Here is a 56,466-nt window from a genome sequence, read left to right on the forward strand (position 1 = left end):
CAGGCGCTGGACGTGGAAGTGCTCACGCCGTTGCAGGGCGTTGGCAACGACCCGGCGCTGGCCCGACAGCGGGTGGCCAGCCACGACTGGACCGGCATCGACCTGGTGCATGCCGAGCTGGGTGGCGGGCGGCTTGCCGAGTTTCGTGCCCTGCAGGCTCTGCGCGAGCGCTTTGCGCACTTGCCGCTGACCGCCACCGTGCACGACCCCGAGCGGCTGGTCTGGCGCCTGGAAAAACTGCCCTGGCCGCTGTCGCTGGCCAGCCGTCTGCCTTCGCCGGCGCCGGAGGCCGCGACGGTGCTGGCCGACCCGCTGTGCCTGCGTGAAGAGCGCCAACTGGCGCGTGGCATGACGCGCCTGGTGACCCTGACCCGGGCCGGCAGCCAGAGCCTGCGCCAGCGCATGGGCCTGCGCGACGAGCAGATGGTGGTGATCAACCATGGCAACCTGGAAATCCCGCCTGCGCCGCTGCCGCCGCTGCAACCGTTGCGCCTGCTGTATTTCGGTTTCATCTACCGGGGCAAGGGCATCGAAGACCTGCTCGACGCCCTGGCGGCGCTGTTCGTCAGCCATCCGCAACTGCGTTCGCGGGTACGCCTGACCCTGGCCGGCGGCAGCGAACCGGAAATGGCCTTCGGCGCCAAGGGCAGCTACCTCGATGAGCTGCGCCAGCGCATGCGCCAGCTGGGCCTGACCGACCTGATCGACTGGCAGCTCGACCTGCCCGCCGACCAGATTGCCCAGGTCATCCAGGCACACCACGTGATGGTCCTGCCCTACCGTGAGTCGAGCAAGCTGAAGATTCTCGGCCAACTGCGCGGCACCAGCGGCGCGCTGTCCTGGGCGGTGGCCTGCGGGCGCGGGGTGATCACCTCCGACGCCCGCTCGTTTGCCGAGGAAGTCTCCCACGGCAACGGCACGCTCTACCCACAGGGTGACGTCGCGGCGCTGACCCAGACCCTGGCACGCATCTGCAGCGAGCCGCAACAGGCCGAACAGTGGGCAGCCTGTGCCGCGCAGTTGGGCCAGGCCAGACAGTGGAGCCGTACCGCAGAACGTTTCCGCGACATGTTCACCCAAGCCTGCCAGACGAGGTGATGCGATGAAAAACCACCGTTACAGCGCATGGCTGGGCGCCGCCTGGCTGACCCTGGGGCTGGCCAGCGCCACGCCGGTCGCCGCCGAGACCGTGCTCAAGGGTACGCACGAGGTGGTATGGAAGGACTTTCTCGGGGTCAACGCACAGTTCGCCTACTTCAGTCCCGAGGTCTACCAGCGGCAGATGGACGCCCTCGACCAACTGGGCCTGGCGTGGATACGCCTGACCCTGCACTGGCCGCTCATCGAACCGGAAAAGGACAAGCTGAAGCTCGAGCCCGTGGACGCTGCAATGGCGGAAATGAACCGTCGCGGCTACCAAGTGCTGGCCTATCTGGTCGGTTCGGCGCCTTTTGCCAGCAGCGCTGCGGCCAATGTCGAGGGGCGCGACCAATACCCGCCCAAGGACTTCGAGCAGTTCGCGGCGCGCATGGCCGACCTGGCCAAACGCTACCCTCAGGTGAACACCTGGCAGGTGTGGAACGAACCCAACATCGTCTGGCGACCCGAGGCCGACCCGCAGGGCTACGGCCGGCTGCTCAAGGTCACCGCCGACGCCATCCGTGCTGCCGTGCCCGGCAAGCCGGTGGCCACCGCCGGCATGGCCTATTACAGCCAACTGCATGACAAGCCCGGCTACATGCTGCAGAGCCTGGTGGACGGCGGCCTGGGCCAGCAGGACATCGTCGCCGCCTACCACCCCTACTCCGAATACCCAGAAGGCGACTCGCCAGCCGACCGCGACTTCCTGGTACGCGGCAATGCCATGAACAAGATGCTCCACGACGCCGGGGTCAGGCAGGTATGGGCCACCGAATGGGGCTGGTCGAGCTATGCCGGGCCCAAGGAAATGCAGGAAATCATCGGCCAGCGCGGCCAGGCCGACTACACCCTGCGGCGCCTGGCCCTGATGAGCACCATGGACTATCAGCGCATCTTCCTGTTCAACCTCAACGACCTGGACGAGCGCGCCACCCCCAGGGACCAGGGCTACGGGCTGGTGGACCTGCAGGGCAACGCCAAGCCGGTGTACCTGGCCCTGCAGAATTTCCTCAACGTCACCGGCCCGCGCCTGCTGCCGAGCGAGCCGCCGGCGGTGAGCAGCGTGCCCCGGGACCTGTACGCGGTGTCGTGGAAGCGCCCGGACGGCAGCAACCTGCTGATGTTCTGGAGCGCGGCAGGCCGCTCGCTGACCTTTCCACGCATCAGCGAAGCGGTGCTGCACGACCCGCTGGACGGCACGCGCTCGACCCTGTCCAACGCCGCGGGCGTGACCCTGGCGCTCAAGCCGACGCTGCAGATTCTGGAATGGAAGCCCTGAGCATGCGCATTCTCTGGACCCTGCCCTACCTGCCCTGGCCCACCACCAGTGGTGGCAAGACCCGCGAATATCACCTTTTGCGTAACCTGGCCGCGCGCGGTCATCGCATCACCCTGCTGGTGCAGTCCAAGACCGAACTCGATGAAAAGGGCCGCCAGGCCCTGGAGCCCTGGCTGGAACGCCTGATCGTCCTGCCCCGGCGGCCGCTGCGCAGCCTGCGCACCCTGCTGGCCGTGGCCTTCGCGCCGGCGCCGATGCTGGCCAGCGTGAATGGCTACGCCCCGGAGCTGGAGCGCACCTTCGCCGAGCTGCTCAAGGAACACTGGGACATCATCCAGATCCAGCACACCTACGCCTTTCAGCCGTTCGAACGCGCCCTGGCCGCCAGCGGCAAACCGTTCATCCTCACCGAGCACAACGTCGAATCGGCGCTCGGCGCTGCCAGCTACGACAAGCTGCCCGCCTTGCTCGCCCCCTTTACCCTGTACGACCGCTGGCGCTATCGGCGCTGGGAGGCCCGGGTGTTTCGTCAGGCCGGCGAGCTGATCTCGGTCACCGAAAGCGACGCCAAGGCCCTCTCGCGCCTGAGTGGCAAGCCGGTGTCGATCGTGGTCAATAGCGTCGATTGCGACTACTACGCCAGCGTGCAGCCAGACCGCGAAGGCCAGCAGTTGCTGTTCATCGGCAACTATGAGTACGCCCCCAACGTCGATGCCGTGGCCTGGGCGCTGGACGAAATAATGCCCAAGGTCTGGGCCGCAAAGCCGCAGGTGCGCCTGACCATCGCCGGTTACGCCATGCCCGAATCCTGGCGCGAGCGCTGGCCCGACCCGCGTATCGAGTGGCTCGGCTACGTGCCCGACCTGCGCGCCCTGCAGCGACGCTCGACGATGTTCTTCGCCCCGCTGCGCCAGGGCGGCGGTTCGAAACTGAAGATTCTCGAAGCCATGGCCGCCGGCCTGCCGGTGGTGACCACCGCGCAAGGTGTTTCCGGCCTGGCCGTAGAGCACGAGGTTCATTATCTGGGCAGTGAAGACGCCGCCGAGCTGGCCAGGCTGATCACCGACCACATCGACGCCCCACTGCGCCTGGCAGGGCTCGGCGAGGCCGCTCGCGCCTATGCCCGCGCGCGTCACGACTGGGCGGTCTCTGCCGCACAGCTGGAAGCCACCTACATCCGCCTCACGCCCCCTACCCCAGGAGTGCGCCCATGCGCATAGGACTCGACTACCGTGCCGCCGTCGGTTATCCGTTCACCGGCATCGGCCGCCAGAATTTCGCCCTGGAAGATGCGCTACGCAGCTTTCCCGGCGCCAGCCTGCAGCTGTTCGGCGTCGCCCCTGAAGGCCACCCGATACGTCGGCGCATTCATGCTCCGCGCTGGTCGGCACCGCTGGCCTCGGTGCATCGCCTGCCCGAGCGCCTGAAGTTCGAAGGGCTGTTCCTGCCCGGCGCGCTGCGCGATGCCGGTATCGAACTGTACGTCGCCAACATCAACATGGGCCTGCCGCTGGGGCGCAAGCCCGAAGGGCTCAAGTACGTGCTGCAGTTGCATGACCTGTTCCAGCTGACCCAGGAAAACCACCACGGCTCGCGCCTGAAGGCACACCTGTACCGCTACACCGACCGGTTGTCCATCGAGCATTCGCTGAAGGTCGCCGACCGGGTCTGGCTGCCTTCGCAGTACAGCGCCGACGAAACGACCCGGGTGTTTCCCTGGGCGGCGGCGAAGCTGCGCGTGGTGCCGGTGCGGGTCGACAGCTTTGCCGGCGAGCCGGCCGACATCAGTGCCCTGGCCCTGCCGGAGCGCTACTGGTTGTGCGTAGGCACCCGCGAACCGCGCAAGAACATGGTCTGGTTCGTCGACGCCTGGCAGACCGCACGCCGACGCTACCCGCACATCCCCGCCCTGGTGCTGGTCGGCAGTGACGAGGTGCTGCACCCTAACCAGCGCCAGCTCGATGGCCTGCATGTGCGGCGCGGCCTGAGCGACCCCGAACTGCACGCGGTGTATCGCCAGGCCGAACGCCTCTGGCAGCCCTCGCGCGCCGAGGGCTTCGGCCTGCCGGTGATCGAAGCCCTGCGCGTCGGCACCCCGGTGGCCGTGGCCACTGGCAGCTCGCTGGACGAAATTACCCCACCGGACAGCCCGCGCTTCTCGCCGTACGATGGCGACGCGCTGATCCGCCTGATGGGTGTGCTGTCCACGGCCAGCGCCGAAGACCCGCAACACTTGCGGGAATGGTCGCTGCGCTATGACCGCCCCGAGTTCGAACGCCGCGTGCACGCCGCTCTGGAGGAGCTGCGCTGATGCCCTTCGTCCTGCCCATCGGACTGTTCTGTGCCCTGCTGTTCGGCCTGTTGATCTGGCTGACACCGGTGTCGATGGTCCTGCTGGTACTGGCAGGCATGGCGTCGATCGTCACCGTGGTACGTCGCCCGGCGCTGGGCTTGCTGCTGTTCTGCGTGCTGGGCACCTTCATTCCTTACTCGACCATCCAGATCGGCGTGCGTACCACGGTTTCCGAAGCGATGATCATGCTGACCTGGGCCAGCTACCTGTTCCAGGCGATGTTCTTCGACCAGCCGAAACGCCCACCGATGATGCGCACCGAGCGCCTGCTGCTGGCCCTGATGCTGTTCAGCGCCTTTCCGTTCATCGTCGGGCAGGTCTCGGTGGTGGCCGAAGGCAACGGGCCGATCAACTGGGTGCGCTGGCTGTTCAACCTGTCGATCCTGTTTCTGGTGCCGCGTCTGCTGAACGAGCGCAAGACCCTGGAACAGGCGGTCACCGCCATCATGCTCGGCACCCTGGGCCTGTTGCTGCTGTCGATCCCGGTGTTCCTCGTCGAGCGCTCGGCCCCGGCGATGATCCCGATCCTCGGGGTGCTCGGCTACAGCGGCGTGGACGTGCTCAACAGCAGCCTGCTGGCCCTGGCCGACCGCATGGGTTCACCCTGGATGCACCCCAACGTGGCTGGCGGCGCCCTGGCGATGATCCTGCCACTGGCATTCTGCTTCGGCATGACCCGCAGCGGCGCGCCGCGTAGCCTGGCACTGGCGGTCGCCGGCCTGGGCACCGTCGGCCTGCTGCTGACCGGCTCGCGCGGCGCGCTGCTCAGCCTGATGGCGATCATGCTGTGGATGGCCCGGCGGCGCATACCGCATCTGGGTCGCCTGCTGCTGGCCGGCGCCTTCGCCGGGGTGGGCCTGCTGCTGCTCTATCCGCCCCTGCAGGAGCGGATCATGGGGCTGTTCTCCGATGACGACGTCAGTACCGCGATCCGCTTCCTGGAATACAGTCACTTTCCCGAGGCAGTGGCCAGCTTTCCGTTCGGTATCGGCTTCAAGGTCGACCCACCGGTGCCCAACTACACCGAATTCGGCATCTCCAACCTGTGGCTGAACTTCGTCTACAAGATGGGCCTGCCGGGCATGCTGCTGTTCATCGCGGTGACCCTGAGCTGGTGGAAACAGGTACGCCCGCCCAAGGGCAGCATCGTGCTCAGCGCCGAAAACGCCATCGCCCTGGGCAGCACCTGTGGCGTGCTGACCGCGCTGTTCAGCGGCCTGTTCGACCACTACTTCAGCTTCACCCCGGTTCTGACCGCGCTGTTCTGGCTGCTCGTCGGCATCAGCCTGCATGAGAACCGGCGCCTGCACATCCAGGCCATTCAGTCATTCAAGTCCGGCATTGCCAGACCCGCACAGGAAAAACAGCCATGAAACATCGCCTGATGCACTCGCACAACCTGCGACAGGCCCTGCCCGAATACGCCGAGAAAATGGGCGTCAGCCTGGAGGAGCTGGAGCAGGCCTATGAATGGATGCTGGCCAACGATGTGTGCTTCGAAACCCGTATCAAGGACAAGACGCTGTCGTTCATCAGCTATCTGAACATCGAGCCACGCATCGAGCATCCACTGGCGCGGCGCTTCTACCGCCTGCTGGCCAGCGAGATCCGCGGTGCGCTGATCCCGCTCTACGGCATCAACTGGCCAACCCTGCGCGACCGCATGCTGCGGGTCTGGGAGCAGCTGTACAACATGCTGATCTGCAAGATTCCCAGCCACCACCTGCGCCTGGCCTGGCTGCGCCTGGGCGGCGCGAAGATCGGCAAGGGCTCTACGGTGTGGCGCAATACCGAGGTGCTGGGCGTCGACAGCCTGCGCATCGGCGACGACACCACGGTGGGCTGGCACTGCCAGCTCGATGCGCGCGGCGGCCTGATCATCGGTGACCACGTGACCATCGCCTCGCATGTGCTGATCATCGCCGGCGGCCACGACCTGCAGGCCCCGGAGTTCTGGGCGGTGGGCGGGCCGGTGTTCATCGGTGACTACGCCTGGATCTGCAGCCGGGCACTGCTGTCGTTCGGCGCCGACATCGGCGAAGGCGCAGTGGTCGGTGGCGCCAGCGTGGTGTCCAAGCCGGTGGCGCCCTACAGCATCGTCAGCGGCCCGAATGCCGAGGTCAAAGGCGAGCGCGCGCGCAACCTGAACTACAAGGTGGGCGGCAAGGGCCTGTTCACCTTGTTCCACTGACCCCAGCCCATGCTCGGTTCGACGTTGTGGCTGACCCTGGCCACCCTCACCGGCCTGGCCGCAGGCTTTGCCCGCGAATGGCTGCTGGTCGCCGCCTGGGGCGCCGGGGCGCAGAGCGATGCCTTTCTGGTGTCGATGTTCCTGCCCGAGGCGTTGCGCATGTCGCTGGCCGGCGGCCTGCTCAGTGCCGCCGCCCTGCCGCTCTATCAGCAGCGCGACGACCTGCAGCGACGCCGCTGGCTGGCGGCGCTGACTCCACGCCTGCTGCTCGGTGCGCTACTGCTCAGCCTGCTGCTGGCGCTGGGCGCCAGCGTCTGGGTGCGCCTGGTCGGCCCGGGCCTGGACGCCGCAGGCTACGCCCAGGCAGCCGGCAGCCTGCACTGGCTGGCCTGGTGTGCACCCGGCTTCGTCCTGCACGCGCTGCTCTGCGTGCCACTGCAGGCCCATGCACGCTTCGTGCTCGCCGGTCTGGGTTCGCTGCTGTTCAATCTGCCGCCGGTGTTGTACCTGGCGCTGATGCGCCAGGCCGCCACGCCGGACATGCTCGCCGGGGCCTGCCTGCTGGGCAGCCTGCTGATGCCGGCGGTGTTGCTGCCCAGCCTGTATCGCCTGGGCTGGCGACCGTGGCGCCGAGACACCGAAGCGGGTGCCGTCAGGGAACTGCTGCAGCGTATCGGCCCGCTGCTGGGCAGCAACCTGGCCAGCCAGGGCTTGGCGCTGCTGGAACGCATGATCGCCTCGCTGCTGGGTGAAGGCGCGGTGACCTGGATCAACCTGGCGCGCAAGCTGATCAACCTGCCGTTGATCGCGCTGATGAGCCTCAACCAGGTGTTGCTGGGCCTGATGAGCGGCAGCGCCGGCCAGGCGCGTCTGGCGCTGCTGCGTCGCGGGCTGGCCAGCGCCACCCTGCTGACCCTGCCGGCAGTGGCCGGGCTGATCGGCGCCGCCGGAGCGCTGGTGGTCCTGCTGCTGCCGCAACAGACCCACCAGGGACCGTTGCCAGCCCTGCTGGCGTGGTTCGCCACGCCCTTGCTGTTCAATGCCTGGAACGCCTTGCTGGCCCGCTATGCCTATGCCGATGGCGATACGCGCCTGCCCCTGCACTGCGAGCTGCTGGGTAGCCTGGGCAATGCCGTGCTGCTCGCGGTGTTGCCGTGGTGGCTGGGAGTCAACGGCATCGCTCTGGCGGCGCTGGGTGGCGCACTGCTGACCGGCGTGCTGCTGCTGCGCCGCCAGGGGTTACTCCAGGTCGCGCCGTGGCGCAGCCACTGGCCGCTGGCGGCACTGGCGATGGCCCTGGCAGCGTTGCTGCTGCACCCGCTGCAATCGGTACCCTGGCAACTGGGCCTGAGCACGCTCTACGGATCGGGCCTGCTGATGGCCCTGGGGCTTTGGCTCAGGCCATGGGCAACAGCCGCCTGAGCCTCGCTGAAGCCGCGCCTACCCGGTAAAGAGTTCAACCGGTAGGCCGGGAAAGCCCTGGTGAGCCTTGCGCGGCTGAAGCTGCGCCTAGCCGCGCCCCCCTCGCCGTCTAGGCGGTGCGCTGGTGCTGCGAGCAGATGCGCTTGAGGGTCTGGCGCAGCCAGCGATGCGCCGGGTCGTTGTCGAAGCGCGGGTGCCAGGCCTGTATCACCTCCACCGGTTCCAGTTCCAGCGGCAGGTCGAAGGCGTGCATGCGCAAGCCCATGGCCTGCAAGCCCCAGATCACCGGCTCTGGCAAGGGCAGCAGCAGGTCAGAGTCGGCCACGCCAAAGATCGCCGAATGAAAGTGCGGGGTGATCAGCGCTACCCGCCGTTGCAGGCCCAGGGCGCCGAGGGCCGTGTCGATCGGGCCCCGCGCGCGGCCGCGGCGCGACACGCTGACATGGTCATAGGCCGCCAACCGCTCAGGCGTGATCGGCCCGGCAAAGATCGGGTGCCCCTCGCGCGCCAGCCCGCAGAAGCGCGAAGTGAACAGCTTCTGCACCTTGGTCTCCGGACCGAAATTGCGCCGCGAGGCAATGTACAGGTCGATGCGCCCCTCACGCAGTGCATCGTCGTCATCCACGCCCTCGGGCACGAAGCGCAGCGTGCAACCGGGCGCGCCTTCGCGCAGGGCGTCCATCAGCCGGGCACCGAACGAGCCGAAGAACACGTCGTTGGAGCGTATGTTGAAACAGCGCTCCAGGGTGCTCATGTCCACCGTATCGCGGGCCTGGAACACCTGCGCCGCCTGCTCGACCAGCTCGCGCACCTGGGCCTGCACCGCCAGCGCCCGCGGTGTAGGCACCAGATTGCGGCCGGCGCGCACCAGGACGGGGTCGCCCAGCGCCTCGCGAATACGGCTCAGCGTACGGCTCATGGCTGCCGGGCTCAGGTGCATGCGCCGCGCGGCGCCGACCACGCTGCCTTCGTCGAGCAAGGCGTCGAGGGCGATCAAAAGATTGAGGTCCGGGAGTTGCATGGCGTCATCCGTTGTCAGAGGCCACGATGATAACGCGAAGCGCGGCGGCGACAGACAGCATCCTCTTGCCATGCACAGCGGCCCGGGCCGGCCGGAGCCGTCGTGTAGTGGTCGCCGCGACCACGCAAATCGCGCATCATGTGCATTCCGCTGAATGGAGACAGTCATGCGCTTGATATCCAAAGTAGTGCCGCTTGCGGCGTTGTACCTGGGCCTGTCGTTCAGCGCGCTGGCTATGGCCAGTGAAGAAACCCGCCTACTGGAGTCGATCAACAGCTACCGCAGCCAGGCCCAGCCGTGTGGCGGGCAGGCCTCGGCCGAGCTGCCGCCGCTGGCCAGCGATCCGCGTCTGCTGATGCCAGTGAGCAACACCACCGACCTGCAGCAGGCCATGACCCGCGCGTCCTACCCGATGGTCACCGTACAGGCCATCACCTTGTCCGGGCCCCGGGATGCCGCCGCCGCGATGCAGGCCATTCAGGAGAGCTTCTGCCAGGTGGTGCTCGACCCGCAGTTCGTCGACATCGGCATCAGCCGCGAGAACCGCGACTGGCGCATCGTCCTGGCCCGCCCGCTGCTGACCTCGCGCCTACGCGACTGGCAAAGCGAAGGCCAGGCACTGCTGAGCTTCATCAACACCGCGCGTGGCCAGGCCCGCCAGTGTGGCACACAGTCGTTCGAAGCCGCCCAGCCGCTGACCTGGAACACCAGCCTGGCCGGCGCCGCCGAAAGTCACAGCCGGGCGATGGCCAACAACAATTTCTTCGATCACAAGGGGCGCAATGGCGACACCCCGGGCGACCGCGCCGAACTGGCCGGCTACCTCGCCCAGCAGATCGGCGAGAACATCGCCGCCGGGCAGGACAACGCGCGCAAGGTGGTCGATGGCTGGCTGGCCAGCCCCGGGCACTGCGCGACGCTGATGTCGCCGGCCTACCGTGAACTGGGCGCCGCCTACGCCGCCGACCCGAAAAGCGATGCGGGCATCTACTGGACCGCCATGTTCGGTGCGCCGAGCGGCAACGGCGGCGAGTAGATTCGCGGGAATCTTGCCCCTGCCCTGCTGCCCAAAGCCAGGTCCAAGCCTTTACGGAGAACGATCATGAGCAAGCAGCAGCAACCCCGGCAGGACCAGTCGCAGCGCGACGACCTCGAGCACAAGCCGGACCAGGCCGGCAAGGTCGGCGAGCGCAACAAGGACCTCAACCGCCAGGGCGAGCAGCCGCGTCCCGGCACCCGCCCGGACGGCGGCCAGCGCTGAGTTCGTTACGATCAGCGGCGCGGCCCGACCGACGCCGCCGACTGCAGCACGTCGCGGAAGTAATGACGCAGGGCCTGCATCGCCGGGCTGGGCTCACGCTCGCGGTGCCAGGCCAGCCCGACACTCATCGGCGGCACGCCGTCGCTGACGGTCATGGTTTCGATGCGCTTGCCCTCCAGTGACCAGGGGCGGTGCACCAGGTCAGAGAGAATGGCCACGCCACTGCCGTTGGCGACCATGCTGCGCACCGCCTCCACCGAACTGGTACGCACCCGCACGTTGGGCTGTTGCCCGGCCTGGTTCCAGTAGCGCATGGCCGTTTGCGCGGCCTCATCGACCGTCAGCAGGATGTAGGGTTCTGCAGCAATATCGGCCAGGCTGACCGCCGGGCGCTCATACAAGCGGTGATGGGCCGGCAGCCACAGGCGACGCTCGGAGTTGAACAGCGTTTCGGAGACGATATCCGGGTGGGTCAGGTTGGCGGTCAGCACCACGGCCATGTCGAAGTGCCCCTCCAGTAAGCCGCGCTCGATGGCTTCGCGCTCCTGCTCGAAGACATGGATATCGATCTGCGGGTGCCATTGCGCCAGGCGCTGCAGATGATGCGGCAGAAAGTAACCGATCACCGTGTAGCTGGCCGCCAGGCGCAGGGTCCCGGCGGCCCGTGCCGCCGGCAACGGACTGTTGAGTGCGTCGTCGACACTGCGCAGGATCACGTAGGCGCGGTTGAGAAAATGCCGACCGGCGTCGGTCAGGCTCATGCCTTGTGCCGAGCGCTGGAACAACTGCACGCCGAGCAGGCCCTCCAGCTCCTTGATCGCCGTAGTCACCGCCGACTGCGAAATATTCAAATGCAGGGCAGCCTGGGAAATCTGGCCTATTTCTGCCGTGGCCACGAAGTAGCGCACCTGGCGCAAGGTCAGTGACATGGCACCACCCCTTCTGTTTTTTAGATGACAACCCCTCGATTAATAAATCTTCCCAAGGGGGTAACGCGGAATCTAACGTGCTGGGCGTGCACTCACAAGCAGCAGGAGCAGGCTCATGAAGGCAGTGGATTTCAATTCGGACATGGGCGAAAGCTTCGGCCCCTGGACCATCGGCGATGGCGTCGATCATGAGCTGATGGCGCTGATCAGCTCGGCAAACATCGCCACCGGGTTCCATGCGGGAGACCCCGGCACCATGCGCCGCACCGTGGAACGGGCCAAGGCCCTGGGCGTCGGCATCGGTGCCCACCCTGGTTTCCGCGACCTGGTCGGCTTCGGCCGCCGGCACATCAACGCACCGGCCCAGGAGCTGGTCGACGACATCATCTATCAGCTTGGGGCCCTGCGCGAAATGGCGCGTGTGCAGGGTGTCGAGCTGCAGCACATCAAACCCCATGGCGCGCTGTTCATGCACCTGGCCCGCGACGAAGAGGCGGCGCGCCTGCTGGTGCAGACCCTGCGCCAGCTGGCCCCGCAATTGCTGCTGTACTGCCTGCCCGACTCAGTGATCTGCCACGTTGCCGAGGAACTCGGCCAGCCGGTGGTGCGCGAGTTCTATGCCGACCGCGAATACGACCTCAGCGGTTCCATCGTCTTCACCCGCAACGTGCGTGCCTATGACCCATCGGTGGTCGCCGCGCGGGTACTGCGGGCCTGCCAGGAAGGCCTGGTGCGTACCGTCGAAGGCGACGACCTGGCGGTGACCTTCGACTCGATCTGCCTGCACAGCGATACACCGGGGGCCCTGGACCTTGCCGAGGCGATCCGCCAGATCCTCGACGACGCCGGCATCCAGGTGCGCACGCCGCACTGAAACCGGCCGGCACCCGGCACACTCGATGCCGGGACCGAATGCAGTCCTTGCCTGCCTTTACATCCGCCTTCGAAGAGGAACAGAGATGGCCGCCTCCCCCATCATCACCGCCTCGTACGGCGCCCCTGGACGCCACAAGGACCCACGCCCATGAGCACGCACCAACCGATCCGCTACAGCTTCGGTGCCGACGAGCATCTGTTCGCCGAAGTCAGCGAAAGCATGTCGCTGCAAGCCTTCTTCAAGGGCATGGCGATCACCCGCGCCGTGGAGCGCCTGGAACTCGACGGCGTGCTGGACGTGTGCCTGGCCAACGCCTCGTTCCAGATCCGTTTCGACCCCGACCGCATCGCCCCGCAGGCGCTGCTCGACGCCGTGAAAGGCGCCGAGGCCGGCGCCGTGGCGCAGCGTACCCTGCAGACGCGAATCATCGAGATTCCGGTGCTCTACAACGACCCCTGGACCCACGAGACGCTGATGCGCTTTCGCGACCGTCACCAGGACCCGGACTCCACCGACCTGGAGTACGCCGCCCGTATCAACGGCCTGGCCGACGTACAGGCCTTCATCGACGCGCACAGCGGCGCGCCGTGGTTCGTGTCGATGGTCGGCTTCGTGGCAGGGCTGCCGTTCATGTTCCAGATGGTCGAACGCGAACGCCAGCTGCAAGTGCCCAAGTACCTGCGCCCGCGTACCGACACGCCCAGGCAGACCCTGGGCCATGGTGGCTGCTTCGGCTGCATTTATTCGGTGCGCGGCGCTGGCGGCTACCAGATGTTCGGCGTAACCCCGGCGCCCATCTACGACCCCGAACAGAAGCTCGCCTACCTCAAGGAGCACATGGTGTTCTTCCGCCCCGGCGACATCGTGCAGTTCAAGCCCATCGACCGTGCGGCCTACGATCAGGCGCTGGCCGAGGTCGAGGCGGGACGCTTCGACCTGCGCATCCGTCCGGTGGAATTCTCCCTGGACGCCTTCCTGGCCGACCCGGCCGGCTACCCGACCTCGTTGCTGGAGCAACAGCCATGATCAAGGTACTCAAACCCGGCCTGGCCACCTCGGTGCAGGACCTGGGCCGCGAAGGCTACTACCACCTGGGCATTCCGCCCTCTGGTGCACTCGACCAGTACGCCCTGCGTGCCGCCAACCAACTGGTCGGCAACCCGGCCAACTGCGCCGCCCTGGAGTGCACCCTGCTCGGCCCGGAGCTGCAGTTCGAGCGCGACGCGCTGGTTGCGGTGTGCGGCGCGCAGATGACCCCGCGGCTCGACGGTCAGGACATGCACCCGGACACCGCATTCGCGGTCAAGGCCGGCCAGGTGTTGAGCTTCGATTTCCCGCGTGCCGGCGCCCGCGCCTATCTGGCCGTGGCCGGCGGCATTGCTGTACCGCCGATGCTCGGCAGCCGCTCGACCTATACCCTCGGTTCGCTGGGTGGCTTCGAGGGCCGGCGCCTGGCCGCTGGCGACCGCCTGCCGCTGGGTGAAGACCCTGGCCGGGGCCGGGCGGGCAACAGCCTGCCCATGGCCTTGCGCCAGAGCCTGGGTGGCGAAGTGACCCTGCGCGTGGTACCGGGGCTTTACTACCACCGCCTGACGCCCGAGGCAGCGCGCGACTTCTTTGCCGACCCCTGGACCGTGGGTTCCGAGGCCGACCGCATCGGCTATCGCTTCAAGGGCGCCAACGCGCTGGGCTTCGAGCCGCGCGAGCAACCGTTCGGCGCCGGTTCCGATCCGTCGAACATCGTCGACAGCTGCTACCCCATCGGCTCGATCCAGGTACCGGCCGGACTGGAACCGATCATCCTGCACCGCGACGCGGTGTCCGGTGGCGGCTACGCGATGATCGGCACGGTGATCAGCGCCGACCTCGACCTGGTCGGGCAGATGCAGCCCAACCAGCAGGCGCGCTTCGTCAAGGTGACCCTGGAGCAGGCGCTGGAGGCGCGGCGCTCCCGCCACAAACGCATCGCCTGCCTGGAAAGGCTGTTCGGCTGAGCCATGTGGCCGGTGGGAACGGCTTTAGCCGCGAAAGCGCCAAGAAACTCAGTGCATCTGTTGTGAACAGGCGGTCGCTTCGCGGCTGAAGCCGCCCACCCGGTCTAACTGACCTGTATTGCCCTATAACAACCCTTGAGCCGCGCAGATCTTCACGATCTGCTCGCGCAACCAGCCGTTGGCCTCGTCATGATCGGCCCGCTCGCTCCAGATCATGTCCATGCTGAAGCCATGCAGGGCGGTCGGCAGTTCGCAGCTGCCGAGCCAGGTTTCCTGGCCCAGCAAGGCCAACACCCGGCGCGGCAGGGCCAGCACCTGGTCAGTGCCTTGCAGCAGTTGCAGTGCCGCGCGATAGCTGTTGGTGCGGGCGACGATCTGCCGCTCCAGGCCGTGCTGGCGCAGCCAGCCATCGATCATGTTGCTGTCCGAGGTCCATGGCGTAGGGTAGACATGCTGCCGTGCGGCGTAGGCCTGGATGTCCATGTGCGACTGCGCCGGCAGGCTGCAGCGGTCCATCACGCAGACCAGGTCGTCTTCCATCAGCACCTGGCTGCACAGCCCGCTCATCAGCCGATGAAAGCCGGGGCCGAAGCACATCGCCAGGTCGAAGCGGCCGTCGAGCAAGGCCTCGCCGGGCAGTTCGCGATCGAGTTTGTGGACATTCACAGTCACTGCCAGCCCGGCATCGCGGAACGCGCGCATCAGGTGCGGCAGCACCAGCAGCTCGAAGTACTCGGGCGCACAGAGGTTGAAGGTCTGCGCCGCTTCCCGGGGGTCGAAGCACGGCAGGTCGTGGCACAGGTTGACCTGATGCAGGATCTGCTGCACATGGCCGTGCATCGCCTGCGCCTTGCGCGTCGGCAGCATGCCGCTGCGCGTGCTGATGAACAGTTCGTCGCCGAACTGGCTGCGCAGTTTCTTCAGGCAATAGCTGACCGTGGACTGGCTGACGTGCAGGGCTTCGGAGACCAGGGTGAGGTTGCGCTGCTCGTGAATCGACAGGAAGACCATGAGGTCCTGCATGTCCAGTTTGCGCAGGATGTTGCTGTGCAGCATGGTCGAGTCTCGGCGGTCCTGACCGCCAGGCAGCCAGGCCCGGAACGGCCTGGCGCAGGCACGATACCACCAAAGCCGGCTCAGGCAGTGCGACCGGTATCCACGGCCGGGCCAGTCGAGCGCGCTTGCATGTGCCGGGCATAGCCGTGCGGGTCGAAGCGCACGACCATCAGCAGCATCGCGGCAACCAGCAACCCCAGCCCCAGCCAGGCGGCGCTGAAGTTGCCCAACTGGTCGCGCAGCAGCCCGGCCAGCAGCGGCGACAGGCTGGCGATCAGATAGCCGATGCCCTGCACGAAGGCGGTCAGCGCACCGGCCTGCACACCATCGTCCAGGTGGTCCATCGACACGATCAGGCTCATCGGGAACAGCCCACCGATGCCCAGGCCGAGCAGACTGGCCCACACCAGGCTATAGGCCAGCGGCGCGAAGATCAGCCCGGCGAAACCACAGAGGATCAGGCCCAGCAGCGCCGCCAACACCCAGCGCCGGTCACGGCTGCGGTTGGCCAGGGCCGGGGTCACCAGGCCGGACACCACCTCCATCAGCGTCAGGTAGCCGAGCAGCAGCCCGGCCTGCTGGCCACTCCAGCCCAGCTCCACGTAATAGGGGGCCAGCCAGGCCAGCACGCAGGTATAGGCCGCCGTGCCCAGGCCGAAGAAGATCCCCAGCAGCCAGGCGCGCGGCAGCCGCACGAAGGACGGCCGCGGGCCAGCCGGCCCCGCCTGGGCAGCGTTCTGCACCCTGGCGCGCTGGCCGGCCCAGAGCAGCAGCGCGAAGACCGCCAGACCACTCCACACCGCCAGCCCCGCACGCCAGTCGCCGCTCAGGCCCTGTACGGTGGGCGCCAGGGACGCGGCCAGCGCCGCGCCGCCCATGATTGCCGTGACATACAGGCCCATGCACAGCGCAACGTTGGCGCGAAAGCGGGTCTTGATCAGCACCGGCATCAGGGCCTGGATCATGGCGATCCCCAGCCCCGCCGCCACCGCCGTGACGATCAGTGCAGCGGTCGAATCGGCGAACAGCCGCGCCAACGTCGCCAGGCCGATCACCCACAGCGACAGGCTGATGCTGCGGTACAGGCCCAACCATGCGGCCAGGCGCAGGCCGAAAAACATCGCCAGGCCCATGGCCATGACCGGCAGCATGGTCAACAGCGACGCCTGAGCGAAATCCAGCGCTACCTCTTCACGGATGGCCCCCAGCAACGGTCCCACCGCCGCCATCGACGGCCGCAGGTTCAGGGCCACGGCCACTACACAGGCCAGCAGCCACACACCCTGGGCCCGGCTCATGCGCATGTCGTGCATAACAGATCTCCTCTTGAATCCAGGAGCCCATTAGGCCGAACGCCGCGTCGGGCGGGCAAACCAGAAAACGGGGCGGGCTATCGAGAAATTAGGATCAGGCGCTCTGCCGCCGGGCACTGCAGCGGCACTGGGGCCTGGCCTCTGCCGTAGGGCTCGGCTGCGCCTGGTCGACTGCCTGCCACCAGGTCTCGCCTCGGCACGGGTAGTCCAGGTAGAACGGCTGGCCCATTACCGGCGTGGTGACCTTGACGTTTTGCTCCCAGGCCAGGGCCAGGATGCGCTCGAAGGGTTCGTACCAGGGGTGCATCGACAGATCGAAGGTGCCGTTGTGGATCGGCAGCAGCCAGCGTCCGCGCAGATCCTGATGCGCCTGCAGGGTCTGCTCCGGCTGCATGTGCACCATCGGCCACTCCACGTTGTAGGCCCCGGTTTCCATCAGCGTCAGGTCGAATGGCCCGAGGCGTTCGCCGATCAGGCGGAAGCCGTCGAAATAACCGCTGTCGCCGCTGAAGAAGATCCGCTGCTCACCGTCGAGAATGCTCCAGGAACACCACAGGCTGCGGTTGCCGTCCCACAGCGTACGGCCAGAGAAGTGCTGCGAAGGCGTGGCGACGAACTCGATGCCCGCCACTTCGGTGGACTGCCACCAGTCCAGCTGGCGGACCTTGTGCGCCGGTACGCCCCATTCCACCAGGGTGTCACCCACGCCCAGAGGCGCGAGGAAATGCGCGGTCTTGTCCTGCAGAGCGCGGATGCTCATGCGGTCAAGATGGTCGTAATGGTTGTGCGAGAGGATCACCGCTTCCAGCGGTGGCAGCTCGGCCAGGCTGATCGGTGGCTGGTGAAAACGCTCCGGGCCGGCCCACTGCACCGGCGAGGCGCGCTCGGCGAACACCGGGTCGGTCAGCCAGAAGCGGTTGCGCAGCTTGAGCAATACCGTGGAGTGGCCGAGGCGATACACGGTATTGTCCGGGGCGGCCAGCAGTTGCTGGCGAGACAGCGGCTGCACCGGAATTCGCCCGGCGGGCCGAGTGCCGGACGGCTTGTTGAACACCTGATCCCAGAACACCCGCAAGGTCCGGGCCAGACTCAGCGGCTGCATCGGTGCGTGATTGCGGTAGCGGCCATTCTCGCGAGGCAAGACGGGCAAGGTTGAGGCAGGCGGGTTGTGGTCGATCCTGGCCATGGTGCGCTGACTCCTGGAAGCAGAGGGAGAAGTCTGGCGTGCAAGGTTTGTCAGTCGAGAACTGCGAACATGACAATTACACTACACGGTGTAGTTTTAAGCTTGCAGGAATACTCGAGACAAGTAAACTGCCGAGTGTAATTTTCTCTAAACGCACGTTTGAAGCGGAACCCTATGACCACCCCCATGCGCCTGACCGACCATAAACGCGAAGCCATCGTCCTGGCGGCCATCGCCGAGTTTCGCGACCGCGGGTTCGAAGTCACCAGCATGGACCGCATCGCGGCACGCGCGGAAGTCTCCAAGCGTACCGTGTACAACCATTTCCCCAGCAAGGAGGAGCTGTTCGCCGAGATCCTGCGCCGCCTGTGGAGCTGCGCCGCCCCTGCCCCGGACGCCGCCTACCACAGTGATCGCGGCCTGCGTGAACAACTGCGCGAACTGCTGCTGGGCAAGATGGCGACTCTCAACGACCCGCACTTCCTCGACCTGGCGCGGGTCGCCTTCGGCGCCACCATCCATTCGCCAGACCGTGCGCAGACCTGGGTCAACCGCCTCAACGAACGCGAAGAAGCCTTCACCGTGTGGATTCGCGCCGCCCAGCAGGACGGCCGCCTCAAGCCGCTGGACCCGGAATTCGCCGCCACACAGATCCACGCCCTGCTCAAATCCTTCGCCTTCTGGCCGCAGGTGACCCTCAATGCCGAGCTGCTGAGCGCCGAAAAGCAGCACCAGGTGGTGGAGTCGGCGCTGGACCTGTTCCTGGGCTGGTACGAAGTGCCGGGCGCCCAAGCGCACTGAAGCCTGGCGGCAAGGCTATGCACCTGCCGCGCAGCTCACCGGCAGTTCGATACGAATCACCGCTCCACCACCGGGCCGGCACTGCGCCTCGATCCGTCCCTGATGCGCTTCGCAGATCGCCCGGGCAATGGACAGCCCCAGGCCGCTGCCGCCCAGATGCCGGGCCCGCGAGCTGTCGGCGCGCCAGAAGCGGTTGAACACCTTTTCCAGGTCCTCTTCGGCAATTCCGGGGCCACGGTCGAGAAAGGCCAGGACCATCCGCTCGTCCTGCTGGGTCTGCACGATCTCCAGCTCGCCGCCCGCCGCCGCATAGCGCAGGAAGTTCTCCAGCACGATGTTGAGCAACTGGCCGACCCGTTCGCGGTCGGCCCACAGTTGCTGGCCGGGCAGCAGCGCCAGGCGCAGGTTCACGCCTTCGGCCTGCAACTGCGGTGCGAACCAGGCCAGACGCTCTTCGACCAGTGCCGCCAGGATGAATTCGCGCTGCTCCAGGGCCAACTGGCCGGCGCGCGCCAACGACAGGGTATGCAGGTCGCCGACCAGAGTGCCCAGCAGGTCGAGCTGGCGCTTGACCATTTCCAGTTGCCGGGTGTCGGCGGGAAACACCTCGTCGAGAATGCCTTGCACCCTCACCGAAGCCGCGTTGAGGGGGGTACGCAGCTCATGAGCGAGGATCGCGCTCGAATCGCGCACGTCGATCTCGTACTGCTGCAGGCGGGTGGTCAGCCGATTGAGGTCCTGGGCCAGGCAACGCACTTCATCCGGCGCCGTGGCCGCCACGTCGAAGCGCGTCTCCAGGTCCCCGGCGGCGACCTGGCGGGCCGCGGCGGCAATCGCCGAAACCTGCCCCGACAGAGGTCGTGACAGGCGAAACCCCGCCAGGAGGATCAGCGGCACGGCCGCCAGCACCAGGCCCAGCAGCACCCACCAGTCACGGCTGGCGATGCCCGGCAGAAAACTCTCTACGGGGTAGTAGCGGCTGAACAGCTCCCAGAGCCGCTGCTGATTGGCTTGCGGCGCGGCGCGTAGCTCCAGCAGCTCGCTGCGCGCCGCCTCCGGGACGTTGCGCATGATGTACCAGTCGCCCCACAGGAAGTACAGATACATGCAGCCGGCGATCAGCACCACCGCGCCAATCGCCAGCAGGCTCATGCGCCAGCCGACCCACTGCCACAACGGCCGTTGAGGTTTCATCGCACGCCCCTGCGGCTCATGTGAAGCGATAGCCGACGGCGCGCACGGTCACCGGCACGCCCATGATCCCGGCGGCTTCCAGCTTGCGCCGCAGATTGTGCAGATGGGTATCCACCACCCGCCCCAACGCGTCGCTCTCCGGCAGGCAGCGTTCGAGCAACTCTTCACGGGTAAAGGCCTTGTGCGGGGTGCTCATGAGAATGCTGAGCAAGGCATATTCGGTGGGCGTCAGGTCCAGTGGGCACAGGGCGCCGTCAGCGCCCTCCACCCCGGCGCGCACGCTTTCCAGGTCCACCGCCAGGCGTCCGTGGCGCAGCCAGCGTTCCTCTTGAGGGGCCGGGGCACTGCGGCGCAGCACCGCGTGCACCCGCGCGACCACTTCCTTGGGGTTGTAGGGCTTGACCACGTAATCGTCGGCGCCGTAGCGCAAGGCACCGAGCTTCTCCGGCTCGTCGCCGACGGCGGTGACCATGATCACCGGTGTCTGCCCGGCGCGGCGGATCTGCGCCAGCACCTCGGTGCCGTTCAGGCGCGGCAGCATCATGTCCAGCAGCACCAGGTCGGGCCGCCACTGCTGGAACTGCTCCAGGCCGGCACGCCCGTCGGCCGCCAGGGCCACGACGAAGCCATCACGCAGCAGGTAGGCCTCCAGCACACTGGCACTGTCACAGTCGTCTTCGACGATCAGTATTCGTTTATCGCTCACGTCTGCACTCTTGACCAAATCTGAACAATTCCCCGAAGGAATCTTGATATTGCCTGCATAAGCTGCCGCCAACCATAACAGCCCCGGTCGGCAGGATCATGACAGCCCGTCCCTTCAACTTCCTCAGCGCGTTGCTCATCACCAGCCTGCTGGCCCTGCCGGGCTGTTCGCTGACCCCGGCCTATCAGCCGCCGGCCTCGCCCTTGCCCGCCCGGCTCGACGCGACCACCGCCACACCGACCAGCATCGGCCCGGGCGTGGCACTGCAGGACGACGAACGTCGCCTGCTCGGCGAGCTGAGCCACGAACCCTTGCTGGCGGAACTGGTCAGTCAGGCCCTGGCCGGCAATCGAGACTACCGGATCGCCCAGTTGAAGGTCGAGCAGGCGCGCAGTCGTTTCGGCCTGAGCCAGGCCGAGCGCTGGCCGGTCCTGGGCCTGCAGGTGCAGCGCCAGCACCAACGCTTCAACGACCCGGTCCTGGATGAACGCTACAAACAAGACCTGGCCACCGCCACGCTGGGGGTCAGTGATTTCGAGCTGGACTTTTTCGGTCGCCTGGCCAGCCTCAGCGAGCAGGCCCGCCACCAATTGCTGGCCAGTGACCTGGGCAGCCAGGCCGCACGCGGCGCGCTGGTGGCCGAGGTGGCACGCCTTTACCTGCAGGCGCGGCAGGCGGACGAAGCGTTGCAGATCGCAAGCGACGCCGCCGAGGTCAGCCGGCAGTTGCGCGCCAGCCTGCAGACACAGGTCGCCGCGGGCGCCGTTGCCGCCGCCGAACTGGACGCTGCACAGAACGAGGAGCTGCAAGCCCGGCAGCGTTGGCAGGACAGCCAGAGCCAGCGCACCCAGGCTTACCAGGCCCTGGCCTGGGTCACCGGCTACCGGCTGCTGCCCTCGCCCATGCCGCCAGCGACCAGCCCCCTGGCGCCAGCAGAGCTGCCCGGCGAACTCGCCGACCTGCCCTCCGAGCGCCTGCTGCAACGCTTCGACGTGCGTGCCGCCGAACAGCGCCTGCGCGCCGCCGATGCCGGTATCGGCGCGGCGCGGGCGGCGTTCTTTCCGTCCATTCGCCTGAGTACCGGCCTGGGTGTCGCCAGCCCGGCGCTGCATGACCTGTTCAGCTCCGGCAGCGGCCTGCGCCTGCTCAGCCCGTCGCTGTCGTTGCCGCTGTTCGACGGTGGCCGCAACCAGGCCAATCTGGATGCCGCCCAAGTGGCCAGGCAAATGGCCGTCGCCGACTACCAGCGCACGCTGATCAACGCCTTCCGCGACATGGCCAGCGGCCTCGAACAACGCCGCCAACTGCTGGCGCAATGGCAGAACCTGCAAGCCCGCCAGCAACTGGCCCAGCGGCACAGTCAGCGCCAGGAGCAGCAATGGCAGGCCGGAGCCGGCAGCCTCCAGGCGCGTCTGCAGGCACGCCTGGACACCCTGCAGACCAGCCAGGCCCTCAGCCAGGCCAGCCAGGCACTGTTCGACAACCACCTGCGCCTGTATCGCGCCCTGCACGGCATCGACGACTCCGTAGCACTTCCTGAAGCCAACCTTGAAGGTAACTCACCATGACCTACCGACCCAGCCCCCGCCCCCTGCTTGCCCTGTGCCTCACGGCGCTGTCCGGGCTACCCCTGGCCCAGGCCGCCGAGCCATCGCTGTGGGGCGACCACACCGATGTCAGCGTCGGCCTGGCAGCCGGTGCCGCGAGCCGCTACATGGGCTCGAAGGACTATCGACCGCAGGTCGTCCCGCTGGTCAGCGTGCAGCGCGGCGTGCTGTTCGCAGACACCACCCGCGGTCTTGGCCTGCAATGGCAATCGCCGCAGGGTCTGACCCTGAGCGGAGCGTTCAACTACGACTTCGGCCGTGACGATCGTGACAGCAACTCCCGCCCCGGCAGCGACCGCCTGCGTGGCATGGGCGAAATCAACGGCGCCACGGTCTTCGACCTCAACCTCAGCCAGGCCCTGACGCCCTGGCTGAGCCTCAACCTGGAAGGCGAATGGCGCGTGGCCGGCGAACAGCGTGGCGACCGCTACCGCATGGGCCTGGAAGCCATCACGCTGCACACCGACAGCGACACCCTGGCCGTGGACCTGGATGCCCACGCCGGTAGCCAGCGTTTCAACCAGACCTGGTTCGGTGTCACCCCGCAACAAAGCCTGAACAGCGGCTTTGCCATCGAGCGCAGCGATGCCGGGATCTACGCCTACTCCACCGCGCTGAACTGGCTGCACAACTTCGATACGCACTGGAGCTCGCTGGCCACGCTGACCGTGACGCATTACACCGATCAGGTCCGCGACAGCCCGCTGCTGCAGCGCAGTACCGCTGCGACCGGCACCCTCGCCCTGACCTACAGCTTCTGACCCAGGAGGTCCTGCCATGTCTGGCCACTCTCCCACCCGCCGGGCCCGCCTGGCCGGGCTGGGCTTCGCTGCGTTTCTCACGCTGGGCGGCTGTTCGCAGGGCGCCGCGCCCGGCAGCCCGCCACCGCGCGCGGTCAAGCTGGCCATGCCGTACAGCCTGGACAGCGCGGCGCCAGTGCTCCCAGGGGTGATACGCCAGGCGCAGAACAGCGCGCTGGCGTTCGAGCAGCCTGGCAGGGTGACGCGCATGACCGTGGAAGTCGGTGCACAGGTAGCGGCGGGCCAGGTGCTGGTCGAGCAGGACGGCGAAGCGGCACGTCTGCGCCTGGCACAGGCCGAAGCTCGGCGCCGCGCCAGCGCCATCGACCTGACCCAGCGTCGGCATGAACACCAGCGCACCCAGCAGTTGTTCAGCCAGGGCAATGCCTCGGCGGCGGACCTCGAACGCAGCGACACGGCGCTGCAAACCGCGCGAACGCAAGCGCAGGTCACCGACGCCGAGGCCGCACAGGCCGGCCGCGAGCTGAACCTCACGCGCCTGGTCGCCCCCTTTGCCGGCCGGGTGGTGAGCAGGGTCGCGCAACCGCTGCGCCAGGTCGCCGCCGGCGAAGTGCTGTTGACCCTGCAGGGCAATGGCCCGCGCCAGGTGGTGGTGCAGGTACCGAGCCGCTACGCCCAGCGGCTCAAGCCCGGCGACCGCGCACAGGGTTTGCTGGCGGCCGGCGGCGGCAACGTCGAATTGAGCCTGATCGGCCTGTCACCGGTGGCCGAAAACGGCTTGCTGCAGGAGGCCGTCTTCGAGCTGCCGGATGGCCAGACCACACTGCCCAGCGGCAGCGTGCTGAACGTGCAACTGCCCGCCGATGGTGCCTCGTCACTGGCGGTTGCCAGCAGCGCCCTGCTGCCCGGCCAGGACGCCGGCAGCGCCCAGGTTTACCTGTTCATGGAAGGCTCCAGCCAGGTGGTGCTGCGCAACGTGCGCGTCGCCGCCCTGCAGGGCGACCAGGCGCTGATCAGTGCCGGCCTGCAGCCTTACGACCAGGTCGTGGTGGCCGGCGCCGCATTCCTCAGGCCGGGCGAGCGTGTCACGCGCTACCAGCCCACCACTGTCATCGTTCGGGATTGATTCATGTCCATCACCCACCTGGCTTTATCCCGCTCGCGGCTGGTGCTGTTCCTCGCGCTGGCAATCCTGCTTGGCGGCATCAAGAGTTTCATCGGTTTTCCATCCCAGGAAGAACCTGACGTCACCATCCGCGACGCCTTGGTCAGTGTCGCCTTGCCAGGCCTGCCCACAGACCGGGTCGAAGCGCTGCTGGCCCGACCGCTGGAGGACAAACTGCGCGAACTGCCCGAACTCAAGACGCTGGCCACCACCCTGCGCCCCGGCCAGGCCATCGTGCAGATCACCGCCCGCGACGAGGTCGCCGATCTGCCGGCGCTCTGGCAGCGGGTGCGCAACAAGGTCGCGGAAGTCGCGCCCGGCTTGCCCGAGGGCACTCAGGGGCCGCAGGTCGACGATGACTTCGGCCAGGTTGCCGTGGCCTCCATCGCCCTCACCGCACCGGGCTTTTCACTGAGCGAGCTGCACGAACAGGCCGAACGCCTGCGCCGCGCGCTGTACCGCCTGCCGGGCGTACAACGTATCGCCCTGTACGGCCTGCAACAAAACCAGGTTGCGCTGGACTTCGATCCACTCATCCTGGCGCGCCTGGGCCTGCCGCCCGCCGAGATCCTGCGCCAGTTGCACAACCAGAACGGCCTGAGCAGCGCCGGCACCCTGCTGCGCGGCCCGCAGAGCCTGAGCCTGTCGCTCAGCGGTGAAGTGCGCGACCCGCAAACCTTGCATGACCTGCCGGTGCGTTTGCCTGACGGCACCACCCTGCCCCTGGGCGCCTTGGCAAAGATCGCCATCCAGGCCCAGGACCCGCCGCAGAGCGCGGCGTTCTATCGTGGCCAGCGTGCGCTGGTGCTGGGCATCTCGATGAACCCCGGGCTCAACGTCGAGGACTTCGGCAAGACGCTGGACAGCGCCCTGAGTACGCAGGGCGAGCGCCTGCCCACTGGCTTCAGCCTGCATCGGGTGACCTTCCAGGCCGACGTGGTGCATCACGCCATGCAGCGCATGCAACATGTGCTGATGGAAACCATGGTCATCGTCATGGGCGTGGTGATGCTGTTCCTGGGTTGGCGCATCGGGCTGATCGTCGGCACCATAGTGCCGCTCACCGTGCTCGCCAGCCTGATTCTGATGCGCGCCCTGGGCATCGAGTTGCAGACGGTGTCGATCGCCGCGCTGATCCTGGCCCTGGGCCTGCTGGTGGACAATGGCATCGTCATCGCCGAAGACATCGAGCGGCGCCTGCGTGCCGGCGAGCCGCGCCGCCAGGCCTGTGAAGCGGCAGGCCGCACCCTGGCCGTACCGTTGCTGACCTCTTCGCTGGTGATCATCCTGGCCTTCTCGCCGTTCTTCCTCGGCCAGACCAGCACCAATGAATACCTGCGTTCGCTGGCGGTGGTCCTGGCCCTGACCCTGCTCGGTTCCTGGGCGTTGAGCCTGACCGTCACACCCCTGTTGAGCCTGCGCCTGGTCCGCGCGCCGGGTCACGAGTCGTCCAGCGCCACCAGCGCAAGCACACTGCACCGCGGCTATGCCCGGCTGCTGGCCGTGGCGCTGCGCCACCGCGCGCTGTACATCCTGACCATGCTGGTGCTGCTGGGCGCCGCCAGCCTGAAGCTGCTCAGCCTGCCCTACGACTTCCTGCCGCCGTCAGACCGCAACCAGTTCCAGCTGCCGATCCAGCTCGAGCCCGGCACCCATGCGCAACGCAGCATGCAGCGCATGCAGGCGCTCAGTGACTGGTTGGGCAAGGACCCCGACATCAGAGAAAGCATCGGCTATGTCGCCGAAGGCGGCCCGCGCATCGTGCTGGGCCTCAACCCGCCGCTGCCCGGCCCGGAGGTGGCGTACTTCACCATCACCACCCGACCGGGGGCGGACCTGCAACAGGTCATGGACCGGGTCCGTGATCACCTGCTGAGCGAGTACCCCGACGTACGCGCCCAGCCCAAGCGCTTCTCGCTGGGCAGCACCGAAAGCGGTCTGGCGGTATACCGGATCAGCGGCCCGGATGACGCCACCCTGCGCCAGCTGGGAGAGCGAATGGCCAACCTGCTGGCGGCGCTGCCGGGGACCCTCGACATCCAGAATGACTGGGGCCCGCGGGTACTGCGCTACCAGGTCAACATCGACCAGGACAGGGCCCGCCGCGCCGGCGTGGACACCCAGGACATCGCCCAGGCCCTGCGCCTGGCCAACCAGGGCGTGAGCGTGACGCCGCTGCGCGACGGCCAGTACAGCCTGGAGATCATCGCCCGCGCCCGCCCCGCCAGCGCCGTGCAACTGGCCGATACGCCGGTCTACCCCAGTGCAGGTGGCGCAGCGCTGCCGCTGTCGGCGGTCGCCAGCCTCAGCCTGGCCTCGGAAGCCAGCGTGCGGGTACGGCGCAACCAGGAGCGCGCCATTACCGTCAGTGGCCGCAACCCCGGGATGACCGCCGACAGCCTGATGCAAGCCCTCGAACCACGCCTCGCCGAGCTGATGCTGCCCAGCGGCTACCACCTGGAAATGGGTGGCGAGATCGAAGACTCGGCAGCAGCCAACGACGCCTTGTTGCGCTACCTGCCCCTGGCGGTATTCGCCATGTTGCTGCTGTTCGTGTGGCAGTTCGATTCATGGCGCAAGGTGCTGATCATCGTCGCCAGCATTCCGTTCATCCTCATCGGCGTCGCCCTGGCGCTGTGGCTGAGCGGCTACCCATTCGGGTTCATGGCGACCTTCGGCCTGCTGTCGCTGGCCGGCATCATCGTCAACAACGCCGTGCTGCTGCTCGAACGCATCGAGGTCGAAGCCGCTGCGGGCCAGCCGCTGCGCCAGGCCATCATGCAGGCAGCGCTGGACCGCCTGCGGCCGATCATCATGACCAAGCTGACCTGCATCCTGGGGCTCATCCCGCTGATGCTGTTCGGTGGCGCACTATGGACCGGCATGGCCATCAGCATGATCGGAGGTCTGGCCCTGGGCACCCTGGTGACCCTGGGATTCATCCCCGTTCTGTACTCGCTGCTGTATGGCGCTGATGACGATCGCCACACCACGGCGCCGCCCGGATAAGCCGACGCAGCGACCACTCAATGCCCGCCGCCACCGGGCGGCGCGGCCTTGGCGGCGAACGGCGGCTTGGCCAGCCAGACCAGCAGGATCAGGCCCATGAAGATCCACGCCAGCATGTAGAAGTAGTCCACCGTGGACATCATGTAGGCCTGGCTGCTCAGCATGCGCTCCATTTGCGCATAGGCCTGCGGCCCGGCGCCGCCGAGGGTATCCAGGGTCTGGCGGGTCACCGGGTCGAAATTGCTGATGTTCTCGCTCAGATAGGCATGATGCTGGTCGGCGCGGCGAATCCAGATCCAGGTGGTCAGCGAGGCGGCGAAGCTGCCGCCCAGGGTACGCAGGAAAGTCGCCAGCCCTGAACCGTCGGGAATCTGCTGCGGCGGCAGGTCCGAGAGCAGGATGCTGAGCGTGGGCATGAAGAACAGCGCCACACCGATCCCCATGAACAGCTGCACCATCGCCACGTGCTGGAAGTCCACGTCGCTGTTGAACCCCGCACGCATGAAGCACGACAGCCCCATGGCCAGGAACGCCAGGCCGGCCAGCAGGCGCAGGTCGAAGCGATGCGCATACTTGCCCACCAGTGGCGACAGCACCACCGGCAGGATGCCGATCGGCGCGGCAGCCAGTCCCGCCCAGGTCGCGGTGTAGCCCATCTGGGTCTGCAGCCACTGCGGCAGGATCAGGTTGATGCCGAAGAAGCCCGCATAGCCGAAGACCATCACCAGGGTACCGATACGGAAGTTACGGTACGCGAACAGCCGCAGATTGACGATCGGGTGCCGGTCGGTCATTTCCCAGATCACGAACACCGCCAGGGCCACCAGCGAGATCAGCGAACCGGCGATGATGAAGTTCGATTCGAACCAGTCCATGTCGTTGCCCTTGTCCAGCACCACCTGCAACGCCCCCACGCCGATGATCAGGGTGATCAGGCCGATGTAGTCCATGGGCTGGCGGCTGGTGCTGACCGGGCGCTTGGCCATCTGAGTGCGCACCACAAAGGCGGCGAACAGACCGATGGGCACGTTGATGAAGAAGATCCACGGCCAGCTGTAGCTGTCGGTGATCCAGCCACCGAGAATCGGCCCGGCGATTGGCGCCACCACCGTGACCATCGCCAGCAGCGCCAGGGCCATACCCCGTTTGGCCGGCGGGTAGATGGCGATCAGCAGGGTCTGGCTCATGGGGTACAGCGGCCCGGCCACCACCCCTTGCAGCACGCGAAAGCCCACCAGTTCCGGCATCGACTGCGAGATGCCGCACAGGAACGAGGCCAGCACGAACAGCAGCGTGGCCCAGATGAACAGCTTGACCTCGCCGAAGCGGCGGCTCAGCCAGCCGGTCAGCGGCAAGGCGATGGCGTTGCTCACCGCGAACGAGGTGATGACCCAGGTGCCCTGCTCGGAGCTGACCCCCAGGTTGCCGGAGATGGTCGGCAGGGCCACGTTGGCGATGGTGGTATCGAGCACCTGCATGAAGGTCGCCAGCGACAGGCCGATGGTCGACAGCAGCAGGCTCGGCGGTGTGAATGAAGCGGGAGCGTTCTGGCTCATGGCGGGGTCCTGGACACGGAAACGGCGCCCCGGCCAGCGGGCCGGGGCATGCACATGGGCGGATCAGCGCTGCGCGGTGGCCTTGGCGGTGCCGGCGCTGTTTTCGTGGATCAGGCGATTGATCAGCGTATCGGCCTCGGCCAGCTGCTGGTCATACACGGCCGTGCTGAAGCTCGGCTGGCGCGGCGGCTGCTGGGCGAGCACCGGACCGCTCTGGTCGTGCAGGTCGACGTCCACGGTGGTCGACAGGCCGATGCGCAGCGGGTGGTCGGCCAGTTCCTGCGGGTTGATGTGGATCCGCACCGGCACGCGCTGGACGATCTTGATCCAGTTGCCGGTGGCGTTCTGCGCCGGCAACAGGGCGAATGCACTGCCGGTGCCGGCGCCGAGGCTGTCGACGGTGCCGCTGTAGGTCACGTCGCTGCCGTACAGGTCGGCATGAATCTCTACCGGCTGACCGATGCGCATCTTGCCCAGTTGGGTTTCCTTGAAGTTGGCGTCGATCCACAACTGGTCGAGGGGAATCACCGCCATGGTCGCGACACCCGGCTGGATACGCTGGCCCAGTTGCACGTTGCGCTTGGCGACGTAGCCGCTTACTGGTGCGACCAGGGTGGTACGCGCCTTGGCCAGCCAGGCCTGGCGTACTTGCGCAGCGGCGGCCTTGACGTCCGGGTGCGAGGAAACCACCGTGTCATCCACCAGCGCCACGCTGCTGGCCAGTTGCTGCTGGACATTGTTCAGGGCGCTCTGCGCGCTGACCAGATCATCCTTGGCGTGGGACAGCTCCTCCTGGGAAATCGCCCCGCTGGCCGCCAGGTTACGGCGCCGGTTGTAATTGTCCTGGGCCTTCTGCAGCGCCGCACGCTGCGCCGCCAGTTGCGCCTTCATACCGTCGACGTTGCTGTACAGGCCACGTACCTGGCGCACCACCCGGGCCAGGTTGGCTTCGGCGTTCTGCAGACTGACCTCGGCATCGGCAGGGTCGAACTTCAGCAACACCTGGCCTTCGCGCACCAGATCGCCATCGTCGGCACCGATGCTGATCACCGTGCCAGTGGTCTGCGGCGTGATTTCCACCACGTTGCCGTTGACGTAGGCATCGTCGGTGCTCTCGCCCCAGCGGCCATAGAGTTCATGCCAGGCCCAGGCCCCCAGGCCGGCGGCGATCACCACGGCGGCCAGGCCCAGGAGCATGACCTTGCGCTTGCCGGAGGGCTGGTCCTTGGTCACGGCGGTGGATGAAGAAGCAGAAGTGGCGTCGGCCATGGCGATTACCTTTGCAGAGAAACAGGTGGCACCTGAGCAGCCTGGGCATCGGCGATGAAGCCGCCGCCAAGGGCCTGCATCAGGCGGATCGACAGATCGATGCGCCGGGCATCCAGATCCGCCAGTTGACGTTGCGACTGCAGCAGCTGCTGCTCGACGCTGAGCACGTCCAGATAGTTGCCGATGCCGGCGGCATAGCGCTGGGTCGCGGTATCGAAGGAACGCCGCACGATGTCGGTGGCTTCGCGGCGCGCCTGCACCTGGCCGTCGATATCGCGCAACTGGCCGACCCCGTCGGCAACCTCGCCGAGGGCGGCGACCAGCACCTTGTTGTATTGCGCCACGGCCAGCTCGTAGTCGGCATCCCGGGCGTCGAGGTCGGCGCGCAGGCGACCGCCATCGAACAACGGCAGCGACACGGTCGGGCGAATGTTGAAGAACCGGCTGGCGCTGCCGAACAGCGCATCGCCCAGCAGCGACTCGGTGCCGGCGGCGGCACTGAGGTTGAGGTTGGGGTAGAAGCGCGTCTTGCTCGCCTCGATGCCCTTGCCGGCCGCCTCCACGCGCCAGCGCGCCGCGACGACGTCAGGGCGCCGACCGAGCAGCTCGGCGGGCAGCGACGACGGCAGCTGAGCGACCGCTGGCTGCAGCACTTGCGGGCGCGCCAGGCGGCTGCCTTCATCGGGGCCCTTGCCAAGCAGCACCGCCAGGGCGATCTGCGCGCTGCGCAACTGGCTCTCGGCGTCCAGCAGGGCCTGCCGGGCACCGGCTTCCAGGCTCTGGCTCTGCTGGAACTGATACTGGCTGTCGATGCCCGAGCTCAGGCGTTTCTGGCCCAGGTCGAGCATCTGCCGGGTGCGCTGCAGGTCTTCGGTGGCCAAGTCGCGCATCACATGGGCTTGCGCCAGCTGGCTGTAGGCGCGGGCCACATCGGTGGCCAGGGTCAGCCGCGCCGCCTGGCGATCCACCTCGGCAGCCCGAGCCTGGCCCAGTGCGGCTTCCCAGGCGGCACGCTGACCGCCCCACAGATCGAAGCTGTAGTTGAAGTTCAGCCCCAGGTTACGCACCGTGCTGTAGCGGTTGCCCTGCCCCAGCGGGTCCTGGTCACGCGCCAGGCGCGAGCGGGTGACCGCAGCACTGGCATCCAGGCTGGGCATGCGCGCGGCATCGGCGGCATCGGCCTCGGCCATGGCCTGGTGCGCCCTGGCGCTGGCCACCTGCATGTCCGGACTGTCGCGCAGGGCCTGGTCGATCAAGCGGTCGAGCTGGGCATCACCCAGGCTCTTCCACCAGTCATCACGCGGCCAGGCCGCTGCCGAAAGAGGAATGTCGCGCAGGCTGCTGGCGGCCTCCAGGTTCTGCGCCGGCATGCGCTCGGCCTGCGGGTGCAGCCCGGCAGAGCTGGCGCAGCCGGCCAGGCCGATGGCAATAGCCAGGGGTACGGCACGTCGCAACAGGAACAGAGGGCTCATGGCGCCACCTTCGACTTGAAGCTCAGACGCGTGAGGATGATCGGGTCGTCGGCCGCCACCAGCACCTTGGTGAGAATGCGCTGCAAAGACTCGACCTCCTCGCGCTCCAGCGGGGCGAACAGGTCATTCATGACATCGGCCCCGATGCTCGGCAGCAGGTCAGCGAGACTCTGCCCCTTGTCGGTGAGCACCACCTTGACCTGGCGTCGGTCGGCATCGGAGCGATTGCGCAAAATCAGGCCTTTCTGTTCCAGGCGGTCGAGCATGCGGGTCATCGAACCGCTATCAAGGCTGAGGTGACGACACATTTCCACCGGCGTATCGGAGGCGAACTGCGCGATGACGATCAACACCTTGTACTGCGCGAACGTCACGTCGTAGGGCAGCAGGTATTTGTCGAGTGTGCGGTCCTTCAGGGCATTGGTACGCCCGATCAGCATGCCCATGAGGCTGGATTCGAAGTTGTCCGGCGAGAAATGTTTCAAAGGATCACCCAGATAGCTGCTTAGGCAGTTGTTACACGATATTACTGCCATGACAGCAAATGTCAAAACATTAGTTAGCTTGCTTTCAATCAAGGCAAAAAAAGACCGCCACAAGGGCGGTCCGGCGCGTGCAGTGCGGGCGTCAGGCTGCCAGCGGTACGCCGCTGTGGAAGCGAAAGTCCTCGTCGGGGCTTTCGATCAACTCCTTCTCGACCAGGCGGATTTCTTCGATCTTGGCATCCACGTCAGCCTTGTCGCCGTACAGGTAGGCCAGCTTGAGGTAATCCTGGAAATGCCGCGCCTCAGACTTGAGCAGGCTCGCGTAGAACTTGCCCAGCTCTTCATCCAGGTGCGGCACCAAGGCGGCGAAACGCTCGCAGGAACGCGCCTCGACGATGCCACCGACGATCAACGCATCGGTGAGCCGGAAGGGATTGTGATTGCGCACGCATTTGCGCAGGGCACCGGCGTAGCGCGCCGAACTGACATTGGCCATGGGGATGCCACGCTTGCGGATCAGGCTGATGACCTGTTCGAAATGCCGCAGCTCTTCGCGCGCCAGGCGCGACATCTTAGCCTGCAGGTCGAACTTGTCGTTGTACTGGAACATGAACTGGAACGCCGCGCCGGCGGCCTTCTTCTCGTTGTTGGCGTGGTCGATCAGCAGAATGTCCAGGTTGCGCAGCGCCGCCTGCACCCAGGCATCGGGCGTACGGCACAACAGGAAGGCTTCGATTTCAGGGATCGGGTACATAGGCTCACGGCAACGGCTGGGCAAAGCCGGGCATTATACGAGCCACCTCTGCATGCGGCGAGCCTGATTCGCTGATCCACATCAGGCCCTCAGCGCGCCCAGCGACTATAGTGAGCAGGTCAGCCCGTGTGTGGAGCGCGCATCATGCAATCGATCCGCAGCATTCTGGTGGTCGTCGACCCAGGTAGCCACGACCACCTCGCCTTCAAGCGGGCACGCCTGATCGCCGGAGTTACTCACGCCCACCTGCACCTGCTGGTCTGCGATCAGCGCCACGACCACGGCCCCTGGCTGGCCGAGTCACGAATCAACCTGCAGGAACAGGGTTTCAGCGTCAGTGCCGCCCAGGACTGGCACGGCTCGCTGCATCGAACCGTCATCAAGGCCCAGCAGGCCGAAGGCTGTGGGCTGGTCATCAAGCAGCATTACCCTGACAACCCGCTGAAGAAGGCGCTGCTTACCCCCGACGACTGGAAGCTGCTGCGCTACTGTCCCAGCCCGGTGCTGATGGTCAAACACGACCAGCCCTGGGCCGGCGCGGTGATGCTCGCCGCCGTGGATGTCGACAACGCGGAAAGCCAGCATCAGGCCTTGCACGAAGCCATCATTGATCACGGCTATGGCCTGGCCATGCTGGCGCGCGGCGACCTGCACGTCATCGCCGCCCACCCGGCACCGACTCTCTCGGCCGCAGACCCGGCCTACCAGCCTGGCAGCGCCATCGAAGCGCACTATCGCGAGCAGTGCCGAGCCTTCCAGCAGCGCTTCGACATCCCCGATGCCCACCTGCACGTCACCGAAGGCCCGGCCGACGTGCTGATTCCGCATACCGCGCACCAGTTGCAGGCAGCGGTCACGGTGATCGGCACCGTGGCGCGCACCGGCATCGCTGGCGCCCTGGTGGGCAATACCGCCGAGGTGGTGCTCGACACACTGGAAAGCGATGTGCTGGTGCTCAAGACCGAGGCCATCATCGAGCACCTGGAAGCCTTGTTCCAAGGCTGAAGGCAACGCCTTCAGGCGCCCAGTGCGTCACGCAGGAAGGAAGGGGCGATGTAGCGCTCGTAGTGCGCGTCGGAAAGCAGGAAGAACTCGCGGTCGATGGCATCGCGCAGGTCGGGCAGCAGCCAGTCGCGGAATTCCGGCAACAGCACGAAGCCGTAGGCCTCGACATTGCTGATGACCCGCGCACCGCGGGCGATGAGCTGATAGGCCCAGCAGTACTCGGACTGGTGGGCGACGAAGCGGATCTTGCGCTGGGTCAGCTGCCAGCGCAGCTTTTCGGGGTCGAACACCTCGACCTTGGCGGTCATCACCTGCACCAGCAATTGTTCCAGGCGCAGCCAGACCGCGCGCTTCTCATCCTCGCCGTAACTGTTCCAGTTGACGATTTCATGATGGAAACGCTTGCAGCCCCGGCACACGCGGTCACCGAACACGGTGGAGCAAAGGCCGACGCAGGGCGTCTTGATGATCTGATCGGGCATGGCGGGCTGCGGCTGGTAGAACGAGCCGCCATGTTAGCCCTTTGTCTAATGAGGGTCACCCCTCGACCTGCAGGGCTAAGCCCCCTGATGCTGCCAGGCCGCGCCAGCCGGGCCTTTGCCCTGGCTGCGCGGCGCTTTGCAGCGGCAAGGCGGCAGCGATGGCCGCCGCGCTCGCGCTTACCTTCGAGAAAGTTTTGCCGTAGAATCACCGGGCCTTGTAAGGCGCCAATGTCCGTCAGAAGCTGTTTTCAAAGCGTCACGAGCACAGTCAAGTTATCCCGCAGTCCGGTGTCGGCACGGCCGTTCCCTCATCAAGAATGGCCACCGACCGTCCCACCCAGCCGTCCTGCAGGCGTAAAACTTTGAAAACAGCTTCGTAAGGAATTGCCACTACTCTTGGCCAGGATGCTCGACCGAGCATCGGCATACAGAGTAATGGACAATTTCTGGATGAGCGTCCCGGACACCCATTTGGGACCACTGATGAGGGTAATACTGTGCTTGAAGCCTACCGTAAACACACCGAAGAGCGTGCCGCCCAGGGCATCGTGCCCCAGCCGCTGAACGCCGAACAAACCGCAGGCCTGGTCGAGCTGCTGAAGAACCCACCGGCTGGCGAAGAAGCTTTCCTCGTTGACCTGATCACCAACCGCGTTCCACCAGGAGTCGACGAAGCCGCCTACGTCAAGGCCGGTTTCCTGTCCGCCATCACCAAGGGCGAAGCCTCCTCTCCCCTGATCGACCGCAAGCGCGCCACCGAACTGCTGGGCACCATGCAGGGCGGCTACAACATCGCCACCCTGGTCGAGCTGCTCGACGACGCCGAACTGGGCGCCGTCGCCGCCGAACAACTCAAGTTCACCCTGCTGATGTTCGATGCCTTCCACGACGTGGCTGAGAAAGCCAAGGCCGGTAACGCGCATGCCAAGGCCGTCCTGGAATCCTGGGCCGCCGGCGAGTGGTTCACCAAGAAGCCAGCCATCGCCGAGAAGTACAGCCTGGCCGTATTCAAGGTGCCTGGCGAAACCAACACCGACGACCTGTCCCCAGCCCCGGATGCCTGGTCGCGTCCCGACATCCCGCTGCACGCCCTGGCCATGCTGAAAATGGCCCGCGACGGCATCGAGCCTGAGCAGCCGGGTTCCGTTGGTCCCCTGAAGCAGATCGAAGCGGTCAAGGCCAAAGGCTTCCCGGTCGCCTACGTCGGTGACGTGGTCGGTACCGGTTCCTCGCGTAAATCCGCGACCAACTCCGTGCTGTGGTTCTTCGGCGACGACATCCCTTACGTGCCGAACAAGCGCGCGGGTGGTTTCTGCTTCGGCACCAAGATCGCCCCGATCTTCTACAACACCATGGAAGACGCCGGCGCCCTGCCGATCGAATTCGACTGCACCAACCTGGCCATGGGTGACGTGATCGACGTCTACCCGCACGCCGGCAAGGTCTGCAAGCACGGTTCCGACGAAGTCATCACCACCTTCGAACTGAAGACCCCGGTGCTGCTCGACGAAGTCCGCGCTGGCGGCCGTATCCCGCTGATCGTCGGCCGTGGCCTGACCGAGAAGGCGCGTGCCGAGCTGGGCCTGGGCCCAACCGACCTGTTCGCCCTGCCTGAAGCACCGGTCGACAGCGGCAAGGGCTTCACCCTGGCGCAGAAGATGGTCGGCAAGGCCTGCGGCCTGCCGGAAGGCAAAGGCGTGCGCCCTGGCACCTACTGCGAACCGAAGATGACCACCGTCGGCTCCCAGGACACCACTGGCCCGATGACCCGCGACGAGCTGAAAGACCTGGCGTGCCTGGGCTTCTCCGCCGACCTGGTCATGCAGTCGTTCTGCCACACCGCGGCTTATCCTAAGCCGATCGACGTCACCACCCACCACACCCTGCCGGATTTCATCCGCACCCGTGGCGGCGTGTCGCTGCGTCCTGGCGACGGTATCATCCACAGCTGGCTGAACCGCATGCTGCTGCCTGACACCGTCGGCACCGGCGGCGACTCGCACACCCGCTTCCCGATCGGCATCTCCTTCCCGGCCGGTTCCGGCCTGGTCGCCTTCGCCGCGGCCACCGGCGTCATGCCGCTGGACATGCCGGAGTCGGTCCTGGTGCGCTTCAAAGGCAAGATGCAGCCTGGCATCACCCTGCGCGACCTGGTACACGCCATTCCTTACTACGCCATCCAGCAAGGCCTGCTGACCGTAGAGAAGAAAGGCAAGAAGAACATCTTCTCCGGCCGCATCCTGGAGATCGAAGGCCTCAACGAACTGACCGTCGAGCAAGCCTTCGAACTGTCCGACGCCTCGGCCGAGCGTTCGGCTGCCGGTTGCACCATCAAGCTGCCGGAAGCCTCCATCGCCGAGTACCTGAAGTCCAACATCACCCTGCTGCGCTGGATGATCAGCGAAGGCTACGGCGATGCCCGCACCATGGAGCGCCGCGCCCAGGCGATGGAAGCCTGGCTGGCCAAGCCAGAGCTGCTGGAAGCCGACAAGGACGCCGAATACGCTGCCGTCATCGAGATCGACCTGGCCGACGTCAAGGAGCCTGTGCTCTGCGCGCCGAACGACCCGGACGACGCTCGCCTGCTGTCCACCGTGGCGGGCGACAAGATCGACGAAGTGTTCATCGGTTCGTGCATGACCAACATCGGTCACTTCCGCGCTGCCGGCAAGCTGCTGGACAAGGTCAAGGGCGGTATTCCGACCCGTCTGTGGCTGGCTCCGCCAACCAAGATGGACGCTCACCAGCTGACCGAAGAAGGCTACTACGGCATCTACGGCAAGGCTGGCGCGCGCATGGAAATGCCAGGCTGCTCGCTGTGTATGGGTAACCAGGCTCGCGTACAGACCGGTTCGACCGTGGTTTCCACCTCGACCCGTAACTTCCCGAACCGCCTGGGCGACGCCACCAACGTCTACCTGGCTTCGGCCGAGCTGGCTGCCGTGGCTTCGATCATCGGCAAGCTGCCGACCGTCGAGGAGTACATGCAGTACGCCAAGGACATCGACAGCATGGCTGCCGACGTCTACCGCTACCTGAGCTTCGACCAGATCGCCGAGTTCCGCGACGCGGCGGCCACCGCCAACATCCCGGTCGTCCAGGCCTGATGCCCTGACCTGGCTGTAGCGCTGTAAAAAAGAAACCCCGCCAAGTGCGGGGTTTCTTTTTGTCTTGCGAACAACTTTGTGGCGCCCAGAGAGCCCGGCAGGACCGCAAGCTGGTCGCGGCACACGCCGCGGCCAGCCCCCGGGGCACAAGCTCTCTACAAGCGGCTTATGCCAAGCGCCTCACACGGTCGCGGCCTGCCCGCTCATGGCCAGGTCCAGCAGCTCACGGTTGGCCACCGCGTACATCGCGTAGTCGGTACCCGTAGCGGCACGCAACTCCACGAGCATGGCGCGCCAGCGCTCAACCATCGCCGCGTGCTGCTCCAGCCACAGAGCCAGGCGCGCTTCCAGATCCTCCGGCCCGTCCTGCATCTGCAGCACGGAGATGGTGATCGCCCGCTGCTGCCAGTCGATGTCGTCGCGGAACGCCTCGCGGGCCAAGGCCTGCCAGTTGCTCTCCACCGGCAGGCTGCTGATCTGCTGCAGGTACCAGGTGATTTCCAGGGCGCTGCCCACCGCAAAGAAGGTCTTCGCCACGTCGGCGGCGTTGTGGCCGGTCACGTCGGAAGCCTCGATGATCGGCAACAGGGTGTAGAGGTGCGTGGTACCGGCCACCATGCGCGCCAGCAGCTCAGGCACGCCCGACTCCACATAGGCCTCGTAGCGCTCCTGCCAGACGGCACGGGTGCGGCCTTCGAGCAGTTCGTCGAGCTTCAGGCCCAGCGCCGCGATATGCGGACCGAAGTGCGCCACATCACGGGCGGCATCCAGTTCGTTGCGGCGGCTGCGCAGGAACCAGCGCGTGGCGCGACGGCCCAGGCGCATCAGCTCGTCCATCAGGGTCAGCTGGATCTCGGCCGGCACCTTGTAGTCCAGTGCCTCGATCTGACGGAACCAGTGCGGCAGGTGGAAGATGTCCCGCACGATCACATAGGCTCCGGCGACCGCCGCAGCGCTCATGCCGGTGGACTCCTTCAGGCGCTGCACGAAGGTGATGCCCATGTGGTTGACCAGATCGTTGGCGATCTGGGTGCTGACGATCTCGCGCTTGAGGCGATGGTTGCGCATGGCGGCGGAATACTGCGCGCCCAGCGACGACGGGAACGCGGTCTCCATGTCACGCGCCAGGTAGTCGTCATCCGGCACGCGGGATTCCAGCAGCGCTTCCTTGAGGTCGATCTTGCTGTAGGAGATCAGCACCGACAGCTCGGCACGGGTCAGGCCATGGCCGGCGGCGACGCGCTCGGCGATCTGCTCTTCCGAAGGCAGGAATTCGATCACCCGGTCGAGCTTGCCGCGCGCCTCCAGGTCACCCATCAGGCGCTTGTACTCGGCGATGCGATCATAGGCACGCCGCGCCGCCAGCGACAGCGCCTGGGTCTGCTTGTAGTTGTTGCCCAGCACCAGGTGGCCGACTTCGTCGGTCATGCTCTCGAGCAGCTGGTTGCGCTGCTTCTGGGTCATGTCACCGGCCTGCACCACTTCGTTGATGAGGATCTTGATGTTGACCTCATGGTCGGAGCAGTCCACGCCACCAGCGTTGTCGATGAAGTCGGTGTTGGTCGCCCCGCCATGCAGGCCGAACTCGACACGGCCCAGCTGGGTCATGCCCAGGTTGCCACCCTCGCCCACCACCTTGCAGCGCAACTCGTTGCCATTGACGCGCAGCGCGTCGTTGGCCTTGTCGCCGACGTCGGCGTGGCTCTCTTCGCTGGACTTCACATAGGTGCCGATACCGCCGTTCCACAGCAGGTCCACCGGTGCCTTGAGCAACGCATTCATCAGCTCGGTCGGGGTCAGCTTGTCGGCCTTGATGTCGAAGCGTGCCTTCATCTGCTCGGTAATGGTGATGCTCTTGGCACTGCGCGGGAACACCCCGCCACCGGCGGAGATCAGGCTGGCGTCGTAGTCGGTCCAGGCCGAGCGCGGCAGGTCGAACAGGCGCTGGCGCTCGGCGAAGCTGCTAGCCGGGTCCGGATTCGGGTCGATGAAGATATGCAGGTGGTTGAAGGCCGCCACCAGTTGCAGCTTGTCGGACATCAGCAGGCCGTTGCCGAACACGTCACCGGCCATGTCGCCAATGCCGATCACGGTGATGCTGTCCTGCTGCACGTTGATATCGCGCTCACGGAAATGCCGCTGCACGCCCACCCAGGCACCCTTGGCGGTGATGCCCATCTTCTTGTGGTCATAGCCGGCCGAACCGCCCGAAGCGAACGCGTCACCCAGCCAGAAGCCGTAGTCCAGGGCGATGCCGTTGGCGATGTCGGAGAAGGTCGCGGTGCCCTTGTCGGCTGCGACCACCAGGTACGGGTCATCATCGTCGTGACGTACCACGTTGGCCGGCGGCACCAGCGCGCCTTCCTTGAGGTTGTCGGTGATGTCCAGCAGGCCGGAGATGAAGATGCGGTAGCAGGCGATGGCCTCGGCCTGCACTTCGTCACGGCTGCCGGAAGCCGGCAGACGGCGCGGTACGAAACCACCCTTGGCACCCACCGGCACGATCACCGAGTTCTTCACCTGCTGCGCCTTGACCAGGCCCAGCACCTCGGTGCGGAAGTCTTCCTCGCGGTCCGACCAGCGCAGGCCGCCGCGAGCCACGTTGCCAAAGCGCAGGTGCACGCCCTCGACGCGCGGCGAATAGACGAAAATCTCGAATTTCGGCACCGGCTTTGGCAGTTCGGGAATCAGGCGCGGGTTGAACTTGAAGCTGAAGTAGCTCTTGTTCTGGCCATTGGCGTCGGTCTGGTAGAAGTTGGTGCGCAGGGTGGCCTTGATGAGGTCCAGGTAGCGACGCAGGATGCGGTCTTCGTTGAGCACCTGGACGTCGTCCAGGGCGGTGAGGATCGCCTGCTCCAGGCGCAGTTGCTTGTCATCGAGGTCTTCGCTGGCCAGCTTGCGCGCCAGGTAGAAGCGGGTCTTGAACAGCCGGGTCAGCTCGCGGGCGATCTCGGTGTGGTTGTTCAGGGTGCTGGCGATGTAGCCCAGGTCGAAGCCCAGGCGGATCTGCTTGAGGTAGCGCGCATAGGCACGCAGCAGAGCCACGTCGCGCCACGGCAAGCCGGCAGTCAGCACCAGGCGGTTGAAGGCGTCGTTCTCGGCATCACCGCGCACGATGTGCACGAAAGCGTCCTGCAAGACGTCGTTGAGCTGCTGGATGTCGAGGTCCAGGCCTTCGGCGTAGGTGAAGGCGAAGTCGTGGATCCAGAACTCACGGCCATCGACATGCTGCAGGCGATAAGGGAATTCGCCGAGCACGCGCAGGCCGAGGTTCTCCAGGATCGGCAGCACATCGGACAGCGCCAGCGGGGTATCGGCGTGATATAGCTTGCAGTGCAGCTGCTGGCGGCGGCCGGCGAGTGGCTGGTAGAAGCTCATCACCAGCGGGTTGCTCTCCGACAGGCTCAGCACGTGCTGCATGTCGACTACCGCCGAATGCGCGGCGAAGCGCTCGCGGTAGCCGGCCGGGAAACCTTTCGGGAAGTCTTCCAGCACGTTGGTGCCCTGGGCCTCGCCGAAGCTTTCGATGACCAGGCTGGCGTAGTCGTCCTTCCAGGAACGGCAGGCCTGGATGACCTCGTTCTCCAGCTGCACGGGGTCGATATCCAGGGTGATCTTCGGATCGACGCGCAGGATCAGCTGCACGCGGGCCAGCACCGACTCGGAGAAGAAGGTCCAGAATTCGCAGTCACTGGCCTTGAGGCGATCCATCAGCACCTGCTGGATCTTCTGCCGCACTTCGGTGGAGTACACGTCGCGCGGGACATAGGCCAGGCAGTAGCAGAAGCGCCCGTACGGGTCCTTGCGCAGGAACACGCGAATCTTGTTGCGTTCCTGGATCTGCACGATGGACATCACGGTGCCGAACAGCTCGTCGACCGGGGTCTGGAACAGGTCGTCACGCGGCAGCACTTCGATGACCTGGGCCAACTCCTTGCCCAGGTGGGCCTTGGCGTCGAAGCCGGAGCGGCGCTCGATCTCCGCGACCTTGCGACGGATATAGGGAATGCGGTGCACGTTCTCGCCATACACCGACGAGGTGTACAGCCCCATGAAACGACACTCCTTGACCACCTTGCCCGCCGCGTCGATCAGGCGGATCGACACGTAGTCGGGATAGGCCGGGCGGTGTACACGGCTGGGCAGTGCAGCCTTGGCGAACGACAGCAGGGTGGGCTCCTGCAGGTACTTCACCGCGTAGTCTTCGATATGCAGGTCTTCGCTGCTGAGCCCCACGCGCAACAGTTTGGTCAGGCCAAGGAACGACGAAGGATCGTACTCGATGTGGCCGCCGTCGGCTTCCAGGCGCACCTGGAACTCTTCGTAGCCCAGGAAGGTGAAATGGTTGTCCAGCAACCACTGCAGGAAGATCTTGACCTCGTCGACCTCCTCCGGGTCGATGCCATGCGCGCCGGCGTCGATGGCCGCCAGGACATCGTGGACCCGTGCCTTCATCGGCTCGAAGTCCTCGACGGCTACGCGCACTTCGCCGAGCACCTGCTCCAGTTCGCGCGCCAGAGCGCTCAGCTCACTGGCATTGGAACTACGGTCGATCTCCAGGTACATCAGCGATTCCTGCAGCACGCCCTCGCCGATGGTGCCCTTGGGCAGCACTTCCAGCAATTCGCCCTGGGCGCCGCGTCGCACGCTCAGGACGGTGGTCTGCAGGGTGTGGATGCTATAGCTGCGGCGGTTCAGCTCGGTGCGTACCGAGTCGACCAGAAAGGGCAGGTCGTGATGCAGCACCTCGACCACCGTGTGGGTGGACTGCCAGCCGTGGCGCTCGTAATCGGGGTTGTAGACCCGTACCTGGGGTTTGTCGTGTTCGAAGCGTTCGAGCAGCCGCCAGGCTGAAAGGGTGCAGCCCGCCAGGTCGGAAAGGCGACGCTGGGTCAATTCGTCAAGGGAAATGATGCCGAAGAATTGCTCGGCGAACAGCGCCACTTGTGGCAGTGCCTGTTCGCTGATGTGCTGCGCCAGGGCCGCTTGCAGTTGATGCTGGAAGTCGGCCTTGCTGGCTGCGGTGAAGAACGCCATCGATGTTACTCCGCTTTGGCTTTTTTAGAAGGAGACGGGCTTTTTGCCACGATCCGTGGGTCGACAGGATCGAGTGTAGAAGTAAACGGGCGATGCTCAGGGGACCGAGGTGTTTCAATGCCATTTCCGAGAACTGCGTCAGAAAGCGCGCCGGGCCTGTCAGGCAGGGCATGCGACCGTTTGTCGCCGGTCAGCTTAACGACAGCGGTCCATACAGGGCTTACAAGGCTGCGACATATTCGGTCATCGACTAGCAGACAGGTAACGGGCCAAGGGCCACGGCAGCAGCCGGAAAACACCATGGCGACGTTAGGAAAAGTTCATTAGGGACTGGCACAATTACCGACCTTGCCGCCTCGATCAGGATTTCGACATGCTCATCAACACGCCTTGGCTCATCGCCAACCCCTGCGACGACGAATACGACGACATGGCCATGCTGTGCTGTCATGGCGACAACGGCGAGCTGTTCTCGCTGAGCCGTTTCCCTGACGAAGCCCAGGTGGAAGTCAGTGTCGGCGACGAGCGCAGCCTGGCGGTCGGCAGCCTCAGGGTGACCCTGGAGCCGGCACGCCTGCTGATCGAACTGGAGCCGGGCGACGCGGCCAGCCTGACCGGGCCGGAACCTGTAGAAATCCGCCACGCCACCGATGCCGACGACCTCGCCGAAGTCGACAGCACGCTGCGCATCATCCTGGCGGGTGTCGGTACATATGTCAGCCAGATCACCTGAAGCGTAAGGGTAAAGTCATGGGGCACTGCCTGCCAGGAGATCGCCATGCCCCCCTACCGCTTCGACGCCCACTGCCACATCTTCGACCCGCACTTTGCGCTGCAGGCCTCCTGCGCCCCCCTGCCGGCAGCCTTCACCTGCGACGACTATCGCGCCAGGGTGACACCGCTGGGTTTCACCGGTGGTGCCGTGGTGGCAACGCCTGCCCAGGGCTGGCGCCAGGGTCACCTGCTCGACGCCCTGCGCCGGCTCGGCCCAGGGTACGTCGGGGTCGCTCGACTGCCGCTGAACGTCGGTAACAGTGAGCTGGACACCCTCAACGGTTTCGGCGTGCGCGGCCTGCGCCTGACCCTCAAGCGCGGCGCCAGCGTAGCGCCCGAGCAGTGCCTGGCACTGGCCCGACGCGTTCACCAGCACACCGGGTGGCACGCCGAAGTCACCCTCGATCCACGTGAACTGGCCGACTTCGAAGAGAGCCTGGCGCAGTTGCCGGCCCTGTGCCTGGACCTTCGCGTACTGGCACGCGGCTGCCTGCCCAGCCTGCTGCGCCTGGTCGAACGCGGCGCGCGCATCAAGCTCTTCGGCATCGGGCGTCTCAACGCCAGCTGCACGGCCCTGCTCGACGACCTGTACAGCGCCAACCCGCAGGCGCTGATGTTCGGCAGCGGCCTGCCATCGGCGGACAGCACGACAGCCGCTGTGCAGCGTGACCTCGACACGCTCAGCGAGGTGCTGGGTGAAGCGGCGCTGCCCAGGTTGCTGTGGCACAACGCGGCACAACTCTACCGGGTGCAGCCCTTCTAGCCGGCCCCAGGGTGCGAGCGGCGCAGCTCCCGAGAAGCGACATGCCAAAAAAGCCCCGGCGCCATTAGTCGATCAGGCCCCGGATGGATTAAAGTAACGCCCCCAGCCAGGGTTCTGTCGTGCAGGCCAGCGAGCGTCGCTCAGGCACGCCTCACCCGCTCGCCCCCCCTGGCCGTCATTCGCCAGACCGGTATCACCTTGCCAGGAATCCTCACCGATGGAACATCGTGAAGCGCTGATCGCGCTGCGAAGCTTTCTTTCAACCCAGATCCTCGGTCAGGACAAGCTGATCGACCGGCTGCTGATCGCCCTGCTCGCCGACGGTCACATGCTGGTCGAAGGTGCACCAGGGCTGGCCAAGACCAAGGCCATCAAGGAACTGGCCGAGGGTATCGAGGCACAGTTCCACCGTATCCAGTTCACCCCCGACCTGCTGCCGGCCGACATCACCGGCACCGAGATCTACCGCCCCGAAACCGGCAGTTTCGTATTCCAGCAGGGTCCGATCTTTCACAACCTGGTCCTGGCCGACGAAATCAACCGCGCGCCGGCCAAGGTGCAGTCGGCGCTGCTCGAAGCCATGGCCGAACGCCAGGTCAGCGTCGGGCGCAGCACCTACGACCTGTCGCCACTGTTCCTGGTGATGGCCACCCAGAACCCCATCGAGCAGGAAGGCACCTACCCGCTGCCCGAGGCGCAGCTCGATCGCTTCCTGATGCACGTCAAGATCGGTTTCCCGGATGCCGCCGTGGAACGCAAGATCCTCCAGCAGGCCCGTGGCGAGGCGCTCAATGGTGAAACCAAGCCGGAGCGACGGGTCAGCCAGCAGGCGATCTTCGCTGCACGCAAGGAAATCCTCGGCCTGTACATGGCCGATGCGGTGGAGGAATACCTGGTGCAGTTGGTCATGGCCACCCGCACCCCGGCCAAGTTCGACCCGGAACTGGCCGAGTGGATCGGCTATGGCGCCAGCCCGCGCGGCTCGATCGCCCTCGACCGCTGCGCCAGGGCCCATGCCTGGCTGGCCGGGCGTGACTTCGTCAGCCCCGAGGACATCCAGGCGGTGCTGTTCGACGTGCTGCGCCATCGCATCATCCTGTCGTTCGAGGCCGAGGCAGCCGGCATCGACCAGGACCGCGTGACCCAGCGCATCCTCGACGTCGTGGCTGTCGCCTGAGACCATGCCGTCTTCTTCCGTCATCCAGCCGGGTATCCGGGTCAGCCTGCACGAGCTGATCGAGATGCGCCATCGCGTGCGCGAGGTGCAGCTGTTCTCGACCCCGACCCGGCGCAGCCCGCTGATCGGCCTGCACCACTCCAAGCTGCGCGGGCGCGGCGTGGACTTCGACCAGGTGCGGGTCTACCAGGCGGGCGACGACGTACGCAACATCGACTGGCGGGTCACCGCACGCACCCAGGAACCCCACACCAAGCTGTTTCACGAAGAGCGCGAACGGCCGATCTTCATCATGGTCGAGCAAAGCCGACGGCTGTTCTTCGGCTCCGGGCTGATGTTCAAGTCGGTCCTGGCGGCCCAGGCCGCTGCCCTGCTCGGCTGGGCGGCGCTGGAGCACAACGACCGGGTCGGCGGCCTGGTGTTCGGCGACCACGAGCACTACGAGATCAAGCCGCGACGCAGCAAGCAGAGCCTGCTGCAACTGCTCAACCGCCTGGCACGGGTCAACCAGTCGCTGCATACCGAACTCGCCGCCGAGCGCGATGCCTTCGGTACGGCCTTGCGCCGGGCGCGGGAGGTGCTGCGCCCTGGCAGCCTGGTGATCGTGCTGTGCGACGAGCGAGCCCTGAGCGAGGGCGCCGAACAACAATTGAGCCTGCTGTCACGGCATTGCGATCTGCTGTTGCTGCCACTTTCCGACCCGCTGGACCGCGCCCTGCCCGCTGCCGGCCTGCTGCGCTTCGCCGAGCGCGGTGCACAGCTGGAGCTTGACACCCTGGATGCCGACCTGCGCCGCAACTACCGCGCCCAGGGCGAAGCCCGCTGCGCACGCTGGGAACGCCTGGCGCAGAAGCTGCGCGTCCTGCTGATGCCGCTGAGCACGCAGACCGACCTGGTCGAGCAATTGCGGGAATTTCTCAACGCCCGGCGGCCGGTGAAACAGCCATGAATCCTCTCGACCAGCTGCAACCGCTGATCTCCCCGCCGCTGCCCGGCTGGTGGCCGCCCGCGCCAGGCTGGTGGCTGTTGCTCGCCCTGCTGCCGCTGGCCGCCTGGGGCCTGTCGCGCCTGTACCGGGTATGGCGCAGCCGCTCGCCACTGCCACGCGCCGAACAGCCATTGGACCCGCTGCGGGTGGCTGCGCTCGCCGAACTGGCCAGCCTGCCCAAACCCTATGACGCGGCACCGGCCGGCGCCTGGCTGCAGCAGATCAACGGCCTGCTCAAGCGCCTGTGCCGCAACCAGTACCCACAAAGCCAGAGCCATACCCTCAACGGCCGCCAGTGGCTGGCGTTTCTCGACAACCGCTGCCCGGCCGCCGGCCTGACCCGCTGGATGGTACTGGTCGAAGGCGCCTACAAACCCGAATGCAAGCTTGACGACAAGGCCATCAATGGCCTGACCCAGTCCGTCGAAACCTGGATCCGCAAGCATGTTTGAGTTCGCCTGGCCCTGGGTCTTCACCCTGCTGCCGCTGCCCTGGTTGATGCGCGTGCTGCTGCCGCCCGCCGACAACGGCGAAGCGGCGCTGCGGGTCAGTTTCATCAGCGAACTGGAAAGCCTGAAAGGCCGTCGCGCCAGGGCCAACCTGCCGGCCTGGCGCCTGCGCGCGCCATTGCTGCTGATCTGGCTGCTGCTGCTGGCGGCGGCGGCGCGCCCACAATGGCTGGGCGAGCCGCTGCCCATCGCCGCCAGTGGCCGCGACCTGCTGGTAGCGGTGGACGTTTCCGGCTCCATGGATTACCCCGACATGCAGTGGCAGGGCGAGGATGTCAGCCGTCTGGCGCTGGTGCAGCAACTGCTCGGCGACTTCCTCGAACACCGTGAAGGCGACCGGGTCGGCCTGATCCTGTTCGGCAGCCAGGCCTTCGTGCAGGCACCCCTGACCTTCGACCGGCACACCGTGCGGGTCTGGCTGGATGAAGCGCGCATTGGCATTGCCGGCAAGAACACCGCCATCGGCGATGCCATCGGCCTGGCGCTCAAGCGCCTGCGCCAGCGCCCCGCCGAAAGCCGGGTGTTGGTGCTGGTTACCGACGGCGCCAACAATGGCGGGCAAATCGACCCGGTGACCGCCGCACGCCTGGCCGCCGACGAGGGCGTGCGCATCTACCCCATCGGCATCGGCGCCGACCCTGACAACGGCGGCATCCAGAGCCTGCTCGGGCTGAACCCCAGCCTGGACCTCGACGAGCCGACCCTGCAGCGCATCGCCCAGCTCACGGGCGGGAAATACTTCCGCGCCCGCGACGGCGACCAGCTCGAACGTATCCGCACCACCCTCGACGCCCTGGAGCCCGTCGCCCAGCAGCCGACCCAGGCACGCCCCGCCCACCCGCTGTATGCCTGGCCTCTGGCCGTGGCGGTGCTGCTGAGCATGCTGTGGGTGATCGTCGAGCTGTGGCCGAACAACGCCGTGCAGCGCCTGCGCAGCCGCCTGGGCCAGGCCGCGGCTGCCCTGCGGCTGCGCCTGAAGCGTCCGGGAGGCCGACCATGAGCGCGCTCTGGCCGCACTGGCTACGCCCCCTGTGGCTGCTCGCCGTGCCGCTGCTGGCCTGGCTGCTGTGGAAGCTCTGGCACCGCCAGAAGCGCGCCGGGCGCTGGCAGATGCTGCTGCCGCCGGCCTTTCACCATGTCCTGCTCAACGGCGGCAGCGGGCGCGGCAGCAAGCAGCCCTGGCTGGTGCTGGGGCTGGCCTGGCTGCTCGCGGTCCTGGCCCTGCTCGGCCCCAGCTGGCAGCGCATCGAACAGACCGGGCAGAAACCCGTCGACCCACTGGTGGTGGTGCTGGAACTGACCCCACAGATGCTCGCCGCCGACACCCAGCCCAGCCGTCTGGAATACGCCCGCCGCAAGCTGCGCGACCTGCTGCAGGCGCGCAGCGAAGCACAGACCGCCATCGTGGTCTATTCCGGCAGTGCACATACCCTGGTGCCGCTGTCCGATGACCTGGGCACCAGCCAGAACCTGCTGGAAGCGATCCGCCCATCGATCATGCCCAGCGTCGGCCAGCGCGCCGACCTGGGCATCGGCAAGGCCCTGGCCCTGCTGCGCCAGGCCGATCTCGGCCAGGGCCGGATCCTGCTCATTGCCTCGGACCTCAATGCCCAGGAACGCCAGGGCATTCTCGCGCAACTGCGCGGCCAGGCGCCGGCGTTGAGCATTCTGGGCATCGGCACCGCCGAGGGCGCACCGGTGACCCTGGAGAACGGCGGCCTGCTGCGCGACGAAAACGGTGCGATTCTGGTGGCCCGCCTGGACAGCGCCGGACTGCGGGATTTCGCCGCCGAAACCGGCGGCCGCTATCGCCAGGCACGTCCTGACCTGGAAGACCTGCGCGACCTGGGTCTGCTCGACGGCCCGCAACAGATGAACCGCGACGGGCGCCTGGTGCATCTCGACCGGCGCGCCGACCAGGGTTACTGGCTGCTGCTGCCGCTGCTTCTGCTGGCAGCCTGCGCGGCACGCCGCGGCTGGGTCTTCGCCCTGGCCCTGTGCTGCCTGCTGCCACGCCCGGCCATGGCCTTCGATTTCCAGGACCTGTGGCTGCGCCCCGACCAGCAGGGCCAGCGTCTGCTGCAACAGCAGCGCCCGGCCGAGGCAGCCCAGCACTTCGAGGACCCGCGCTGGAAAGCCATCGCACTGTTCGACGCCGGCGACTATTCCGGCGCCGCCGATTACTTCGCCAAGGGCGAGACGGCCACCGACCACTACAACCGAGGCAACGCCCTGGCCATGGCCGGTGAACTGGAAGCCGCACTGGACGCCTATGACCAGGCCCTGGAACGCCAGCCGGACTTCGCGGCCGCACAGATCAACCAGACACTGGTGCGCCAGGCCCTGGAACAGCGGCAGCCGTCCCAGGACAAGGACCAGCAACCCGCCCCGAGCGAAGACAACGAGCCACCACCAGAATCGGCAGCACAGCAGCAGGACGCCGCGCGGCAGCAGGACCCGGCGCAGACCGACAGCGCCACGCAGGATGACAGCGAGGCGGCGGCCAAGGCCGAAGGCAGACCGGCCGACAGCGATGCCCTGGACGCCGCCGACGACACCACGCGTCCGCCGGTGCCGATGCCCGATGCGCCGCTCGACGGCGAGCGGCGCCAGGCCCTGGAACACTGGCTGCGGCAGATTCCCGACGATCCGGGTGAACTGCTGCGCCGCAAGTTCCGTTTCGAACAGCAACACCAGGAAAACAGCCGATGAGCCGCGCCTCTTCTTCGTTGACCGGCCTGCTGCTGTGGCTGGCCCTGTCCTCCAGCCAGGCGGCAGAACTGACCGCCCAGGTCGACCGCACCCGCCTGAATGCCGGCGAAACGGTGGAGCTGACCCTGGAAACCCACGACGTCACCCAGTTCGGCAAGCCCGACCTGAGCGTCCTGGACCAGGCCTTCGAGGTCCGCGACACGCGCCAGGTCAACAGCCTTACCACCCTGGACGGCACCAGCCAGGCCAACACCCGCTGGCTGATCACCCTGTTGCCCCGGCATACCGGCAGCGTCGAGATTCCCCCGGTACAACTGGGCGACTCACGCAGCCAGCCGGTGATCCTCCAGGTGCTGCCCGGCAATGCCCAGGAAACCGGCAACGAGCTGGCGCCGGTGTTCATCGAGGCCAGCCTCGACAAAGACACCGTCTACGTCCAGGCGCAGGCCGTGCTGACCCTGCGCATCTACCATTCGGTATCACTGTTCGACGACAGCAGCCTGAGCCCGCTGCAACTGCCCGATGCGCGCATCGAGAAGCTCGGCGATACGCCACTCACCTACGAAAAGCTCATCAACGGCATCCGCCATGGGGTGATCGAGACCCGCTACGCCATCTACCCGCAGCAGAGCGGACGGCTGAAGATTCCCGCGCTGGTGTTCAGCGCCACCCAGGTGCAGACCAACAGTGCCGCCGGCCCCGGCCAGCAGCAGGCACTCAACCCCTATGGTCCGCAACCGGGCAAGGCATTGCAGGTCAGCTCGGCGGAGATCAGCCTGCAGGTCAAGCCGCGTCCTGACGTATGGCCCGCCGACCGCCCGTGGCTGCCGGCCAGCGCGGTGAATCTCGAAGAAAGCTGGAACCCCGACACCACCCACCTGCAGGCCGGCGATTCGGTGACCCGCACCCTGACCCTCAAGGTCGAGGGGCTGTCCGCCTCGCAGTTGCCGCCGCTGCCCGAACAGGACCTGCTCGGCCTGCGGCGCTACCCGGACCAGCCGCAACTGAGCAACCAGCCCGGCGAGCGCGGGTTGACCGGCAGCCGCAAGGAAAGCGAAGCCCTGGTGCCCAACCGTCCCGGCAGCATCGACCTGCCGGCCGTGGAACTGACCTGGTGGAATACCCGCGAAGACCACATCGAACACAGCAGCCTGCCGGCGCGCACCCTGGAGGTGAGTGCCAATCCCGGGCTGGCGGTGGATACGCCGGTAGGCGGCGAGCAGGGCCTGCTGCCTGCCTGGCTGTGGCTCTGGCAGCTGAGCACGCTGTTCTTTGCCTGCACCACCCTGCTGGGCCTGTGGCTCTGGTGGCGGGCCCGCGGCCTGCCGGCCGTGGCACGTGCAGCGCAGGCCGGCCCCAGCCCGCGCAGCGTACTGGACGACCTCAAGCGCGCCTGCCTGGCCAACGACCCACAGGCCACCCGCCAGGCCCTCGACGCCTGGGCGCGCCAGCAACCCGAGACCCTGGCGGACATGGCGGCGCGTTTCGTACCGCTGTCCGACGCCCTGGATGGCCTCAATGGCGCGCTGTACAGCGAGACGGGCCAGCTGTGGCTGGGCGACGAACTGTGGCGGGCGATCCGCAGCCTGCCGACCGTCGAGCACGCCGAGAATTCCGGCGGCGATGCCGGGCTGCCGCCGCTGTACCCGAAATGAATGTCGGTCGCGCCGCCCCAAGCGCTGGGCGGCGCGACCGCTCCGTATGATCGACAAGGTAATGCCATGCGTCTGTTCCACACCTCCGACTGGCATCTGGGCCAGCACCTGCATGGCCAGGAACGCGACTTCGAGCATCAGGCCTTCCTGGCCTGGCTGCTGGCCCGCCTGGCCGAGCGACGCCCCGATGTACTGCTGATCGCCGGCGACATCTTCGACACGGTCAACCCGCCGGTAAAAGCCCAGGAGCGCCTCTACGAGTTCATCGTCGACGCGCACGAACAACAGCCAGCGCTGACCATCGTGATGATCGCTGGCAACCACGACTCCGGCTCACGCATCGAGCTGCCCGCCCCGCTGATGCGCCGCCTGCACACCCACGCCCTGGGCCGGGTGCTGTGGCTGGATGACGGCACGCTGGACACCGAGCGTCTGCTGGTGCCGCTGCCCGACACCAGCGGCGAGGTACGCGCCTGGTGCCTGGCCCTGCCGTTCCTGCGCCCGGCGGAAGTCACCGGTGCCCAATTGGGCGACGACTACCTGCAGGGCATTGCCCAGGTGCACCGGCAACTGATCGAGGCCGCGCAAGCCAGACGCGATGCGGGTCAGGCGCTGATCGCCATCAGCCACGCGCACATGGCCGGCGGCAGCGTCTCCGAAGACTCCGAGCGCAGCCTGATCATCGGCAACGCCGAAGCCCTGCCAGCCAGCCTGTTCGGCGAACAGATCACCTACGTGGCCCTCGGGCACCTGCACAAGCCGCAGCAGGTCAACGGCGAAACGCGGATCCGCTACAGCGGCTCGCCGATTCCGCTGTCATTCTCGGAAATCGGCTACAAGCACCAGATTCTGGAAATCACCTGCGACGGGGAGCGACTGGTCAGCGTCGAACCGCTGCTGATCCCCCGTGCCGTGCCCTTGCAGCGCCTGGGCCCGGCGCCCCTCGACGCCTTGCTGGAGCAGTTGCAGGCCCTGCCGAACGTCGACCTGCTCGACGAACCGGAACGTCAGCCCTGGCTGGAGGTGCGGGTGCTCCTCGACCAGCCGCAGCCGGACCTGCGCAGCCGCATCGAGGCGGCGCTGCAGGGCAAGGCGGTACGCCTGGTGCGCATCGCCGCCGAGTACGCCGGCCAGGCAGGCGCCCCGGAAGGCAGCGACGCTGAGCTGATCGCCCTCGAACAACTGACGCCTCAGGAACTGTTCCGTCGCGCCTGGCTGGACAACTACGGCAACGAGGTCGACACCCAGACCCTGGACGACTTCGCCACGCTGCTGCGGGAAGTGCAGGAGGAGCAGGCATGAAGATCCTCGCCATTCGCCTCAAGAACCTGGCCTCGCTGGCCGGTCCCTTCGAAGTGGACTTCACCGCCGAGCCGCTGGCCAGCGCCGGGCTGTTCGCCATCACCGGCCCCACCGGCGCGGGCAAAAGCACCCTGCTCGACGCCCTGTGCCTGGCACTGTTCGGGGCCGTGCCACGGCTCAGCCGGGTCGGTCAGTCCAAGGTGCCGGACGTCGACGGCGAGATCACCACCAGCGACCCGCGCACGCTGCTGCGTCGTGGCACTGGCAGCGGCTACGCCGAGGTGGACTTTGTCGGCATCGACCAGCGCCGTTATCGAGCCCGCTGGGAAACCAACCGGGCCCGCGACAACGCCAGCAAGAAGCTGCAGGCCAGCCGGCAGATCCTCACCGACCTGGACAGCGGACAGCTGCTGAGCAACCAGAGCAAGCGTGAATTCGAGCAACTGATCGAGCAGCGCCTGGGCCTGAACTTCGAACAGTTCACCCGCGCCGTGATGCTGGCGCAGAGCGAGTTCAGCGCCTTCCTCAAGGCCGACGACAAGGAACGCAGCGAACTGCTGGAAAAGCTCACCAACACGGCGATCTACAGCCAGTTGGGCAAGCGTGCCTTTCTCAAGGCCAACGAGGCCCGCAAGGCCCTCGAAGAGCTGAGCCTGCAGGCCACCGGCATCGCCCCCCTGACCGCCGAGGCGCGCACCGAACTGGACCAGCAACTGGCCCAGGCCCAGGCGCAGCTGAAAACCCAGCACGCCCAATTGAAGACGCTGGAACAGCAGCAGCAGGCGCTCCTGGAGCAAAGCCGCCTGGAAGATGAAGCCCAGGCCGCGCGCGAACAGCTGCACAGCGCCGAGCAGCACGGCCAGCAACTGGCTGGCGAGCGCCATACCCTGGAACAGCTCGAGCGCCTCGGGCCGCAGCGGCATCGCTTCGCCCGCCAGGCGACGCTGACCACGCAGCTGTCGCCGCTGGCCCGTTCGATCGCTCAGCAACGTGCTGAACAACAGCACATGGACGAACTGCGTCAACGCCTGCAGGCCGACAGCGACGCTGCCCAGGCCGCTTTGCTCGCCGCTCAGCAACAGGCTGGGGAGGCACGCGGGCCGCTGCAGCAGGCGTTCGAGCTGCAGAACACCCTGAGGCACCAGGCCAAGGCCCTGCAAGACCTCCAGGCGACTTGCCAGCAGAGCGAGCAGCAAATCCAAGAGGCCCGGCAGGGCCTTGAAGACCTGCAGGAGCGCCAGCAGCAGGCCGACCAGCGCCTGACCACGGTCGCCGAACGCCTGCAGCTCAGCGTCTCGCTGGCGGCCCTGGTCCAGGGCTGGAGTGCCTGGGAGGACCGTTTCCAGTCGCTGATTCAGGCCGCCAACCGCTGGCGCCATGGCCAGCAGGAACTACCTGCCCTGGAGCAGGCCGCTCATCGCGCTGCCGAACGCCTGGCCGAACGCAGTGAAGCCCTGCAGTTGCTGTACCGCGAAGCCGACTGCGAAGTCGAGGCAGTGCCCGAACAGTTGCAATTGCTCGGCGAACTGCTGCAGGACAACCGCCGCCAGTGCCGTGTGATCGAGGACCTCAAGCGGCTGTGGAGCAACCATCAGGATCTGCAGCGGCAGCACCAGAGCCTGGGCGAGCAGTTGCGTAGCGCGGCAGAGGAGCGTGAGCAGCTGGCCAGCGCCGGAAGCGCGCTGAATGAACAGCTCAAGCAGGCCGAACAGGCTTTCAGCGTCACCCGCGAGCTGCTGGAGCGCCAGCGCCTGGCGCGTAGTGCCAGCGTGGAAACCCTGCGCAACCAGCTGCAGGACGACCAGCCCTGCCCGGTGTGTGGCAGCGTCGAACACCCCTGGCATCAGCCCGAAGCCCTGCTGCAGGGCCTGGCGGAGTTCGACGACAACGAACTGGCCCAGGCCGAACAGGCCGTAGAGCGCTTCAAGGAGCGCCGCAGCCAGCTGCGTGAGCAGTACGGGGTATTGACCGCGCGCATGAAGGACCTGCTGGGCCAGCAGGAGCAGGTGCAAGGCCAGCTGCAGGCGCTGGACGACAGCCTGCACCAGCATGCACAGGCCAATACGCTGCTGCAGGTCGGCGCCGAACAGCGCGCGGACTGGCTGGAACGTCAGCACCAGCAGTTGGAACAGATCGTCGCTAAGGATGAACAACGCCAGCAGGCCCTGCTCGATCTGCAACGCCATGCCGCCAGCCTGCAACGCCAGCGCCAGGAAGCCGAGCAGGCCAGCCAGCAGGCCCGGCAGCTGCTGGACGACCAGCAGCGTCAGCTCGGCGCTGACCGCACGCGTCTCGACGAAGCGCTGGGAGCACTGGCATCGTTACTGCCCGCCGAGACCCTGCAGGCGCTGCATGACGACACCTCGGCCACGGTGATGCGCCTGCAGCAGCAGGTTGCCGAGCGCCAGGCCCTGCTGGAGCAGCAGCGCGATGAAGAGCAGGAGCGAGAGCAACGGCAGAAGGCCCTCGAAAAACAGCAGCAGGCCCAGGACAGCCTCACACAACGCCATACCCAGCTGCAGCAGCAGGTACAGCAGCTGGACGAGCAGCAGCAGGCCACGCGTTCGGCGCTCAGCGCCCTGCTCGGCCAGCAAGCCAGCGCCGAGCACTGGCAGCAAGCCCTCGAACAGGCCGTGGAGCGGGCCCGCAGTGCACAGGCACAAGCCGCCCAGGCCCTGCAGGAACACCAGGCGCGAGCCATCCAGCTGGCCGCCGAACTCAAGGCCAGTGAACAGCAGCACCAGGCTCTGCAGGAGGAGCAGGCCGGGCTCAGCGAACAGTTGAACGCCTGGCGCGCCCAGCACACGGAGCTGGACGACACGACGCTGCAGCGCCTGCTGGAATTCGACGACGCCCACCTCGAAGACCTGCGCCAGCGCTTGCAGGCCAGCGACAAGGCTCTGGAGCAAAGCCGCGTGCTGCTGCAGGAGCGCGAACAACGCCTGGCTCAGCAGCATGCCCGGCATCCCGACCTGCCCGATGCCACGGCGCTGGAGCAGGCCATGCAACAGGTACACGAGCGATGCGCGGCGCTGGACCAGCAGTGCGCCGACCTGCGCGCCCAGGTCAGTGAAGACCAGCGCCGTCAGGCCGCCAGCGCCGAGCTGCAGGCCCGCATCGAGCAGGCCAGCGCCGAGCGTCAGCGCTGGGGCCGGCTGGCCGAGCTGATCGGCTCCGCCGAAGGCGACCGCTTCCGCAAGATCGCCCAAGCCTACAACCTCGACCTGCTGGTGCTGCATGCCAATGCACAGCTGCGCCAGTTGGTACGCCGTTATCGGCTCAAGCGGGGTGGCAGCCTGCTGGGCCTGCTGGTGATGGACACCGAGATGGGCGACGAGCTGCGCTCGGTGCATTCGCTGTCCGGCGGCGAAACCTTCCTGGTGTCCCTGGCGCTGGCCCTGGGCTTGGCCTCCATGGCCTCGAGCACCCTGCGCATCGAGTCGCTGTTCATCGACGAAGGCTTCGGCAGCCTCGATCCTGAGTCCTTGCAACTGGCCATGGATGCGTTGGACGGCTTGCAGGCCCAAGGTCGCAAGGTGGCTGTGATTTCCCACGTGCAGGAAATGCATGAACGCATACCGGTGCAGATTCAAGTCCGGCGCCTGGGCAACGGCTTGAGTGACGTTGAGGTGTGCGGTTGATCCTCTATTCGTTTCGCCGCTGCCCGTGGGCCATGCGTGCCCGGCTTGCGTTGCGCTATGCCGGCTGCGAGGTGACCGTGCAGGAGGTGGCCATGAAGCACAAACCGGCCGCCCTGCTGGCACTGTCACCCAAGGGCACCGTCCCGGTGCTGGACACCGGCGATCAGGTAATCGATGAAAGCCTGGATATCATGCGCTGGGCACTGGCGCAGAACGACCCGCAAGACTGGCGCCTGTCGAGCTCGCCCGAAGCGGCGCAGCAAGCCGATGCACTGATCGCCGTGAACGACACCACCTTCAAGGCCCAAGTGAACCTGTACAAGTATGCCGAGCGGTATCCCCAGCAGTCACAGCACGACTACCGCGACGCGACGCTCCCCTGGCTGGAGCATCTGGAGCACCTGCTGCAAGACCGCCCCTACCTGTTGGCCGAACACCCGAGCATCGCCGACGCCGCCCTGTTGCCGCTGATCCGGCAGTTTGCCGCGGTCCAGCCCGACTGGTTTGCCACAG

The 56,466-nt window shown here is 66.6% G+C and carries 44 protein-coding genes (1 of these 44 cut by a window edge); 30 read left to right on the top strand and 14 right to left on the bottom strand.

All coding sequences use genetic code 11. The annotated features are described in order from the left end of the window. The 7 genes in view from QZ497_RS17910 to QZ497_RS17940 are tightly spaced (at most 9 nt apart) and all read left to right on the top strand, a layout consistent with a single transcriptional unit that may run on beyond the window. On the top strand, positions 1-1,098 hold the 3' portion of the coding sequence (locus tag QZ497_RS17910; protein WP_295477405.1) for a glycosyltransferase. Its footprint begins 81 nt before the window's first position; the window shows 1,098 of its 1,179 coding nt (coding positions 82-1,179); its start codon lies off the left edge, out of view; it ends in the stop codon at positions 1,096-1,098. Between the two features lie 4 nt (positions 1,099-1,102). Further along, positions 1,103-2,419, top strand: coding sequence for a cellulase family glycosylhydrolase (locus tag QZ497_RS17915; RefSeq protein ID WP_295477407.1), 1,317 nt, complete (start codon positions 1,103-1,105; stop codon positions 2,417-2,419). A gap of 2 nt (positions 2,420-2,421) precedes the next feature. Beyond that, on the top strand, positions 2,422-3,639 hold the full coding sequence (locus QZ497_RS17920; RefSeq protein WP_295477409.1) for a glycosyltransferase family 4 protein: 1,218 nt from the start codon (positions 2,422-2,424) through the stop codon (positions 3,637-3,639). Further along, the gene (locus tag QZ497_RS17925; protein ID WP_295477411.1) at positions 3,630-4,730 is read left to right on the top strand and encodes a glycosyltransferase family 1 protein; all 1,101 of its coding nucleotides are present in this window, start codon (positions 3,630-3,632) and stop codon (positions 4,728-4,730) included. The genes QZ497_RS17920 and QZ497_RS17925 overlap by 10 nt, the downstream gene beginning before the upstream one ends. Next, entirely contained in the window at positions 4,730-6,145 is a 1,416-nt protein-coding gene (locus QZ497_RS17930; RefSeq protein WP_295477413.1) for an O-antigen ligase family protein, read from the top strand. The genes QZ497_RS17925 and QZ497_RS17930 overlap by 1 nt, the downstream gene beginning before the upstream one ends. After that, positions 6,142-6,963, top strand: coding sequence for an acyltransferase (locus QZ497_RS17935; protein WP_295477415.1), 822 nt, complete (start codon positions 6,142-6,144; stop codon positions 6,961-6,963). The genes QZ497_RS17930 and QZ497_RS17935 overlap by 4 nt, the downstream gene beginning before the upstream one ends. Positions 6,964-6,972: 9 nt before the next feature. After that, entirely contained in the window at positions 6,973-8,385 is a 1,413-nt protein-coding gene (locus QZ497_RS17940; protein ID WP_295477416.1) for a lipid II flippase MurJ, read from the top strand. A 109-nt stretch (positions 8,386-8,494) separates the two neighbouring features. Here the strand turns inward: QZ497_RS17940 and QZ497_RS17945 are convergent, their stop codons facing one another. Then, the gene (locus QZ497_RS17945) at positions 8,495-9,406 is read right to left on the bottom strand and encodes a LysR family transcriptional regulator (protein WP_295477418.1); all 912 of its coding nucleotides are present in this window, start codon (positions 9,404-9,406) and stop codon (positions 8,495-8,497) included. A 166-nt stretch (positions 9,407-9,572) separates the two neighbouring features. On the opposite strand from QZ497_RS17945, the gene QZ497_RS17950 reads away from it, so the two are divergent. Then, the gene (locus QZ497_RS17950; RefSeq protein ID WP_295477420.1) at positions 9,573-10,442 is read left to right on the top strand and encodes a CAP domain-containing protein; all 870 of its coding nucleotides are present in this window, start codon (positions 9,573-9,575) and stop codon (positions 10,440-10,442) included. A gap of 66 nt (positions 10,443-10,508) precedes the next feature. Further along, positions 10,509-10,667, top strand: a complete 159-nt coding sequence (locus tag QZ497_RS17955; RefSeq protein ID WP_295477422.1) for a hypothetical protein — start codon at positions 10,509-10,511, stop codon at positions 10,665-10,667. Positions 10,668-10,678: 11 nt separating this feature from the next. Here QZ497_RS17955 and QZ497_RS17960 read toward each other — a convergent pair whose 3' ends face one another. Beyond that, on the bottom strand, positions 10,679-11,596 hold the full coding sequence (locus tag QZ497_RS17960) for a LysR family transcriptional regulator (RefSeq protein WP_295477424.1): 918 nt from the start codon (positions 11,594-11,596) through the stop codon (positions 10,679-10,681). 115 nt (positions 11,597-11,711) lie between these two features. On the opposite strand from QZ497_RS17960, the gene QZ497_RS17965 reads away from it, so the two are divergent. From QZ497_RS17965 to QZ497_RS17975, 3 genes are all read left to right on the top strand, one after another. Next, positions 11,712-12,470 (top strand): 5-oxoprolinase subunit PxpA, encoded by a 759-nt coding sequence (locus QZ497_RS17965; RefSeq protein WP_295477426.1) that lies wholly within the window; start codon positions 11,712-11,714, stop codon positions 12,468-12,470. A 150-nt stretch (positions 12,471-12,620) separates the two neighbouring features. Further along, the gene (locus tag QZ497_RS17970) at positions 12,621-13,499 is read left to right on the top strand and encodes an allophanate hydrolase subunit 1 (protein WP_295477428.1); all 879 of its coding nucleotides are present in this window, start codon (positions 12,621-12,623) and stop codon (positions 13,497-13,499) included. Then, positions 13,496-14,467: a biotin-dependent carboxyltransferase family protein gene (locus QZ497_RS17975; RefSeq protein ID WP_295477430.1), complete on the top strand. Its 972-nt coding sequence runs from the start codon at positions 13,496-13,498 to the stop codon at positions 14,465-14,467. The genes QZ497_RS17970 and QZ497_RS17975 overlap by 4 nt, the downstream gene beginning before the upstream one ends. A 123-nt stretch (positions 14,468-14,590) precedes the next feature. Here the strand turns inward: QZ497_RS17975 and QZ497_RS17980 are convergent, their stop codons facing one another. From QZ497_RS17980 to QZ497_RS17990, 3 genes are all read right to left on the bottom strand, one after another. Then, complete coding sequence (locus QZ497_RS17980) at positions 14,591-15,523, bottom strand: LysR family transcriptional regulator (RefSeq protein ID WP_295477432.1); 933 nt, start codon at positions 15,521-15,523, stop codon at positions 14,591-14,593. Between the two features lie 80 nt (positions 15,524-15,603). Next, positions 15,604-16,836 (bottom strand): cyanate transporter, encoded by a 1,233-nt coding sequence (locus QZ497_RS17985; protein WP_295477434.1) that lies wholly within the window; start codon positions 16,834-16,836, stop codon positions 15,604-15,606. A 94-nt stretch (positions 16,837-16,930) separates the two neighbouring features. Beyond that, positions 16,931-18,022, bottom strand: coding sequence for an MBL fold metallo-hydrolase (locus QZ497_RS17990; protein ID WP_295477436.1), 1,092 nt, complete (start codon positions 18,020-18,022; stop codon positions 16,931-16,933). Between the two features lie 174 nt (positions 18,023-18,196). Here QZ497_RS17990 and QZ497_RS17995 point away from each other — a divergent pair, with 174 nt between their 5' ends. Next, a complete protein-coding gene (locus tag QZ497_RS17995; RefSeq protein ID WP_295477438.1) occupies positions 18,197-18,823 on the top strand; it encodes a TetR/AcrR family transcriptional regulator in 627 nt (208 codons plus the stop codon). A gap of 15 nt (positions 18,824-18,838) precedes the next feature. Here the strand turns inward: QZ497_RS17995 and QZ497_RS18000 are convergent, their stop codons facing one another. Further along, positions 18,839-20,017 carry an ATP-binding protein gene (locus QZ497_RS18000; RefSeq protein WP_295477440.1) on the bottom strand — a complete coding sequence of 393 codons (1,179 nt, stop codon included), beginning with the start codon at positions 20,015-20,017 and terminating at the stop codon, positions 18,839-18,841. A gap of 16 nt (positions 20,018-20,033) precedes the next feature. Further along, entirely contained in the window at positions 20,034-20,723 is a 690-nt protein-coding gene (locus tag QZ497_RS18005) for a response regulator (protein ID WP_295477442.1), read from the bottom strand. 98 nt (positions 20,724-20,821) lie between these two features. Here QZ497_RS18005 and QZ497_RS18010 point away from each other — a divergent pair, with 98 nt between their 5' ends. Genes QZ497_RS18010 through QZ497_RS18025 form a run of 4 tightly spaced genes read left to right on the top strand, consistent with a single transcriptional unit; the run spans position 20,822 to position 27,265 of the window. Next, positions 20,822-22,291, top strand: coding sequence for an efflux transporter outer membrane subunit (locus QZ497_RS18010; protein ID WP_295477444.1), 1,470 nt, complete (start codon positions 20,822-20,824; stop codon positions 22,289-22,291). Then, positions 22,288-23,091, top strand: coding sequence for a MipA/OmpV family protein (locus tag QZ497_RS18015; RefSeq protein WP_295477446.1), 804 nt, complete (start codon positions 22,288-22,290; stop codon positions 23,089-23,091). The genes QZ497_RS18010 and QZ497_RS18015 overlap by 4 nt, the downstream gene beginning before the upstream one ends. A 16-nt stretch (positions 23,092-23,107) precedes the next feature. After that, the gene (locus QZ497_RS18020; protein ID WP_295477448.1) at positions 23,108-24,217 is read left to right on the top strand and encodes an efflux RND transporter periplasmic adaptor subunit; all 1,110 of its coding nucleotides are present in this window, start codon (positions 23,108-23,110) and stop codon (positions 24,215-24,217) included. A gap of 3 nt (positions 24,218-24,220) precedes the next feature. Beyond that, positions 24,221-27,265: an efflux RND transporter permease subunit gene (locus QZ497_RS18025; protein ID WP_295477450.1), complete on the top strand. Its 3,045-nt coding sequence runs from the start codon at positions 24,221-24,223 to the stop codon at positions 27,263-27,265. 17 nt (positions 27,266-27,282) lie between these two features. Here QZ497_RS18025 and QZ497_RS18030 read toward each other — a convergent pair whose 3' ends face one another. The 5 genes from QZ497_RS18030 to miaE all read right to left on the bottom strand — a co-directional run bounded on the left by QZ497_RS18030 (position 27,283) and on the right by miaE (position 32,801). Continuing rightward, a complete protein-coding gene (locus QZ497_RS18030) occupies positions 27,283-28,875 on the bottom strand; it encodes a DHA2 family efflux MFS transporter permease subunit (RefSeq protein WP_295477452.1) in 1,593 nt (530 codons plus the stop codon). A gap of 9 nt (positions 28,876-28,884) precedes the next feature. Further along, positions 28,885-30,090, bottom strand: coding sequence for an HlyD family efflux transporter periplasmic adaptor subunit (locus QZ497_RS18035; protein ID WP_295477454.1), 1,206 nt, complete (start codon positions 30,088-30,090; stop codon positions 28,885-28,887). A 5-nt stretch (positions 30,091-30,095) separates the two neighbouring features. Then, positions 30,096-31,547 carry an efflux transporter outer membrane subunit gene (locus QZ497_RS18040; protein WP_295477496.1) on the bottom strand — a complete coding sequence of 484 codons (1,452 nt, stop codon included), beginning with the start codon at positions 31,545-31,547 and terminating at the stop codon, positions 30,096-30,098. Positions 31,548-31,558: 11 nt separating this feature from the next. Continuing rightward, positions 31,559-32,047, bottom strand: coding sequence for a MarR family transcriptional regulator (locus QZ497_RS18045; RefSeq protein ID WP_295477456.1), 489 nt, complete (start codon positions 32,045-32,047; stop codon positions 31,559-31,561). Between the two features lie 142 nt (positions 32,048-32,189). Then, positions 32,190-32,801, bottom strand: coding sequence for a tRNA isopentenyl-2-thiomethyl-A-37 hydroxylase MiaE (miaE, locus tag QZ497_RS18050; protein WP_295477458.1), 612 nt, complete (start codon positions 32,799-32,801; stop codon positions 32,190-32,192). 144 nt (positions 32,802-32,945) lie between these two features. On the opposite strand from miaE, the gene QZ497_RS18055 reads away from it, so the two are divergent. Next, positions 32,946-33,806 carry a universal stress protein gene (locus tag QZ497_RS18055; protein ID WP_295477460.1) on the top strand — a complete coding sequence of 287 codons (861 nt, stop codon included), beginning with the start codon at positions 32,946-32,948 and terminating at the stop codon, positions 33,804-33,806. An 11-nt stretch (positions 33,807-33,817) separates the two neighbouring features. Here the strand turns inward: QZ497_RS18055 and QZ497_RS18060 are convergent, their stop codons facing one another. Beyond that, positions 33,818-34,288, bottom strand: coding sequence for a DUF1289 domain-containing protein (locus QZ497_RS18060; protein ID WP_295477462.1), 471 nt, complete (start codon positions 34,286-34,288; stop codon positions 33,818-33,820). Positions 34,289-34,785: 497 nt separating this feature from the next. Between QZ497_RS18060 and acnB the strand changes: the two genes are divergently transcribed. Further along, on the top strand, positions 34,786-37,395 hold the full coding sequence (gene acnB, locus QZ497_RS18065; RefSeq protein ID WP_295477464.1) for a bifunctional aconitate hydratase 2/2-methylisocitrate dehydratase: 2,610 nt from the start codon (positions 34,786-34,788) through the stop codon (positions 37,393-37,395). Between the two features lie 180 nt (positions 37,396-37,575). On the opposite strand, the gene QZ497_RS18070 is transcribed toward acnB, so the two are convergent. Beyond that, complete coding sequence (locus QZ497_RS18070) at positions 37,576-42,432, bottom strand: NAD-glutamate dehydrogenase (protein WP_295477466.1); 4,857 nt, start codon at positions 42,430-42,432, stop codon at positions 37,576-37,578. A 373-nt stretch (positions 42,433-42,805) separates the two neighbouring features. Between QZ497_RS18070 and QZ497_RS18075 the strand changes: the two genes are divergently transcribed. The 11 genes from QZ497_RS18075 to QZ497_RS18125 form a co-directional block, all read left to right on the top strand. Then, a complete protein-coding gene (locus QZ497_RS18075; protein WP_295477468.1) occupies positions 42,806-43,165 on the top strand; it encodes a hypothetical protein in 360 nt (119 codons plus the stop codon). 45 nt (positions 43,166-43,210) lie between these two features. Then, on the top strand, positions 43,211-43,969 hold the full coding sequence (locus tag QZ497_RS18080; protein ID WP_295477470.1) for an amidohydrolase family protein: 759 nt from the start codon (positions 43,211-43,213) through the stop codon (positions 43,967-43,969). Between the two features lie 217 nt (positions 43,970-44,186). Next, a complete protein-coding gene (locus QZ497_RS18085) occupies positions 44,187-45,146 on the top strand; it encodes a MoxR family ATPase (protein ID WP_295477472.1) in 960 nt (319 codons plus the stop codon). A 4-nt stretch (positions 45,147-45,150) separates the two neighbouring features. Then, positions 45,151-46,095, top strand: a complete 945-nt coding sequence (locus QZ497_RS18090; RefSeq protein ID WP_295477474.1) for a DUF58 domain-containing protein — start codon at positions 45,151-45,153, stop codon at positions 46,093-46,095. Next, positions 46,092-46,586 (top strand): DUF4381 domain-containing protein, encoded by a 495-nt coding sequence (locus tag QZ497_RS18095; protein WP_295477476.1) that lies wholly within the window; start codon positions 46,092-46,094, stop codon positions 46,584-46,586. Before QZ497_RS18090 ends, QZ497_RS18095 begins: the two co-directional genes overlap by 4 nt. After that, positions 46,579-47,643: a VWA domain-containing protein gene (locus QZ497_RS18100; RefSeq protein ID WP_295477478.1), complete on the top strand. Its 1,065-nt coding sequence runs from the start codon at positions 46,579-46,581 to the stop codon at positions 47,641-47,643. The genes QZ497_RS18095 and QZ497_RS18100 overlap by 8 nt, the downstream gene beginning before the upstream one ends. After that, positions 47,640-49,355, top strand: coding sequence for a VWA domain-containing protein (locus tag QZ497_RS18105; protein ID WP_295477480.1), 1,716 nt, complete (start codon positions 47,640-47,642; stop codon positions 49,353-49,355). Before QZ497_RS18100 ends, QZ497_RS18105 begins: the two co-directional genes overlap by 4 nt. Further along, a complete protein-coding gene (locus tag QZ497_RS18110) occupies positions 49,352-51,010 on the top strand; it encodes a BatD family protein (RefSeq protein WP_295477482.1) in 1,659 nt (552 codons plus the stop codon). Before QZ497_RS18105 ends, QZ497_RS18110 begins: the two co-directional genes overlap by 4 nt. 66 nt (positions 51,011-51,076) lie before the next feature. After that, positions 51,077-52,312: an exonuclease SbcCD subunit D C-terminal domain-containing protein gene (locus QZ497_RS18115; RefSeq protein ID WP_295477485.1), complete on the top strand. Its 1,236-nt coding sequence runs from the start codon at positions 51,077-51,079 to the stop codon at positions 52,310-52,312. Continuing rightward, positions 52,309-55,953 (top strand): AAA family ATPase, encoded by a 3,645-nt coding sequence (locus tag QZ497_RS18120; protein ID WP_295477487.1) that lies wholly within the window; start codon positions 52,309-52,311, stop codon positions 55,951-55,953. The genes QZ497_RS18115 and QZ497_RS18120 overlap by 4 nt, the downstream gene beginning before the upstream one ends. After that, a partial coding sequence (locus tag QZ497_RS18125; RefSeq protein ID WP_295477490.1) for a glutathione S-transferase N-terminal domain-containing protein occupies positions 55,950-56,466 on the top strand: 517 nt, incomplete at its 3' end. The genes QZ497_RS18120 and QZ497_RS18125, both read left to right, overlap by 4 nt.

This window comes from uncultured Pseudomonas sp. (assembly GCF_913777995.1).
GTDB lineage: Bacteria > Pseudomonadota > Gammaproteobacteria > Pseudomonadales > Pseudomonadaceae > Aquipseudomonas.

Coding starts and splice junctions, on each gene's coding strand:
- QZ497_RS17995 (WP_295477438.1), top strand. CDS start 18,197: ATGACCACCCCCATGCGCCTGACCGACCATAAACGCGAAGCCATCGTC.
- QZ497_RS17940 (WP_295477416.1), top strand. CDS start 6,973: ATGCTCGGTTCGACGTTGTGGCTGACCCTGGCCACCCTCACCGGCCTG.
- QZ497_RS18020 (WP_295477448.1), top strand. CDS start 23,108: ATGTCTGGCCACTCTCCCACCCGCCGGGCCCGCCTGGCCGGGCTGGGC.
- QZ497_RS18085 (WP_295477472.1), top strand. CDS start 44,187: ATGGAACATCGTGAAGCGCTGATCGCGCTGCGAAGCTTTCTTTCAACC.
- QZ497_RS18035 (WP_295477454.1), bottom strand. CDS start 30,090: ATGGCCGACGCCACTTCTGCTTCTTCATCCACCGCCGTGACCAAGGAC.
- QZ497_RS18080 (WP_295477470.1), top strand. CDS start 43,211: ATGCCCCCCTACCGCTTCGACGCCCACTGCCACATCTTCGACCCGCAC.
- QZ497_RS18055 (WP_295477460.1), top strand. CDS start 32,946: ATGCAATCGATCCGCAGCATTCTGGTGGTCGTCGACCCAGGTAGCCAC.
- QZ497_RS17925 (WP_295477411.1), top strand. CDS start 3,630: ATGCGCATAGGACTCGACTACCGTGCCGCCGTCGGTTATCCGTTCACC.
- QZ497_RS18115 (WP_295477485.1), top strand. CDS start 51,077: ATGCGTCTGTTCCACACCTCCGACTGGCATCTGGGCCAGCACCTGCAT.
- QZ497_RS17945 (WP_295477418.1), bottom strand. CDS start 9,406: ATGCAACTCCCGGACCTCAATCTTTTGATCGCCCTCGACGCCTTGCTC.
- QZ497_RS18090 (WP_295477474.1), top strand. CDS start 45,151: ATGCCGTCTTCTTCCGTCATCCAGCCGGGTATCCGGGTCAGCCTGCAC.
- QZ497_RS17915 (WP_295477407.1), top strand. CDS start 1,103: ATGAAAAACCACCGTTACAGCGCATGGCTGGGCGCCGCCTGGCTGACC.
- QZ497_RS17950 (WP_295477420.1), top strand. CDS start 9,573: ATGCGCTTGATATCCAAAGTAGTGCCGCTTGCGGCGTTGTACCTGGGC.
- QZ497_RS17955 (WP_295477422.1), top strand. CDS start 10,509: ATGAGCAAGCAGCAGCAACCCCGGCAGGACCAGTCGCAGCGCGACGAC.
- miaE (WP_295477458.1), bottom strand. CDS start 32,801: ATGTACCCGATCCCTGAAATCGAAGCCTTCCTGTTGTGCCGTACGCCC.
- QZ497_RS18100 (WP_295477478.1), top strand. CDS start 46,579: ATGTTTGAGTTCGCCTGGCCCTGGGTCTTCACCCTGCTGCCGCTGCCC.
- QZ497_RS17920 (WP_295477409.1), top strand. CDS start 2,422: ATGCGCATTCTCTGGACCCTGCCCTACCTGCCCTGGCCCACCACCAGT.
- QZ497_RS18060 (WP_295477462.1), bottom strand. CDS start 34,288: ATGCCCGATCAGATCATCAAGACGCCCTGCGTCGGCCTTTGCTCCACC.
- QZ497_RS17960 (WP_295477424.1), bottom strand. CDS start 11,596: ATGTCACTGACCTTGCGCCAGGTGCGCTACTTCGTGGCCACGGCAGAA.
- QZ497_RS18015 (WP_295477446.1), top strand. CDS start 22,288: ATGACCTACCGACCCAGCCCCCGCCCCCTGCTTGCCCTGTGCCTCACG.
- QZ497_RS18070 (WP_295477466.1), bottom strand. CDS start 42,432: ATGGCGTTCTTCACCGCAGCCAGCAAGGCCGACTTCCAGCATCAACTG.
- QZ497_RS17975 (WP_295477430.1), top strand. CDS start 13,496: ATGATCAAGGTACTCAAACCCGGCCTGGCCACCTCGGTGCAGGACCTG.
- QZ497_RS18075 (WP_295477468.1), top strand. CDS start 42,806: ATGCTCATCAACACGCCTTGGCTCATCGCCAACCCCTGCGACGACGAA.
- QZ497_RS17935 (WP_295477415.1), top strand. CDS start 6,142: ATGAAACATCGCCTGATGCACTCGCACAACCTGCGACAGGCCCTGCCC.
- QZ497_RS18010 (WP_295477444.1), top strand. CDS start 20,822: ATGACAGCCCGTCCCTTCAACTTCCTCAGCGCGTTGCTCATCACCAGC.
- QZ497_RS17985 (WP_295477434.1), bottom strand. CDS start 16,836: ATGCACGACATGCGCATGAGCCGGGCCCAGGGTGTGTGGCTGCTGGCC.
- QZ497_RS18000 (WP_295477440.1), bottom strand. CDS start 20,017: ATGAAACCTCAACGGCCGTTGTGGCAGTGGGTCGGCTGGCGCATGAGC.
- QZ497_RS17970 (WP_295477428.1), top strand. CDS start 12,621: ATGAGCACGCACCAACCGATCCGCTACAGCTTCGGTGCCGACGAGCAT.
- QZ497_RS17930 (WP_295477413.1), top strand. CDS start 4,730: ATGCCCTTCGTCCTGCCCATCGGACTGTTCTGTGCCCTGCTGTTCGGC.
- QZ497_RS18110 (WP_295477482.1), top strand. CDS start 49,352: ATGAGCCGCGCCTCTTCTTCGTTGACCGGCCTGCTGCTGTGGCTGGCC.
- QZ497_RS18105 (WP_295477480.1), top strand. CDS start 47,640: ATGAGCGCGCTCTGGCCGCACTGGCTACGCCCCCTGTGGCTGCTCGCC.
- QZ497_RS17990 (WP_295477436.1), bottom strand. CDS start 18,022: ATGGCCAGGATCGACCACAACCCGCCTGCCTCAACCTTGCCCGTCTTG.
- QZ497_RS18120 (WP_295477487.1), top strand. CDS start 52,309: ATGAAGATCCTCGCCATTCGCCTCAAGAACCTGGCCTCGCTGGCCGGT.
- QZ497_RS17980 (WP_295477432.1), bottom strand. CDS start 15,523: ATGCTGCACAGCAACATCCTGCGCAAACTGGACATGCAGGACCTCATG.
- QZ497_RS17965 (WP_295477426.1), top strand. CDS start 11,712: ATGAAGGCAGTGGATTTCAATTCGGACATGGGCGAAAGCTTCGGCCCC.
- QZ497_RS18095 (WP_295477476.1), top strand. CDS start 46,092: ATGAATCCTCTCGACCAGCTGCAACCGCTGATCTCCCCGCCGCTGCCC.
- QZ497_RS18025 (WP_295477450.1), top strand. CDS start 24,221: ATGTCCATCACCCACCTGGCTTTATCCCGCTCGCGGCTGGTGCTGTTC.